58 protein-coding genes (2 of these 58 only partly in view) are annotated in these 54,047 nt (G+C 72.7%); 24 read left to right on the top strand and 34 right to left on the bottom strand.

Going from position 1 to position 54,047, the window contains the following annotated elements:
* Nucleotides 1-975 carry the 3' portion of a Do family serine endopeptidase gene (locus DA075_RS07410; RefSeq protein WP_099952662.1) on the top strand. It extends 567 nt beyond the left edge of the window, so only the last 975 of its 1,542 coding nucleotides appear in the window; the start codon falls outside the window, past its left edge; the stop codon is at nucleotides 973-975.
* Nucleotides 976-1,152: 177 nt separating this feature from the next.
* Here the strand turns inward: DA075_RS07410 and DA075_RS07405 are convergent, their stop codons facing one another.
* From DA075_RS07405 to DA075_RS07395, 3 genes are all read right to left on the bottom strand, one after another.
* On the bottom strand, nucleotides 1,153-1,734 hold the full coding sequence (locus DA075_RS07405; RefSeq protein ID WP_099956473.1) for a TetR/AcrR family transcriptional regulator: 582 nt from the start codon (nucleotides 1,732-1,734) through the stop codon (nucleotides 1,153-1,155).
* Nucleotides 1,731-2,204 carry a nuclear transport factor 2 family protein gene (locus DA075_RS07400; protein ID WP_099952661.1) on the bottom strand — a complete coding sequence of 158 codons (474 nt, stop codon included), beginning with the start codon at nucleotides 2,202-2,204 and terminating at the stop codon, nucleotides 1,731-1,733. Before DA075_RS07400 ends, DA075_RS07405 begins: the two co-directional genes overlap by 4 nt.
* Nucleotides 2,205-2,318: 114 nt before the next feature.
* Nucleotides 2,319-3,290: a hypothetical protein gene (locus DA075_RS07395; protein WP_099952660.1), complete on the bottom strand. Its 972-nt coding sequence runs from the start codon at nucleotides 3,288-3,290 to the stop codon at nucleotides 2,319-2,321.
* 183 nt (nucleotides 3,291-3,473) lie between these two features.
* Between DA075_RS07395 and DA075_RS07390 the strand changes: the two genes are divergently transcribed.
* Entirely contained in the window at nucleotides 3,474-4,058 is a 585-nt protein-coding gene (locus tag DA075_RS07390) for a helix-turn-helix domain-containing protein (protein WP_099952659.1), read from the top strand.
* Nucleotides 4,059-4,107: 49 nt separating this feature from the next.
* On the opposite strand, the gene DA075_RS07385 is transcribed toward DA075_RS07390, so the two are convergent.
* A complete protein-coding gene (locus tag DA075_RS07385; RefSeq protein WP_099952658.1) occupies nucleotides 4,108-4,404 on the bottom strand; it encodes a hypothetical protein in 297 nt (98 codons plus the stop codon).
* Nucleotides 4,405-4,742: 338 nt separating this feature from the next.
* Here DA075_RS07385 and DA075_RS07380 point away from each other — a divergent pair, with 338 nt between their 5' ends.
* From DA075_RS07380 to DA075_RS07370, 3 genes are all read left to right on the top strand, one after another.
* Complete coding sequence (locus DA075_RS07380) at nucleotides 4,743-5,048, top strand: hypothetical protein (RefSeq protein ID WP_099952657.1); 306 nt, start codon at nucleotides 4,743-4,745, stop codon at nucleotides 5,046-5,048.
* 329 nt (nucleotides 5,049-5,377) lie between these two features.
* Complete coding sequence (locus tag DA075_RS07375) at nucleotides 5,378-5,659, top strand: hypothetical protein (protein ID WP_099952656.1); 282 nt, start codon at nucleotides 5,378-5,380, stop codon at nucleotides 5,657-5,659.
* Nucleotides 5,660-5,860: 201 nt separating this feature from the next.
* Nucleotides 5,861-6,076: a hypothetical protein gene (locus tag DA075_RS07370; protein ID WP_123834188.1), complete on the top strand. Its 216-nt coding sequence runs from the start codon at nucleotides 5,861-5,863 to the stop codon at nucleotides 6,074-6,076.
* Here the strand turns inward: DA075_RS07370 and DA075_RS36960 are convergent.
* The 9 genes from DA075_RS36960 to DA075_RS07325 all read right to left on the bottom strand — a co-directional run bounded on the left by DA075_RS36960 (nucleotide 6,052) and on the right by DA075_RS07325 (nucleotide 15,363).
* The gene (locus DA075_RS36960; protein ID WP_167456056.1) at nucleotides 6,052-6,741 is read right to left on the bottom strand and encodes a response regulator transcription factor; all 690 of its coding nucleotides are present in this window, start codon (nucleotides 6,739-6,741) and stop codon (nucleotides 6,052-6,054) included. The two genes, DA075_RS07370 and DA075_RS36960, sit on opposite strands and share 25 nt — an antisense overlap.
* Nucleotides 6,738-9,488 carry a sensor histidine kinase gene (locus DA075_RS07360; protein WP_099952654.1) on the bottom strand — a complete coding sequence of 917 codons (2,751 nt, stop codon included), beginning with the start codon at nucleotides 9,486-9,488 and terminating at the stop codon, nucleotides 6,738-6,740. The genes DA075_RS36960 and DA075_RS07360 overlap by 4 nt, the downstream gene beginning before the upstream one ends.
* Nucleotides 9,485-10,108 (bottom strand): K(+)-transporting ATPase subunit C, encoded by a 624-nt coding sequence (locus tag DA075_RS07355; protein ID WP_099956471.1) that lies wholly within the window; start codon nucleotides 10,106-10,108, stop codon nucleotides 9,485-9,487. Before DA075_RS07355 ends, DA075_RS07360 begins: the two co-directional genes overlap by 4 nt.
* Before the next feature lie 27 nt (nucleotides 10,109-10,135).
* Nucleotides 10,136-12,283: a potassium-transporting ATPase subunit KdpB gene (kdpB, locus tag DA075_RS07350; protein ID WP_099952653.1), complete on the bottom strand. Its 2,148-nt coding sequence runs from the start codon at nucleotides 12,281-12,283 to the stop codon at nucleotides 10,136-10,138.
* Between the two features lie 85 nt (nucleotides 12,284-12,368).
* The gene (locus DA075_RS07345; protein WP_164712238.1) at nucleotides 12,369-12,557 is read right to left on the bottom strand and encodes a hypothetical protein; all 189 of its coding nucleotides are present in this window, start codon (nucleotides 12,555-12,557) and stop codon (nucleotides 12,369-12,371) included.
* Between the two features lie 2 nt (nucleotides 12,558-12,559).
* Nucleotides 12,560-14,278, bottom strand: a complete 1,719-nt coding sequence (gene kdpA / locus DA075_RS07340; RefSeq protein ID WP_099952651.1) for a potassium-transporting ATPase subunit KdpA — start codon at nucleotides 14,276-14,278, stop codon at nucleotides 12,560-12,562.
* Nucleotides 14,279-14,289: 11 nt separating this feature from the next.
* Complete coding sequence (locus DA075_RS07335; protein WP_099905332.1) at nucleotides 14,290-14,379, bottom strand: K(+)-transporting ATPase subunit F; 90 nt, start codon at nucleotides 14,377-14,379, stop codon at nucleotides 14,290-14,292.
* A gap of 249 nt (nucleotides 14,380-14,628) precedes the next feature.
* Nucleotides 14,629-14,892 carry a hypothetical protein gene (locus tag DA075_RS07330; protein ID WP_123834186.1) on the bottom strand — a complete coding sequence of 88 codons (264 nt, stop codon included), beginning with the start codon at nucleotides 14,890-14,892 and terminating at the stop codon, nucleotides 14,629-14,631.
* Between the two features lie 159 nt (nucleotides 14,893-15,051).
* A complete protein-coding gene (locus DA075_RS07325) occupies nucleotides 15,052-15,363 on the bottom strand; it encodes a polyhydroxyalkanoic acid system family protein (protein WP_099956470.1) in 312 nt (103 codons plus the stop codon).
* Nucleotides 15,364-15,659: 296 nt separating this feature from the next.
* On the opposite strand from DA075_RS07325, the gene DA075_RS36455 reads away from it, so the two are divergent.
* Nucleotides 15,660-15,836, top strand: a complete 177-nt coding sequence (locus DA075_RS36455; RefSeq protein WP_164712164.1) for a hypothetical protein — start codon at nucleotides 15,660-15,662, stop codon at nucleotides 15,834-15,836.
* 292 nt (nucleotides 15,837-16,128) lie between these two features.
* Here the strand turns inward: DA075_RS36455 and DA075_RS07320 are convergent, their stop codons facing one another.
* Nucleotides 16,129-17,397 (bottom strand): O-antigen ligase family protein, encoded by a 1,269-nt coding sequence (locus tag DA075_RS07320; protein WP_164712237.1) that lies wholly within the window; start codon nucleotides 17,395-17,397, stop codon nucleotides 16,129-16,131.
* Nucleotides 17,398-17,672: 275 nt separating this feature from the next.
* Between DA075_RS07320 and DA075_RS07315 the strand changes: the two genes are divergently transcribed.
* Nucleotides 17,673-18,068 carry a hypothetical protein gene (locus tag DA075_RS07315; protein ID WP_099952648.1) on the top strand — a complete coding sequence of 132 codons (396 nt, stop codon included), beginning with the start codon at nucleotides 17,673-17,675 and terminating at the stop codon, nucleotides 18,066-18,068.
* A 37-nt stretch (nucleotides 18,069-18,105) separates the two neighbouring features.
* Here the strand turns inward: DA075_RS07315 and DA075_RS07310 are convergent, their stop codons facing one another.
* The 6 genes from DA075_RS07310 to croR form a co-directional block, all read right to left on the bottom strand.
* Nucleotides 18,106-19,305: an ABC transporter permease gene (locus DA075_RS07310; protein ID WP_099952647.1), complete on the bottom strand. Its 1,200-nt coding sequence runs from the start codon at nucleotides 19,303-19,305 to the stop codon at nucleotides 18,106-18,108.
* Nucleotides 19,302-20,273, bottom strand: coding sequence for an ABC transporter ATP-binding protein (locus tag DA075_RS07305; protein WP_099952646.1), 972 nt, complete (start codon nucleotides 20,271-20,273; stop codon nucleotides 19,302-19,304). Before DA075_RS07305 ends, DA075_RS07310 begins: the two co-directional genes overlap by 4 nt.
* Before the next feature lie 57 nt (nucleotides 20,274-20,330).
* A complete protein-coding gene (locus DA075_RS07300) occupies nucleotides 20,331-20,816 on the bottom strand; it encodes a DUF2141 domain-containing protein (RefSeq protein WP_420813123.1) in 486 nt (161 codons plus the stop codon).
* Complete coding sequence (gene crtI / locus DA075_RS07295) at nucleotides 20,813-22,384, bottom strand: phytoene desaturase family protein (protein WP_099952645.1); 1,572 nt, start codon at nucleotides 22,382-22,384, stop codon at nucleotides 20,813-20,815. Before crtI ends, DA075_RS07300 begins: the two co-directional genes overlap by 4 nt.
* A gap of 182 nt (nucleotides 22,385-22,566) precedes the next feature.
* Nucleotides 22,567-23,367, bottom strand: coding sequence for a TrmH family RNA methyltransferase (locus DA075_RS07290; protein WP_420813122.1), 801 nt, complete (start codon nucleotides 23,365-23,367; stop codon nucleotides 22,567-22,569).
* A gap of 95 nt (nucleotides 23,368-23,462) precedes the next feature.
* A complete protein-coding gene (croR, locus tag DA075_RS07285; RefSeq protein WP_099952643.1) occupies nucleotides 23,463-23,924 on the bottom strand; it encodes a 3-hydroxybutyryl-CoA dehydratase in 462 nt (153 codons plus the stop codon).
* Nucleotides 23,925-24,344: 420 nt separating this feature from the next.
* Here croR and DA075_RS07280 point away from each other — a divergent pair, with 420 nt between their 5' ends.
* On the top strand, nucleotides 24,345-26,015 hold the full coding sequence (locus tag DA075_RS07280) for a methyl-accepting chemotaxis protein (RefSeq protein WP_099952642.1): 1,671 nt from the start codon (nucleotides 24,345-24,347) through the stop codon (nucleotides 26,013-26,015).
* A gap of 617 nt (nucleotides 26,016-26,632) precedes the next feature.
* A complete protein-coding gene (locus tag DA075_RS07270; RefSeq protein WP_232386082.1) occupies nucleotides 26,633-27,235 on the top strand; it encodes a cation efflux transmembrane domain-containing protein in 603 nt (200 codons plus the stop codon).
* 91 nt (nucleotides 27,236-27,326) lie between these two features.
* On the opposite strand, the gene DA075_RS07265 is transcribed toward DA075_RS07270, so the two are convergent.
* Entirely contained in the window at nucleotides 27,327-27,872 is a 546-nt protein-coding gene (locus DA075_RS07265; RefSeq protein ID WP_099952640.1) for an RrF2 family transcriptional regulator, read from the bottom strand.
* A 358-nt stretch (nucleotides 27,873-28,230) separates the two neighbouring features.
* On the opposite strand from DA075_RS07265, the gene DA075_RS07260 reads away from it, so the two are divergent.
* The 7 genes from DA075_RS07260 (at nucleotide 28,231) to DA075_RS07230 (ending at nucleotide 36,842) form a co-directional block, all read left to right on the top strand.
* On the top strand, nucleotides 28,231-28,467 hold the full coding sequence (locus DA075_RS07260) for a DUF6894 family protein (protein WP_099952639.1): 237 nt from the start codon (nucleotides 28,231-28,233) through the stop codon (nucleotides 28,465-28,467).
* A 286-nt stretch (nucleotides 28,468-28,753) separates the two neighbouring features.
* Entirely contained in the window at nucleotides 28,754-29,755 is a 1,002-nt protein-coding gene (locus DA075_RS07255) for a cytochrome-c peroxidase (protein WP_099952638.1), read from the top strand.
* A 124-nt stretch (nucleotides 29,756-29,879) separates the two neighbouring features.
* A complete protein-coding gene (locus DA075_RS07250; RefSeq protein WP_099952637.1) occupies nucleotides 29,880-31,532 on the top strand; it encodes a methyl-accepting chemotaxis protein in 1,653 nt (550 codons plus the stop codon).
* Between the two features lie 129 nt (nucleotides 31,533-31,661).
* Nucleotides 31,662-33,524, top strand: coding sequence for a glycoside hydrolase family 15 protein (locus DA075_RS07245; protein ID WP_099952636.1), 1,863 nt, complete (start codon nucleotides 31,662-31,664; stop codon nucleotides 33,522-33,524).
* A gap of 125 nt (nucleotides 33,525-33,649) precedes the next feature.
* On the top strand, nucleotides 33,650-35,209 hold the full coding sequence (gene metG / locus DA075_RS07240; RefSeq protein ID WP_099952635.1) for a methionine--tRNA ligase: 1,560 nt from the start codon (nucleotides 33,650-33,652) through the stop codon (nucleotides 35,207-35,209).
* On the top strand, nucleotides 35,206-36,018 hold the full coding sequence (locus DA075_RS07235) for a TatD family hydrolase (protein WP_232386085.1): 813 nt from the start codon (nucleotides 35,206-35,208) through the stop codon (nucleotides 36,016-36,018). The genes metG and DA075_RS07235 overlap by 4 nt, the downstream gene beginning before the upstream one ends.
* A 14-nt stretch (nucleotides 36,019-36,032) precedes the next feature.
* The gene (locus DA075_RS07230; protein ID WP_099952634.1) at nucleotides 36,033-36,842 is read left to right on the top strand and encodes an MBL fold metallo-hydrolase; all 810 of its coding nucleotides are present in this window, start codon (nucleotides 36,033-36,035) and stop codon (nucleotides 36,840-36,842) included.
* Here DA075_RS07230 and DA075_RS07225 read toward each other — a convergent pair.
* The 5 genes from DA075_RS07225 to DA075_RS07205 form a co-directional block, all read right to left on the bottom strand.
* Nucleotides 36,809-37,189: a cupin domain-containing protein gene (locus DA075_RS07225; protein ID WP_099952633.1), complete on the bottom strand. Its 381-nt coding sequence runs from the start codon at nucleotides 37,187-37,189 to the stop codon at nucleotides 36,809-36,811. The genes DA075_RS07230 and DA075_RS07225 overlap by 34 nt on opposite strands.
* On the bottom strand, nucleotides 37,186-37,479 hold the full coding sequence (locus DA075_RS07220) for a type II toxin-antitoxin system RelE/ParE family toxin (RefSeq protein ID WP_099952632.1): 294 nt from the start codon (nucleotides 37,477-37,479) through the stop codon (nucleotides 37,186-37,188). Before DA075_RS07220 ends, DA075_RS07225 begins: the two co-directional genes overlap by 4 nt.
* Entirely contained in the window at nucleotides 37,476-37,703 is a 228-nt protein-coding gene (locus tag DA075_RS07215; RefSeq protein ID WP_099952631.1) for a hypothetical protein, read from the bottom strand. The genes DA075_RS07220 and DA075_RS07215 overlap by 4 nt, the downstream gene beginning before the upstream one ends.
* Before the next feature lie 399 nt (nucleotides 37,704-38,102).
* Complete coding sequence (locus DA075_RS07210) at nucleotides 38,103-38,627, bottom strand: hypothetical protein (RefSeq protein WP_420813121.1); 525 nt, start codon at nucleotides 38,625-38,627, stop codon at nucleotides 38,103-38,105.
* A 239-nt stretch (nucleotides 38,628-38,866) separates the two neighbouring features.
* A complete protein-coding gene (locus tag DA075_RS07205; RefSeq protein ID WP_099952630.1) occupies nucleotides 38,867-39,736 on the bottom strand; it encodes an aldo/keto reductase family oxidoreductase in 870 nt (289 codons plus the stop codon).
* 97 nt (nucleotides 39,737-39,833) lie between these two features.
* On the opposite strand from DA075_RS07205, the gene DA075_RS07200 reads away from it, so the two are divergent.
* Nucleotides 39,834-40,760, top strand: coding sequence for a LysR family transcriptional regulator (locus DA075_RS07200; protein ID WP_099952629.1), 927 nt, complete (start codon nucleotides 39,834-39,836; stop codon nucleotides 40,758-40,760).
* 83 nt (nucleotides 40,761-40,843) lie between these two features.
* On the opposite strand, the gene DA075_RS07195 is transcribed toward DA075_RS07200, so the two are convergent.
* Both DA075_RS07195 and DA075_RS07190 read right to left on the bottom strand, forming a co-directional pair.
* Nucleotides 40,844-41,971 (bottom strand): carboxylate-amine ligase, encoded by a 1,128-nt coding sequence (locus tag DA075_RS07195; RefSeq protein ID WP_099952628.1) that lies wholly within the window; start codon nucleotides 41,969-41,971, stop codon nucleotides 40,844-40,846.
* Between the two features lie 60 nt (nucleotides 41,972-42,031).
* On the bottom strand, nucleotides 42,032-42,469 hold the full coding sequence (locus DA075_RS07190) for an RNA polymerase sigma factor region1.1 domain-containing protein (RefSeq protein WP_099952627.1): 438 nt from the start codon (nucleotides 42,467-42,469) through the stop codon (nucleotides 42,032-42,034).
* Nucleotides 42,470-42,604: 135 nt separating this feature from the next.
* On the opposite strand from DA075_RS07190, the gene DA075_RS07185 reads away from it, so the two are divergent.
* Nucleotides 42,605-44,014, top strand: a complete 1,410-nt coding sequence (locus DA075_RS07185) for a cytochrome P450 (protein WP_099952626.1) — start codon at nucleotides 42,605-42,607, stop codon at nucleotides 44,012-44,014.
* 7 nt (nucleotides 44,015-44,021) lie between these two features.
* Here DA075_RS07185 and DA075_RS07180 read toward each other — a convergent pair whose 3' ends face one another.
* The 3 genes from DA075_RS07180 to DA075_RS07170 form a co-directional block, all read right to left on the bottom strand.
* Nucleotides 44,022-44,450 (bottom strand): carboxymuconolactone decarboxylase family protein, encoded by a 429-nt coding sequence (locus tag DA075_RS07180; protein WP_099952625.1) that lies wholly within the window; start codon nucleotides 44,448-44,450, stop codon nucleotides 44,022-44,024.
* Nucleotides 44,386-44,874, bottom strand: a complete 489-nt coding sequence (locus tag DA075_RS07175; RefSeq protein WP_099952624.1) for a MerR family transcriptional regulator — start codon at nucleotides 44,872-44,874, stop codon at nucleotides 44,386-44,388. The genes DA075_RS07180 and DA075_RS07175 overlap by 65 nt, the downstream gene beginning before the upstream one ends.
* A gap of 125 nt (nucleotides 44,875-44,999) precedes the next feature.
* Entirely contained in the window at nucleotides 45,000-45,374 is a 375-nt protein-coding gene (locus DA075_RS07170; protein ID WP_244936526.1) for a TfoX/Sxy family protein, read from the bottom strand.
* Between the two features lie 450 nt (nucleotides 45,375-45,824).
* Between DA075_RS07170 and DA075_RS07165 the strand changes: the two genes are divergently transcribed.
* From DA075_RS07165 to DA075_RS07150, 4 genes are all read left to right on the top strand, one after another.
* Nucleotides 45,825-46,676 carry a carbohydrate ABC transporter permease gene (locus DA075_RS07165; RefSeq protein ID WP_232388626.1) on the top strand — a complete coding sequence of 284 codons (852 nt, stop codon included), beginning with the start codon at nucleotides 45,825-45,827 and terminating at the stop codon, nucleotides 46,674-46,676.
* Entirely contained in the window at nucleotides 46,673-47,527 is an 855-nt protein-coding gene (locus DA075_RS07160) for a carbohydrate ABC transporter permease (RefSeq protein ID WP_099952623.1), read from the top strand. Before DA075_RS07165 ends, DA075_RS07160 begins: the two co-directional genes overlap by 4 nt.
* An 11-nt stretch (nucleotides 47,528-47,538) precedes the next feature.
* The gene (locus DA075_RS07155) at nucleotides 47,539-48,867 is read left to right on the top strand and encodes an ABC transporter substrate-binding protein (RefSeq protein WP_099952622.1); all 1,329 of its coding nucleotides are present in this window, start codon (nucleotides 47,539-47,541) and stop codon (nucleotides 48,865-48,867) included.
* A 67-nt stretch (nucleotides 48,868-48,934) separates the two neighbouring features.
* Nucleotides 48,935-49,762 (top strand): phosphodiesterase, encoded by an 828-nt coding sequence (locus tag DA075_RS07150; RefSeq protein WP_099952621.1) that lies wholly within the window; start codon nucleotides 48,935-48,937, stop codon nucleotides 49,760-49,762.
* On the opposite strand, the gene DA075_RS07145 is transcribed toward DA075_RS07150, so the two are convergent.
* The 3 genes from DA075_RS07145 to DA075_RS07135 form a co-directional block, all read right to left on the bottom strand.
* The gene (locus DA075_RS07145) at nucleotides 49,696-50,250 is read right to left on the bottom strand and encodes a hypothetical protein (RefSeq protein ID WP_174800068.1); all 555 of its coding nucleotides are present in this window, start codon (nucleotides 50,248-50,250) and stop codon (nucleotides 49,696-49,698) included. The two genes, DA075_RS07150 and DA075_RS07145, sit on opposite strands and share 67 nt — an antisense overlap.
* Nucleotides 50,251-50,311: 61 nt before the next feature.
* Nucleotides 50,312-50,977 (bottom strand): 3-oxoacid CoA-transferase subunit B, encoded by a 666-nt coding sequence (locus DA075_RS07140; RefSeq protein ID WP_099952620.1) that lies wholly within the window; start codon nucleotides 50,975-50,977, stop codon nucleotides 50,312-50,314.
* Nucleotides 50,978-50,998: 21 nt separating this feature from the next.
* Nucleotides 50,999-51,754: a CoA transferase subunit A gene (locus tag DA075_RS07135; protein ID WP_099952619.1), complete on the bottom strand. Its 756-nt coding sequence runs from the start codon at nucleotides 51,752-51,754 to the stop codon at nucleotides 50,999-51,001.
* Between the two features lie 335 nt (nucleotides 51,755-52,089).
* Here DA075_RS07135 and DA075_RS07130 point away from each other — a divergent pair, with 335 nt between their 5' ends.
* Both DA075_RS07130 and DA075_RS36450 read left to right on the top strand, forming a co-directional pair.
* A complete protein-coding gene (locus DA075_RS07130) occupies nucleotides 52,090-53,997 on the top strand; it encodes an AsmA family protein (protein ID WP_099952618.1) in 1,908 nt (635 codons plus the stop codon).
* 30 nt (nucleotides 53,998-54,027) lie between these two features.
* On the top strand, nucleotides 54,028-54,047 hold the 5' end (the start) of the coding sequence (locus DA075_RS36450) for a hypothetical protein (RefSeq protein WP_164712235.1). The gene runs 571 nt beyond the window's last position; the window shows 20 of its 591 coding nt (coding positions 1-20); its start codon is at nucleotides 54,028-54,030; its stop codon lies beyond the right edge, outside the window.

The raw sequence follows: 54,047 nt of genomic DNA, 5'->3' as shown, positions 1-54,047 counted from the left end.
GCGCCGTTCCCCTACGTGAAGCTCGCCCACGGCGCGCCGCAGGTCGGCGACTGGGTGGTGGCGATCGGCAACCCGTTCGGCCTCGGCGGGACGGTCACCGCCGGCATCGTCTCGGCCCGCGGCCGCGACATCGGCGCCGGCCCCTACGACGACTTCCTGCAGATCGACGCGCCGATCAACAAGGGCAACTCGGGCGGGCCGACCTTCAACGTCTCCGGCGAGGTGGTGGGCGTCAACACCGCGATCGCCTCGCCGTCGGGCGGCAACGTGGGCCTCGCCTTCGCGATTCCCTCGGAAACCGTGCAGGCGGTGGTCGACCAGCTGCGCACCGACGGCAAGGTCGCCCGCGGCTATCTCGGCCTCCAGATCCAGCCGGTGACGAAGGACATCGCCGACAGCCTCGGCCTCGACAAGGCCAAGGGCGCGCTGGTGACCAGCGCCCAGGACGGCACGCCCGCCGCCAAGGCGGGGCTGAAATCCGGCGACGTGGTCCAGGCGGTGAACGCCGAGCCGGTGACCGATGCCCGCGAATTGTCGCGCAAGATCGCCTCGCTGAAGCCCGGCACCAAGGTCGACCTCGCCTATCTGCGCGGGGGCAAGGCCGAGACCGCCCAGGTGACCCTCGGCACGCTGCCGAACGACACCAAGGTGGCGAGCCTCGACGATCGCGGCGGGCGCCGCGGCGACAGCCAGCCGAGGCTGGGCCTGGGCCTGGCGCCGGCGGACCAGGTCGGGGCCGGCCAGGAGGGCGTCGCGGTGGTGAGCGTCGATCCGGACGGCCCGGCGGCGGCCAAGGGCATCCAGGAGGGCGACGTCATCCTCGATGTCGGCGGCCAGCCGGTCTCGACCCTCTCCGACGTCGCCGCCCGCATCCGCGCCGCGGAGAACGACGGCCGCAAGGCGGTGCTGATGCGGATCAAGAACGACAAGGGCACCCGCTTCGTGGCGGTCGGCCTGCAGAGCAAGAACGGCTGAGCGGTTCCACCGGATCGATCATACCATCGCGCTTTCGCATCGACACGTCGATGCGAAAGCGTCCGGCGCATCAGCGCCGGCGCCCGTTCGGGCTGAGCCAGCGCCTTCGAACGAGTCCGTTCGAAGGCGCTGCGGTAGCAGAGGCGCCGGCCCCGGGAGGGGCCGGCGCTTTTCGCGTCAGGCGTGAGCGGCGCTCTCGGCGAGCGCCGCCTCGAGCCGCGTCGCGAGCCGGGCGAGGGTCCGCCCGAACACGCCGGGATCCTGCAGCGCGCTCGCCGTCACCAGCGCGCCCTGGATCGACGTGACGGTCTCCTCGGCGAGGTCGCGGGCGCGGGCCTCGGCCATCCCGGCCCGGGCGAGGGCCGCGGCGACCGCGTCGCGCCAGGCGGCGAAATAGGCGTCGATGCGGCTGGCGAAGGCGTCGCGGGTCGTCGAGAGCGCGAAGGCGCCGACGAGGCAGACGCGCCGCCCCGACCGGAAATACACGTCCGTCTCCGCCAGCATGGCGCGCAAAGCCGTGGCGGGGTCCGGATCCTCGCGCAAGGGGCGGAACATCCGCACCTCGAACCACGTCTCGATCTCGGTCAGCACGCAGGCAGCCATCTCCTCCTTTCCACCGGGAAAGAAGTGGTAGAGGCTGCCCTTGCCGAGCCCGGTGCGCCGGGAGATCGCCGACAGGCTCGCACCCTCGTAGCCGTGCTCGCGAAAGGTCTCCGCCAGCAGGGGCAGGATCGCCTCGCGGGTCTGGGGCGCCCTCAGAGCCCCAGCTCCGTCAGGCCGGGATGATCGGCCGGGCGCGGCCCGGCCCGGTCCCAATGGAAGAGGCGCTCGCCCTCGGCGATCGGCAGGTCGTTGATGCTGGCATGGCGTGCCGCCATCAGGCCGTTCCCCGCAAACTCCCAGTTCTCGTTGCCGTAGGAACGGAACCACGCACCGGATGCGTCGTGGAACTCGTAGGCGAAGCGGACCGCGATGCGGGTGTCCGACCAAGCCCAGATCTCCTTGATCAGGCGGTACTCGTGCTCGCGGGCCCATTTGCGGGTCAGGAACGCGACGATGGCCGGGCGGCCCTGGAAGATCTCGGAGCGGTTCCGCCACCGGCTGTCCGGCGTGTAGGCGAGGGCGACCTTCTCGGGGTTGCGGCCGTTCCAGCCGTCCTCGGCGGCGCGGACCTTCAGGAGGGCGGTCTCGCGGGTGAAGGGCGGCAGCGGCGGGCGGCTCTCGGACATGGCGGGCTCCTCTTCTGTACCGATCGGTAAAGGCGTACCGGGACGGCGTCAAGCGCGCCGGATCCCGTCGCGGACCGGCCCCAGGATCAGCGGGGGATTCGAGGCCAGCGGGGATCAGGTTTGGCAGAGCCGGGCGAGCCGCCTGCCGGAGATCCTGCCGCGGGGCGTGCCGTCGCTCCGCACCGCCTCGCCCGCGAGCGCGATCCGGGTCGGGTTCTCGACCAGGGTGTAGCGGATGCGCCGGGCCGGCAGGCCGAACTGCATCGCCCAGAGCCGTAGGGCGGCGCAGAAGCCGCGCAGGGTCTCGGGCCCGAATCGCAGGGGATCGAGCACCGGCGCGACCTCGGCGGCGCCATAGGGCAGGGCGCGGAAGCCAGCGAGCCGGTCCGGGCGGCCCTCCGCGAGGGTGAAGGCGGCGCCCGCTTCGACGCCGAGGGAAGCGGCGCGGTCCGGCGGGACGGTGGTCAGCGCGACGGTCAGGGGCTGCTCGGCCACCAGCACCACGGCGCGGTCGGGCGCGCCCGCGAGGTCGACCGCCAGGGGCCGGTAGCCGCCCCCCGGCGGGCGCGGCGCCGTGAAGACGAGGCCGACCAGATCGAGGCTCGCGGCCGATCCCGAGATCCGGTCGGGATGGGCGGTCCAGCCGATCAGCCGCTCGCGCTGGGTGCTGCGCTCGCGCGAGACGTCGGGGATCTGGATGTCCGAATCCGGGAGCGTGCCGCGGATCGACGCCGGACCGTCGGGGCCCGCTGGCGCGGCCGTGCAGACCGGGCAGGGCCGTTCGGGGGCCGGCTCCTCGCCCGATGACGGCCGGTGCGGCAGGCGGGCCGGACGCTGGGAAGCCCCTTCAGCCTGCCCCCGGAGTTCCTGCCCGATGAGTTCTTGCCCGCTGAGTTCCTGCCCGCGGGAATCCTGCCCGCGGGAATGCTGCCAATGAGCGCCCGGTCCCTGGCCCTGGGCCTCCGCGGCCGGGCGCGGGCGCAGCAGGCCGATGCGCGGATCGAGGGCCGCGATCACCGCGAACGGGATGGCGGCGGCCCCGAAAGCCGCCACGCCGAGCCGCCAACGCCCACTTCCGTCCCGCACGCTCCACCGCCTCGCTGCCCGCACCCCTGGCGCCCTATTCGCCAGCATGCATCGAGTTTTGCGGAAAGTGCGTCCGTGACAAAGACTTAGATGGAAGAAACCTGGGGACGGCACCGCCGGATGCCGGTTTCCTGCCCTTGCGTCAGGAGTGAGGTGCATCCGGATGCCGTATAGGCTGGTCCGATGACGATGCCCGCGCCCGATCCCACCGACGGCCTCGCCCGCCGGCTGCGGCTGGAGCGCGAAGCGCGGGGCTGGTCGCTCGGTGACCTCGCGGCCCGGTCCGGCGTCTCGAAGGCGATGATCAGCAAGGTCGAGCGGGCCGAGGCGAGCCCGACCGCCGTGCTGCTCGGCCGGCTCTCGGGGGCCTTCGGGCTCACCCTCTCGACCCTGCTGGCCCGGGCGGAGGGGGAGACGGGCCAGCTCGCGCGCGCCGCGACGCAGCCGGTCTGGATCGACCCGGCGACCGGCTACCGCCGCCGACAAGTCTCACCGCAAATCTCGCCGCACCCGGTGGAGCATCCCCTCGACCTGACCGAGGTGGAATTGCCGGCCGGCGCCGAGGTCTCGTATCCGGCGGCGTCCTACACCTTCCTGCGCCAGATGATCTGGATGCTCGACGGCACCCTGACCTTCCGGGAGGGAGACACCCTGCACGTGCTCGAGCCCGGCGACTGCTTGGCGCTCGGCGCGCCGGCCGACTGCACCTTCGCCAACCGGAGCGGGCAGCCCTGCCGCTACCTCGTCGCCGTGGTGCGGCAGCGCTGACCGCTGCCGCAGCGCTCAACGCCGCGGCAGTCCCGAATGCGTCGACGGCTCAGGCCGCGCGCCGGGCGAGGACGCTGCGGGCCTCGGCCCCGCCGCGCAGGAAGCCGTAGACCAGCACCGGCCAGCAGAACAGCAGCACCGCCAGCGGCACCGACATCTGCCAGCCGACGATCGCCCCGACGATGCCCGCCGCCGAGCCGACGAAGCGGAAGTAGAAGACCGGCACCGCGATCACGAGGGCGACGAGGACAGGCACGCCCAGCACCGCGGTCAGGCCGGCCTGCACCGCCAGGAGGTTGGTCACGCCCATGGCCAGGAACACCAGGAAGGCGGCTATCTGCGTCATCGGACCCTGCTCTCGCGCTCGTCGAACCATGCCGGGCCACACAGCCAGACGAGAATGGCTTTTTGTGGGGCGACGATCGCCCCGGCGGGTCTCCACACCACCGCCACGCGAGCTCGGCAGATCGTGGAACATTTTTGCATATTTCATACGACAAATAGAATAAATCGACCTTATTGAGCCATAAGCAAAGTCGGCAAACAGTAATTAATCCGGAGATGCGATACGTATTCGGTCATCATGTGTGCCAACGCACATTGATGATGGCGTGGCCGACTTAAATCCCACGGCGATCGGCGCCGCACCCTTGCGGAAGCCCGCACCAGCCAACGAGATCGACGATGACGAAGACGACCCTGCTTCTCGCCGGGGCGGCGCTGTTCGCCGCCAACGCGGCCCAGATGACGTCGGCCCAAGCCCAATCGGCGAAGGAGAACTACAGCTACAAGGCGCCGTCCGGCATGTTCAGCGAGGGCACCACGAAGTGGGACATGTACCGCTTCATGGCGATCGACCACGAGCAGCAGGAGGCCAAGGCCGCCGCGGAGGCCGCCGCGGAGGCCGCGACCGGTCAAACCGCGTCGGTGCCGGCCGCGGCGGCCGAGGGCCGGGCGACCGCCCATGCCCGGCTCCGCGGCCGGCACTGACCCGCAGGGGCCGGCCCCGGAGCAGCGCCCGGTCGCAATCGCGGCCGGGCGCTGCTCCCGCGCCTTCGAGCGGGCCGCTTCGCCGGGCCCGAGCCCCCGGCCCAGCCGCCGAACGTGGCTCCCCGGCCACGGGGGAGTCGGTTGCACTCACATCTAACCGTCATCCCTCTCCTCAGCCGCAGCGGCTTGGATCAGGTTATCGACAGCGCGGACGACCACAGATCCGCGGACGCAACGGTTCAGGGGGCATGATGGACGCGCGGGCGCTGCTCACCCAAGTCCAATCCAACATCGGAGCAACGTGCGACCGAGCAGCTCGGCAGGCATCATTGATCGAGACCCGCGAGCAGAACGGTTTGTCGACCGATCACGAACGGAATGTCCTGCGCGGCATGCGCGTGTCCCTCGGCTTCGAGTACCACCAGCAGGATCTTCTGCTCGCCACCTTGTCCGCCGAGGACGACCATCGCGGCGCGCCGGCCCGCCGCGCGTGCCACCGCGGCGCCGGGGAGGATTGTCCGCTGCCGGTGCGCTGCTGCGCGACCCTGGCGGCGACCGTCAGGCTCCCGCCGCAGGGGGCCTGGTCTCACGCGGCGATCGCGCCGCGCTGAGTCGCGAGGCGCGCCGGCAGCGACGCCCGACTCTGAGGCGGGACCGCCACAGCGTCCATCCGCGTGCCGTCCCGCGCATGGCCGCTCCCCTCGGGCGGTCGCCCCGTCCCGGCTAGTCCCGGGGCGCTGTGGCGCCGGAGCACTGGCGGCCGGCCCGGCCCCGGCGGTCTTCTCCCGCGGCGAGATCAGGGAGCCACCACCTTGCCCACCCCGTTGCCCGCCCTGTCGGACGCGCCGCTCTTCCTCCACCTCGCCGGGTCGCTGGCCTTCGTGGCCGTCGCCGGCCGCGGCATCGGCTGGGCCCTCGACGCCTGGGTGCGGCGCGCCCCTGAGACTGCGCCACCCGCCGCGCCGGAGGATACGGCCGGGACGGAGCCGGCCGAGGCGCCGCCTCACTCAGGCGCCCGCATCCGGTAGCCCACCCCGGTCTCGGTCAGGATGTAGCGCGGGCGCTCGGGCTCGGGCTCGAGCTTCTGGCGCAGCTGGCGCACATAGACCCGGAGATAGTGCGGGTCGGCGGCACTCCCCCAGACCTCGCGGAGCAGATGGGCGTGGGTGAGCACCTTGCCGGCATGGTGCACGAGCAGGCGCAGCACGTCGTATTCCTTGGGCGACAGCTTCACCTCGCGCTCGCCGACCCGGACGATCCGGCGCACCAGGTCGACCGAGAGGTCGCCGGCCCGGAAGACCGGGCGTTCGCCGCCGACCGCGAGCTGGTGGCGCAGGGCCGTGCGCATCCGGGCGAGCAGCTCGTTCATGCCGAAGGGCTTGGTGACGTAGTCGTCCGCCCCGAGATCCAGCGCCTCGACCTTGCCGGCCTCGTCGTCCCGGCTCGACAGCACGATCACCGGCAGGTCGGGCTTGAGCCCGCGGATCTGCGCCAGCAGGTCGTGGCCGGCGATGTCCGGCAGGCCGAGATCGAGGATCGCCAGGGCGAAATCCTCCCGCCCCAGGAGGTCGAGGGCGGTGCGGCCGTTCGGCGCCTCGGTCACGGCGTAGCCCTGGCTGCCGAGGCCCACGCGCAGGAGCCGGCGGATCGGCGGCTCGTCGTCGATCACCAGGATGCGGATGTCGTTGCTCACGCGGCGTCCTCCAGGGCGGCGCGGGGCACCGGGAAGGTCAGGGTGAAGGCGGCCCCCGGGAAGGCGGGATCTTGACCGTCGCTTCGGTTGCGGGCGGTGATCCGCCCGCCCATCGCCTCGACGAAGCCGCGGGAGATCGCGAGGCCCAGGCCCGTCCCGGCCCGGACCCGGTCGCTCTTCCTCACCCGGTAGAAGGTGTCGAAGATCCGCTCCTCGTCGCCCGCCGGGAGGCCCTCGCCCTCGTCGAGGATCCGCAACGCGACCGCGTCGCCCTCCCGCCAGCCCTCGATCCGCACCAGGCTGCCCTCCGGCGCGTATTTGGCGGCGTTGTCGAGGAGATTGAACAGCACCTGCTCCATCAGCACCGCGTCGAGGCGCAGGGAGGGCAGGCCGGGCCTCAGCGCCAGCGCGATCCGGTGATGGGCGAGGATCTTGCCCGCCCGCTCGAGCGCCGTCGCGACGATCTCCGCCAGGTCGTGGGGGGCGAGGTTCGGGGCGAGCGCGCCGGATTCGAGCTTCGTCATGTCGAGCAGGTTGGCGATGAAGCGGTTCAGCCGCTCGGCCTCGTCGATCATCGTCGCCACGAGCTCGCCCTGCGCCTCCCGGTCCAGGGCGGGACCGAGGTCGCGCAGGGTCGTGGCGGAGCCGAGCACCGCGGCGAGCGGCGTCTTGAGGTCGTGAGAGAGCGAGGAGAGCAGGGCCTGGCGCAGGCGGTCGGTCTCGGCCGAGCGCCGGGCCCGGTCGAGGTCCTCGACGAGGTGCACCCGCTCGATGGCGAGGGCGCCCTGGTCGGCCAGGGCGTCGAGGAGCCGGCGCTGGTCGGGGGTGAGGAGCGGCCCCGGCTTGTCGCCGTCGAGCCCCACCACCCCGACCATGCCGCGGCCGGTGCGCAGGGGCAGGAACAGGCGCTTGGCGCCCGGCAGGGTGTCGGCGCCCCGGCCCGCCGGGCGGCCGTGGTCGAACGTCCATGTCGCCGCCGCGAGGTCGGCCTCGTCGAGGAAGTCCTCCGGCGGATAGCCCGCCATCACGGCGATGGCGCCGCTGCGCGCCGCGGCGCCCTCCTGCGGCAGGAGCAGCACCACCCGCAGGCGCAGCATCAGGGCGATCTGGTAGGCGGTGGCCCAGAGCACGTCGTCGAGGGTGCCGCAGCCCGCGAGCTTGCGCGAGAAGCCGTAGAGCGCTTCCGTCGCCTTGCTCCGCGCCCGCGAGATCGTCGCCTCGGCGCGCACCCGCGCGGCGAGGTTCGAGACCACCACCGCCACCAGGGTGAAGAAGAACAGCGCGACGACGTTCGTGGGATCGGCGATCGTGAAGGTGTAGAGCGGCGGCAGGAAGAAGAAGTTGTAGGCGAGCGACGAGGCCAGGACCGCGGCGAGGGACGGGTACAGCCCGAAGCGCACCGCCACCGCCACCACGGCGGTGAGGAAGACGAGGTCGGTGCTCTCGTGGCCGAGGGAGGATTGCAGCGCGAGGCCGACGGCCAGCGCGACCGCGACCGCCGCGAGCGCGGCCCCGTAGGGCAGGAGGCTCGGCCGCGGCGGGGATGCGGTGCGCACGCCCCTGTGGGATGCGGGATCCCCGGCGACCTCCTCGCCCGCCACGACGTGGACGCTGATCGGGCCGGAGCGGCGCAGCAGGTCGTGCACCACCGAGCCGTGGAGGAGCTCGAACCAGCGCGAGCGGGTCGACTTGCCGATCACCACGTGGGTGACGTTGTGCTCGCGGGCGAAGCCCACCACGTCGTCGGCGATGCGGCCCTGGCTCGGCAGGGTCGCGGTCTCGGCGCCGAGCCGCTCGGCGAGCCGCAGGGTGTCGGCGATGCGGTCGCGCTCGGCCTCGCTCAAGCCGGCGCTGCGCCGCCCCTCGATGGTGAGGGCCGTGAACGGCGCCCGCAGCCGGTCGGCGAGGCGCTTGGCGTAGCGCACGAGGCCCGCCGCGCGCGGATCCTCGCTGACGCAGACCAGCACCCGCTCCCCCGCCGCCCAGGGGCCCGGGATGGCATGGGCGCGCATGTGGGTGACGAGCTGGTCGTCGACCTGCTGGGCGGTGCGGCGCAACGCCAGCTCGCGGAGCGCCGTGAGGTTGCCGGGGGAGAAGAAGTGCTCGAGCGCCCGCTCGGCTTGGCGCGGCAGGTAGACCTTGCCCTCCTGCAGGCGCCGGATCAGGTCGTCGGGCGAGAGGTCGATCACCTCGATGTCGTCGGCCCGGTCGAGGATCGAATCCGGCACCGTCTCGCGCACCCGGATCCGGGTGATCTGCGCCACCACGTCGTTCAGGCTCTCGACGTGCTGGATGTTGAGGGTGGTGTGGACGTCGATGCCGGCCTGGAGCAGCTCCTCGACGTCGAGGTAGCGCTTGGGGTGGCGCGAGCCCGGGGCGTTGGTGTGGGCGAGCTCGTCGACGAGGGCGAGGCGGGGCTTTCGGGCCAGCAGCCCGTCGAGGTCCATCTCGGCGAGCAGGGAGCCGCCATGCGGCACGGCGCGGCGGGGCAGCACCTCGAGCCCGGCGACCAGGGCCTCGGTCTCGGGCCTGCCATGGGTCTCGACCACGCCCACCACCACGTCGACGCCCTCGCGCCGCCGGGCGTGGGCGGTGGTCAGCATCTCGTAGGTCTTGCCGACCCCCGGCGCGGCGCCCAGGAAGATCTTGAGGCGCCCGCGCCCGGGCGCCTCCCGGCGCGCCTGCGCCAGGAGGGCGTCGGGCGAGGGCCGCAGGCCCTCGCGAGAGGGATGCGAGCTCTCCCTCATCGAGCCTGGCGCGCGGGCATCGGGCCGAGATCCAGGGCGCGGTTGAGGGCGAGCACGTTGACCCGGCGCTCGCCGAGGATTCCGAGGCTCGGTTCCTGGACCTGCCCGGCGACGAGGGCGCGTAAAGACTCCTCGGACAGGCCCCGGGCCTTCGCCACCCGGGGCACCTGGAACAGGGCGGCCTCGGGCGAGACGTCGGGGTCGAGGCCGGAGCCCGAGGTGGTGACGAGGTCCTGCGGCACCGGATCGGCGGGGTTCTCCGCCCCGAGCGTCGCGAGGTCGGCCTTCACCCGCTCGATCAGTGCGGGGTTGGTCGGCCCGAGATTGGCGCCGCCGGAATTGGCGGCGTTGTAGGGCGCCGGCACGGTCTTCGCGGGATCGGCCGGATCGGGCGCCACGGTCGCCGAGGGGCGGCCGTGGAAGTAGCGTTCGCTGGCGAAGGTCTGGCCGATCAGCGCGGAGCCGATCAGCGTGCCGTCCTGGTCGCGGACCAGGCTGCCTTGCGCCTGCGCCGGGAAGAGCGCGCCGGCGATGCCCGTCATGGCGAGCGGGTAGGCGAGGCCGGTGACGAGCGTCAGGCCGGTGAGGAGCACGAGGGCGGGGCGGAGGTGCCGGAGCATGGCGGTGTCCTTCAAGCCGAATTTTCGTCAAGCGAGGTGGAGGGCGCTCACGGCGAGATCGATCAGCTTGATGCCGGCGAACGGCACCAGGATCCCGCCGAGACCATAGATCAAGAGGTTGCGCCGCAGCAACGCGGCGGCGCCGACGGCACGGTAGCTCACCCCGCGCAAGGCGAGCGGGATCAGTGCCACGATGATCAGCGCGTTGAAGATGATCGCCGACAGGATCGCGCTCTGCGGCGAGGCCAGCCCCATCACGTTGAGGGCCTGGAGCTGGGGATAGAGCCCGACGAACATCGCCGGGATGATGGCGAAGTACTTCGCCACGTCGTTGGCGATCGAGAAGGTGGTGAGCGCGCCGCGGGTCATCAGCAGCTGCTTGCCGATCTCGACGATCTCGATGAGCTTGGTCGGGTCGGAATCGAGGTCGACCATGTTGCCGGCCTCGCGGGCCGCCACCGTGCCGGTGTTCATCGCCACGCCGACATCGGCCTGGGCCAGCGCCGGCGCATCGTTGGTGCCGTCGCCGCACATCGCCACGAGCTTGCCTTGCGCCTGCTCCTTGCGGATCAGCGCCAGCTTGTCCTCGGGCGTCGCCTGGGCGAGGAAATCGTCGACGCCGGCCTCCGCGGCGATCGCCGCCGCGGTCATCGGGTTGTCGCCGGTGATCATCACCGTGCGGATGCCCATCCGGCGCAGCTCCGCGAAGCGCTCGGCGATGCCGCCCTTGACGATGTCCTTGAGGTGAACGACGCCGAGCAGCGTGCCGTCGCGGGCCACCGCGAGCGGCGTGCCGCCGGCCTTGGCGATCTCCTCGGCGATCGCCCGGACCTCCTGGGCGGCGGCCGGATCGAGGCGGGGTTGCAGCACCCGGGCGGCGCTGCCCGCGCCGAGCGGCGCGCCGGCGCCGTACGGCGCCGGAGCGGCCTCCAGGCTCGCGATCACCGCATCGACCGCGCCCTTGCGGATCGAGGAGCCGTCGAGGTCGATGCCCGACATCCGCGACTGCGCGGTGAAGGGCACGAAGGTGGCGTTCAGGCTCGCCATGTCGCGGGCGCGGAGGCCGTGCGCCTCCTTGGCCAGGACCACGATCGAGCGGCCCTCCGGGGTCTCGTCGGCGAGCGAGGCGAGCTGGGCCGCATCGGCGAGCGTCGCAGGCGTGACGCCCCGGACCGGGCGGAACTCCGTCGCCTGGCGGTTGCCGAGCGTGATCGTGCCGGTCTTGTCGAGGAGGAGCGTGTCGACGTCGCCCGCCGCCTCGACGGCGCGGCCCGACATCGCCAGCACGTTGAAGCGCACCAGCCGGTCCATGCCGGCGATGCCGATCGCCGAGAGCAGCGCCCCGATCGTGGTCGGGATCAGGGTGACGAACAGCGCCACCAGCACCGCGAGCGGGATCGCGCCGCCGGCATACGACGCGAAGCTCGGGATCGAGCCGACCGCGAACACGAACACGATGGTGAGGCCGGCGAGCAGGATGTTGAGGGCGATCTCGTTGGGGGTCTTCTGCCGGGCCGCGCCCTCGACCAGCGCGATCATCCGGTCGATGAAGGTGGCGCCGGCGGCGGCCGTGATCCGCACCCGGATCCAGTCGGAGAGCACCTGCGTGCCGCCGGTCACCGCCGAGCGGTCGCCGCCGGATTCGCGGATGACGGGGGCGGATTCGCCGGTGATCGCCGCCTCGTTGACCGAGGCGATGCCCTCGATCACCTCGCCGTCCGACGGGATCACGTCGCCGGCCTCGACCAGCACGACGTCGCCGATCGTGAGGCCTTCGCCCGGCACGGTCTCGTAGGCTGTCCGCGGCCCGCCGGGCGCGGCGGCGGGGCCGGTCAGCAGCTTCGCGGTGGTCTCGGTGCGGGTGCGGCGCAGGGACTCGGCCTGGGCCTTGCCGCGACCCTCCGCCACCGCCTCGGCGAAGTTGGCGAACAGCAAGGTGAACCACAGCCACAGGATGATCTGGCCGGTGAAGGCCAGATCCTTGAACGATGCGTCGTGCCCGCCGGTGACGAGGTCGCGGAGGAACAGGAGCGTGGTGAAGGCCGCCACGACCTCGACCACGAACATCACGGGGTTCTTCACCATCTGGCGCGGATCGAGCTTCGTGACCGCGCCGAGGCAGGCCGGCCCGAGCAGGGCGGCGCTGAAGAGGGAGGAGTTTTGGGTCTGGGCCATGATCGTCGGGATCCGGATGAGCCGGGAGGACGGCGGCGCTCAGGCGCCGCCGGGATGGTCGGGTGAGGTCAGGGCGCAGGCGCCGTCAGGGCGCGAGCGCCGCGCTGCCGAGCATGATTGCCGCCCAGATCGCGCCGGTGCCCAGCAGCGCGAGGCCGGTGAGCGCCAGGACGATGTCGCAGGGGCGCAAGTCCGACCGGTCGGGGAGCGGGCCGGAGCGCGGCCGGTGCCGGGAGAGCCCGCGGCGGATGCGGGAGGCGTGAGCGGTGGTCATGGTCAGCCCCCCGCCGCCGCGAAGGTCTGGCCGGCCGCACCCGCCAGGTGCTCGACGATCGGCCCGAGGGCCAGCGACGGGAAGAAGGTCAGGCCGCCGACGATCAGGATCACCCCGACGAGGAGGCCGACGAACAGGCCGCCATCGGTCGGGAAGGTGCCGGCGGAGGCCGGCACCGTCTTCTTCGCGGCGAGCGAGCCGGCGATGGCGAGCGCCGGGATGATGACGAAGAACCGGCCGACCAGCATCCCGGCGCCGAGCGTCAGGTTGTAGAACGGGGTGTTGCCCGAGAGGCCCGCGAAGGCCGAGCCGTTGTTGGCCGCCGCCGAGGTGAAGGCGTAGAGGATCTCGGTGAATCCGTGCGGACCCGCATTCGCCGGCCCCGCGAGGCCCGCCGGCAGCACGGTGGCGAGCGCCGTGAGGCCGAGCATCATCAGGGGCAGGCAGAGGATGGCGAGCATCGCCATCTTGACCTCGCGCGCCTCGATCTTCTTGCCGAGATATTCCGGGGTGCGGCCGACCATCAGCCCGGCGACGAAGATCGCCACCACGACGAAGACCAGCATGCCGTAGAGCCCGGCGCCGACGCCGCCGACGATGATCTCGCCGAGCTGCATGTTGACGAGCGGGATCAGGCCGCCGAGCGCCGTGAAGGCGTCGTGCATGGCGTTGACCGCGCCGCAGGAGGCAGCCGTGGTCACCACCGCGAACAGGGCCGAGCCGGGGATGCCGAAGCGCAGCTCCTTGCCCTCGAGGTTGCCGCCATGGAGCCCGAGGGCGTTGAGCAGCGGGTTGCCCGCGCCTTCCGCCCCGTAGGTGACCGCGACGCCGGCGAGGAACAGCACGCCCATGGCGGCAAGGATCGCCCAGCCCTGGCGCTCGTCCCCGACCATGCGGCCGAACACGTTGGTGAGCGCCGCCCCCAGCGCGAAGATCGACACCATCTGGATCAGGTTCGACCAGGCGGTCGGGTTCTCGAACGGGTGCGCGGCATTGGCGTTGAAGAAGCCGCCCCCGTTGGTGCCGAGCATCTTGATCGCGACCTGGCTCGCCACCGGCCCGAGCGCGATGGTCTGCTTCCCGCCCTCCAGGGTGGTGGCCTCGGCGTAGGGCGCGAGCGTCTGGGGCACGCCCTGCCAGACCAGGACCAGCGTGGTGAGGATGCAGAGCGGCAGCAGCACGTAGAGGGTGCAGCGGGTCAGGTCGACCCAGAACGAGCCCACCGTGCGGGACGAGGCGCGGGCAAAGCCCCGGATCAGCGCCACGGCGAGCGCGATGCCGGTCGCCGCCGAGAGGAAGTTCTGCTGCGTCAGCCCCAGCATCTGCGACAGGTCGGAGAGGGTGCTCTCGCCGCCGTAATTCTGCCAGTTGGTGTTGGTGACGAAGCTCGCGGCGGTGTTGAAGGCGAGGTCCGGCGCCACCGCGCCCTGATCGGCGGGGTTGAACGGCAGCAGGCCCTGCAGCCGTAGGATTCCGTAGAGCAGCGCGAAGCCGGCGGCGTTGAAGACCAGCATCGCGCCCGCATAGGCGAGCCAGTGCTGCTCGTGGGCCTCGTCGATGCCGGCGAGGCGATAGAGGCCGCGCTCGACCGGTCGCAGGACGGGAGAGAGCGGGGTGCGCGCGCCGGTGAAGACCCGGGTCATGTAGAGGCCGAGCGGCTTCACCAGGGCGAGGACGATCGCACAGAACAGCGCGATCTGGAGCCAGCCTGAGAGGGTCATGCGTGTCTCCCTCAGAACCGCTCGGGCCGCACGAGGGCGTAGGCGAGGTAGGCGAGCAGCCCGAGGGTCATGAGGCCGCCGAGCCCGTAATCGAGGGTCATCGCGGGCCTCCTCACAGGCGTTCGCACAAGGAGACGTAGCCGAGCGCCAGGGCGAAGAAGCCCAGGCCGGCCGCCAGCATCAGGAAATCGAACATGGGTGTCCCCGTCGGGCGGCGCGGGGATGACGCGCGCCGCCGCATGAACCGGACCGTGAGCCACGGTCCCGTTCCAGGAGATCCACCCGAACGCATAGGGATTCGAGAGGGGCGCGGGGCCCGGGATATCAAGGCGGCATAAAGACGGGCGGAATCAGGGGCGCCTCGCGGCCCGGACCGCCTCCTGCAGGCCGGCGCAGGCATGCGCCTCGCCGCAGACGGCCCGCAGCGCCCGCCCGTCGACCTGCAGGACGCAGGTGGTGCCGTTCAGGAAGCCGTGGACGCAGAAGCCGCACCACGGGCAGGTGGCACGCACCCGGCACAGGGCCGGCCGCCGCGCCTCGTCGCCCCGGGACCGGACGCGGCGAAGCCCTCCGCTCGCCGCAATCTGCGCGAGCCGGTCGTGACGTCCATCCATCGCGATCAACCCCCGGCGACGCGTCTCACCGGGGGTCTTTGCGACCGGGGGCCGAGGGAAAACGATGCGGCCGGGCGGGCCGGGATATCAGGATCTCATCAAGGCGGGACGGCGCGTTCAGGCCGCCGGGAGCGGCGTTCGGGCCGCCGGGCGCGGCCGTCAGGCCGCCAGGAGCTCGCCGCCCTTCTCGGCGATGACCGCGCGCACCTTGCCGGAAAAGATCCCGAGCAGCCGCGGCAGAAGGACCTCGACCCGGGCGGATTCATCCTCGACCGCGATGGTGCCGCTGACCGTCTGGCCCATGGCGCCGACCACGAAGGCGAGGGTGTCGCCGTCCCAGACCGGATCCTGCATCGTGAGGCCGGCCTTCTGCACGAGGTCGCGGCCCTGGCCGAGGCGGGCGTCGATGCGCCGGCGTGCCTCGGCCCGGCCGATCTCGTGGGGGATCACAACGACCAGGGGCTTCGCCATCACCGTCTCCGCGGCCCGCCGCACCCGATCCGGGCCGGCTTCGGGCACGATGCTCCGGCAGCGCCGAATCATCTTTGGTTGAAATCCACCATGCCGTGAGGGAATTCAATCCGGGACGGACGGGGAGGGCGCGGAGGCACCGCGAGGGGTCGAGGATCGGAGCCGCGACCGCCGCGGCCGCCCGGCCAATGCTGCCCACGCCGCCCAGCTTGGCGTAGGGGGGCCCTTGGCGTAGGGGGAAGACCCGGGCGGGCAATGGGACGGGGCGCGGTGCGCCCGACGAGTGGAGACGGGTCTTGAGCGCGATCGAGCAGGGAATTCTCGGCGCCATCGCCGTGTGCATCGCGGCCACGGCCGCCCTGTGGCTGCTGGCGATGCCGGACGAGCCGGTGCGGGCCCTGCAGGACGGCCTGGGCTCTGCTGCGCTCGCCACCATCATCGCGGGCGCGGCCGTCCGGCGTTCGTCCGAGTGATACCGCCGCGCCTTCGAACGGCCTCGTTCGGAGGCGCGGGCCAAGCCCGAACGGGCGCCGGCGCCGATGCGCCGGACGCCTTCGCATCGACACGTCGACGCGAAGGCGCGATGGTGTGAGACGGGGCAGGTGAGGAGAGACCGGTGACGCCAGTGCCGAAGCGCCTCGTCGCGCGCCTGGTGCGCTGGCTCGCCGCCGGCGTCGTCGCCTTCGCGGTGCTCTGGATCGCCTTCCACCTGCGCTGAGGCGGGCCGGGCAAGATTGCAGGGCGGGCGAGGCCCGGCAAGGGGTCTCAGGCCGGCAGCGCCACCGGCCGCCGGCGGACAGCCCGGCGCTGCCCCAGCACCGCGCAGGCGCCGCCGAGGACGAACCACATGTACCAGGTCGGGATCAGGTAGTAGAGCATGTTGTCGGAATAGGCCATCGACAGGTAGCCGGCCGTCATCGCCAGAAGCATCCAGGCCCAGCGCTCCCCGCGGAGGATCAGCTGCCCGATCAGGGCGAACAACCGCGCGTAGAGCCAGAGATAGGCGAGGAAGCCGATCACGCCGGTCTCGAACAGGAACTGCACGTAGACGCTGTGCGAATCGATGGTGTCGTTCTCGAGCCGCAGCGGCATGAACTGCGCCACGTAGTGCCCGAAGCTCGACAGGCCCCAGCCGAAGAGCGGGCGCTCCCAGAACCAGGTCATGGCGCCCTGCCACAGCAGCAATCGGAAGGCGTACGAGTTCAGCTTCTCGTAGGCGTCCATGGTGTTGCCCTGCTGCAGGTCGGCGAGGCGCTCGGCGAATTCCGGCACCGCCAGCAGCGCCGCCGGCAGGCCCAGGAAGTAGAGCAGGGTGCGCCGGTCGAAGAGGAGCCCGTGGGTGACGAGGATCAGGCCGGCCCCGGCCCAGGCGCTGCGGGTCTTGGTGAGGAGGAGCAGCCCGAGCAGGACCGGGACGTAGAGGACGAGGGCCCGGCGCAGCCACGGCGTGAGCGCGAAGCTCTTGCCCGCGAGCAGCGTCAGGACGACCGCCAGGACCGTCATCAGGTAGAAGGCGTAGATGTTGGGGTGTGGGAAGCTGCTGTAGACCCGGATGCCGTCGTCGCCGAACTCCGCCCAGCCCATGGCGAGCTGCAGGCCCGCATAGAGCGTCGGCACGATCGAGCCGGCGACGATGAGCAGCAGGAAGCGGCGCAGGTCGGCGAGGTCGCGCACGAAGTAGAAGGCCAGGAGGCAGAAGGCGGCGTGGGTCGCCAGCAGCATCACCAGCCGGATCGCGGTGCCGGGATCGGGGGCGAACCGCGACGAGACGAGGCAGACCAGGAGGAGCGGCAGCCACAGGGCAGCGGTCGGCGCCGTGCTGACCCTTGGCCGGGTCACCACGCAGGCGGCCGCCACCACCAGCACCGCGAGGTTCACCGACGCGCCGACCCCCATATCCTCGAGGCCGCCGGCCTTGGTCAGGTTGAAGACGGGATCGAGGGCCGAGCGCGTCAGCAGAATCACCTCGACGAAGCGCCGCGGCCCGGCGAACCAGGCGAAGAGGATCAAGAGGGCGCTGGCGGCGATCAGCATCGGTCGTCCCATTCCCGGATCGGGGCCGGGCGCGGGGTCAGGCCGGCGCCCTGCTTCGTGCACCTCACGAAACGCCCGGTCACGAACGTCGCTCACGACGGCGCGGCGGGAGTTTCGCGAGAGACACTTAGCCGGCCCGGAACCTGGGCGGAGCGCCGCAAAAGGGAGAGGCCTCCTCCGCAAGGCGTAAGGCGCGCCGGTTCCCGCGGCGGCAGGTGTCGCCCCGGGGCCGCGGTGCTGCTAAGCTGAGGCCATCCGAATCCGGACACCCGACGATGCGTCTCTCCCTCGCCTCCCTGCTCATCCTCGGCGCGCTCGCCGCCCCGGCCCACGCCCAGACGACGGCGCCTGCCCCGAACCCCTTCGGCCCCGGCGCGGCGAGGCCGAACCAGGCCCCGCCGCCGAACCCGCCCGCCATCCCGGCCAAGCCCGCGGCCCCGGCGGCCACCGGCCAGGCGCCCGCGCCGCACGCCCCGGCCGCCGGCGCGATCTACCCCAGCGCCGTCTCGCCGAAATACGCCAAGGAGCCGGCCGGCAGCGCCCGGCAGCATACCTGCCTCGACCAGTACAACGCCAACAAGGCGGCCGGCGGCGCCGGCAACGGCGGCCTGAACTGGATCGAGAAGGGCGGCGGCTACTATTCGGAGTGCAACAAGCGGCTGAAGGGCTGAAGCGACGCGCGGGACGATCGCCGACGCGATCGTCCCCTCACGCCCGCGCCGGCCCGAGGGCCGGCCGCGCCGTCAGGGCCAGAGCCGTGCCCAGGCCTGCCACGGCCAGCAGCCCCAGCACCAGCCAGGCCGGCCAGGCGGCGCCGGCGCCCTCGGCGAGGGCCGCCTGGTAGGCCTCGATCGCCCAGGCGTTCGGGGTGAGCCAGCCGAGGCTCTGGAGCCAGGGCGGCATCAGGAAGCGCGGCACCATGCTGCCGCCGACCGCCGAGAGCAGCAGCACCCCGAAGGTCGAGACGAGATGGGCCTGCTGGCGCGTCCGCGCCGCCGCGCAGGCGGCGAGACCCAAGCCCGACGCCATGGCGGCGACCAGCACCCCGGTGACGAGCCAGGCCACGGCGTGCGGCCCGACCGAGACGCCGTAGAGGAGCGCCGCCGCCCCGAAGATCAGGCCGCCCTGCACGGTTCCCTGGAGCACCAGGAACAGGAATTTTCCGAGGACCACCACCGGCAGGCCGCCGGGGGCGGCGGCGAGGCGGTCGGCGATGCCGGACTGGCGCTCCTCGACCAGGGACAGGGCGCCCTGCATGGCGGCGAAGAGCAGGAACACCGCCGCGATCGCCCCGGCATAGTAGGCGACCCGGGCATTCCCGCCCTGGCCGTCCGCCGTCGAGGTCCGCGCCACCAGGGCCGCGAAGGAGAAGGCCTCGCGCTTCTCGCGGCTCTCCGCGAAGGCACGATCCAGGAAGGCGCGCTCGTCCGGCCCGATCTTGCCGGTGCGCTCGACATCGGCGACGACCCGCGACAGGACCACGTCGGGCAGGGCCTCGTTGAGCACCCGCTGCACCTGGCCGAGCGCGATCGGGGTGGCCAGCGCCCGGGCCGGGCTCTCGACGACGAGGATCGGCGCGTCGCTGGTGCCGCTCCCCGCCGCGAGGTCGCCGCGCAGCACCAGAGCCACGTCGACCTCGCCCCGCCGCACCGCCGCCGCGGGGTCGCCGTCGAGGAGCACCGTGCGCAGGGCCGGATCGGCCCGGAGCGCCGTCACGAGGCGCCCGGTCGTGGCGGTGCGGGCCTGGTCGAGAAGCCCGACCTGGATGCGGATCCGCTCGCCGACGGCGCCGGAGAAGATCGCCGCGAAGACGCAGAAGATCACGGTCGGCAGCACGAAGGCCATCACCAGGGCGGCCCGGTCGCGCCACAGGGTGAGCAGCATCACCCGGAACGAGGCGACGATCATGCGGTGATCTCCGCGGGGGGGCGGACGGGGTGTCTCACGCTCTCCTCCGTCACGTGGCGGTAGAGTCCGTCGAGGCCCGGCTCGCGCACCCGGATCTCCCGCACCGGCACGCCGTGGCGGCGCAAATGCGCCAGCAGCGCCGCGCCGTCGCGCCCGCCCGCCACCGCGTCGCCGGCCCGCCAGGTGAGCGGCGAGGCCGGGTGGAAGCCCGCCTGGCGGAGCGCGGCGGCGGCGGCCGGACCGGCGGCCTCGGCGAGCGCCACCTCGTGCTCCGGGGGACCGGCCCGCAGGCCGGCGAGCAGGTCGGCGAGGCGCCCGTCGAGGCGTAATGCGCCGTCCTGGAGCACCAGGACCCGGTCGGCCAGGCGCTCGGCCTCGGCGAAGTCGTGGGTGGCGATCAGCACCGCGGCGCCTGCCTCGGGCAGGCGCTCGAGCACGGCGTGGATCGCCGCCCGGGCGGCCTGGTCGACGCCCTGCGTCGGCTCGTCGAGGAGGACCAGGGCGGGCTCGGTCAGCAGCGCCACCGCGATGTTGGCCCGGCGCTGGTAGCCGCCGGAGAGCACCCCGACGAGGCGGCCCGCCACCTCGTCGAGCGCGGCCCGGGCGAGCGCCCGGACCACCGCCGGCTCCCGCGCCGCCCGCTTCAGGCCGGCGAGGCGGGCGAACACCTCGAGATTCTCCCGCACGGTCAGGCGCGGGTAGAGGGCGATCTCCTGCGGCACCCAGGCGATGGCGCGCCGGATCCCGGCCTCGCGCCCCGGATCGCCGCCCGCCACCCGCACGCTGCCGCGGCTCGGGACGAGGCGGCCGGCGAGCAGCCGCATCAGCGAGGTCTTGCCCGCACCGTTGGGACCGAGCAAAGCCACGGTCTCGCCCCGCGCCAGGGCGAGGTCGATCCCGTCGAGGACGCGGCGGTTCCGGTACGAGAAGGCGAGGTCGCGGAGGATCGCCGCGGGATCGGACGTCATGCCGTCACCCGAGCAGCGTTTTGCGGCTTTCCGAGGGAGCGCCACCGGCGGGATGCACTACCGCGCCGGCAGGGCGCGGGTGAGCCGCACCCGCAAGCTCGTGCCCGTCTCAGGCAAGCGGAAGGCGGCGCCGGCGAAATCCGGGCGGCCGCGGCGGCCGGCGCCGTTCGAGAAGCCGTAAGGTTCGGTCGGCAGCCCGAGATTCGTGCGGCCGAGGCGGCCGTCGCCGTCGAGGTCCTGGAACGCCGCCACCGCGTAGGTGCCCGGCGGCACCTCGGTGAAGCCGAAGCGCAGGCTGGGGCCCGCGGCCGGCCCGCTCTGGCCGATGCGGCAGGCCTCCTCGGCCAGGGACCCGGTGCAGAGCGCGACGAAGACCCGGCCGGCCCCCGGCTCGACCCCGTCGACCTCGACCGAGAGGTCCGCCGCCGCGGCCGGGGTCGCCAGCACGGCGGGGGCGGCGGCCAAGAGGGCGGCCAAGAGGGCGGCCAAGAGGGCGGCCAAGAGGGCGGCCAAGGGGGCGGCGGCCAAGGGGGCGCCCCTCACGAGGCCTCCCCGAGGCTCGGCGCCGTGGCGAGGGGCCTCTCGCGGGCGCGGACCGGCTGGAGCGCCAGATCCTCGGCCATCAGCCGCGCGGTGATGCGCGCGCCCTCGTAGATCACCGGCAGGCCGGAGCCCGGATGGGTGCCGCCGCCGACGAGGTAGAGCCCTGGCCCGAAGCGGTTATGGGGCCGGAAGTACAGCATCTGCCCGAGATCGTGCGACAGGTTGAAGGTCGCGCCCTCGTGCACCGCGAAGTCGTCGCGCCACTGGGTCGGATCGACCACGCGCTCGTAGCGGATGCGGGATTCGATGTCGGTGAGCCCGAGCTTCTCCAGCCGCTTGAGCACGAGCGCGCGGTAGGACGGGCCGACGCTCGCCCAGTCGATCCCGGCGCGCAGGTTCGGCACCGGCACCAGCACGTAGAGGCTGGTATGGCCGGGGGGCGCCATGCCGCCGTCGGTGTAGCCGGCATGCTGGACGTAGATCGAGGGCTGCATCGGCAGCACCCCGTCGGAGACCTCGCGGATGTTGCGGGCGTAATCCTCCGACAGGAGGATCGTGTGGTGGCCGAGGCTCTCGGGCATCCGGCCTTCGAGGCCGAGATAGAGCATGTAGGTCGAGCAGGAGAGGCGGGCCTTCTCCACCTTGGCGTCGCGCCAGCGCGGCCGGCGCGCCTCGGGCACGAGCGCGGGCACGACCTTGGCGAAGTCGCCGTTGATGACCACCGCGTCGGCGGCGATGCGCTCGCCCCCGGCCTCGACCCCGACGGCGCGCTTGCCCTCGAACAGCACCCTGTCGACGGAGGTGCCGAGCTTGATCTCGACGCCGAGGCGCCGGGCGAGCCCGGCCATCGCCTCGGACACCGCGCCGCAGCCGCCCACCGGGTGATAGACCCCGTGCTCGTATTCGAGGAAGCTCAGGATGGTGAACAGGCTCGGGCACCGGAACGGCGACATCCCGAGGTATTTGGTCTGGAACGAGAAGGCGAGGCGGACCCGCGGGTCCTTGAAGTAGCGCTTGAGGTCGCGGTCGACGGTGGCGTGCGGGCGCAGGAGCGGCAGCGCCGCCAGCATCGCCGGGGAGACGAAGCTGCGGATCGAATCGCAGGCCTGCTGCAGCACCGGGATGAAGGCCGCGAGCTTGTGGCGGTTGTCGTCGAGGAAGCGGCGCACGTTCTTCGCGTCGTCCGGCGCGATGCGGGCGATCTCGGCCTCGAGGCGCGCGACGTCCGGCGTCGCCCGGATCTCGCCGCCGCCCTCGAAGACGAGGTGGTACTGGGGATCGAGCCGCTCGAGGGTGAGGTGGTCCTCCAGCCGCTCGCCGCAGGATTCGAAGATGTCGGCCAGGATGCGCGGATAGAGGAAGAAGGTCGGCCCGATGTCGAACCTGTAGCCGCCCGGCGCCGTGACCGTGCGGGTGCGCCCGCCGACGGATTCCTCCTTCTCGATCACCGTCACCTGCACGCCGTCGCGGGCGAGCATCAGCGCCACCGCGAGGCCGCCAGGCCCCGCCCCGACCACTACCGCCCGCCGCCCCGACAGGGTGCGGTACCCATCCCGCGGCTGCAACAACGCTCCACCTCCTGCCTGACCCGACGACGGTCGCCCGTGCGTACGGCCTAGTTGTGGCGCGCGGACTTGAGCCGGCAATGGCTGCGCATTGTCGCGGTGGGGACGGGGGTGGATATTTTCCGGCGGTGTGGCGGCCTCCCGTTGCCGGATGCGCAAAATCCGACCGATGCGCGGAGGCCCGGTCAGCTCTTCGCCAGCCGTCCCCCGCCGAGCCGGTGCAGGGCCACCGCCCCCGCCACCGCGACGTTGAGCGAATCGACCCCCGGCGCCATCGGGATCGCCACCCGGCGGGCGCGGGCCATCAGCGCCTCGGGCAGGCCGGGACCCTCGGTGCCCAGCAGCAGCAGCGCGCGGGGCAGGGGCGGCAGGGTCGTGATGTCCTCGCCCCGCGGCGAGAGGGCGACCGGCACGAGCGCCCGGCGCTCGCACAGGGCGAGAAGGCCGTCGCCGGCGGGCAGCCGGGCGAAGGGCATCGTCAGGCTCGTGCCGGCCGAGACCCGGATCGCCTTGCGGTAGAGCGGATCGCAGGTCCCGGCATCGAGGAGCACCGCGTCGGCCCCGAAGGCGGCGGCGTTGCGAAACAGCCCGCCGACATTGTCGTGGTTGGCCAGCCCCACGAGGCCGACGAGCAGGGCAGGGCCCGCCGGCACCAGGGAATCGGGCGAGGGCTCCGGCCCGCGCAAGCCCACCGCCAGCACGCCGCGATGGATCGGAAAACCCGCCACCGCCCCCATCACCGCCCTGGCGGCGAGGTAGACCGGCGCGTCGAGGTTCGCGAGGGCCGGCGCCAGCCCGGGCAGGCGCTCGGGCGAGAGCAGCACCGACTCGATCCGGAACCGGGCGCGGCCCGAGAGCAGCACCCGCAGCACCACCTCGCCCTCGGCGATGAATCGCCCTTCGCGTCCCACGAGGTCGCGCTCGCGCATCTGCGTGTAGGCGGAGAGCCGCGGGTCGTCGGGATCGTCGATCGGGATCGGGGTCATCACGGGGCCGGGCTAAACCCGGCCCGGGATTCCTTCAACCCGAACGTCCTTCAAGCCGGATTTCGTCAGCCCGGATTTCTTCAGCCCGGATTTCTTCAGCCCTTGCGGGCGGCGAGGGGGTCGGCCTCGGCCCGGGTCGGCACCTTCACCAGGGCCTCGCCGTCGAGCACCGTCTCGCCGTTGACGGCGCAGATGCAGGTCAGGCGGGCGCGGCGGCGATCCGGCACCAGTTCGGCCACCTCGACGGTGACGTCGACGGTGTCGCCGATGCGGACGGGCGCACGGAAGTTGAGGCTCTGGCTGATGTAGATCGCGCCGGGGCCGGGCAGGCGAGTGCCGAGCACCGCCGAGATCAGCCCGGCGGTGTAGAGGCCGTGGGCGATGCGGGTGCCGAACGGCGTGCGGGCGGCGAAGTGTTCCGAGAGGTGGATCGGGTTGCGGTCGCCGGTGATCTCCGCGAAGCCGACCACGTCGGAGGCCGCGATGGTCTTGGACAGCGTCTCGGACAGGCCGACGCTCAGGTCCTCGAAGTACAGCACGCGCAGTTCGGGCATCATCGGCGTCGCTCCCGGTCGATCTGGTGCCGCGGCCGCAGGGGACGGCCGGCGGCTCGCGGCTCCGCCGATCCCCGGCCGGGATCCCGGGGTCGCACGGGACGGGGGCGGAAATCCAGTGGCGAAAGGTCGGATAGGGGCGCCGGACCGGGGCCGGGCCGCGGCGCGGGCGCCGGTCGCGCCACGTCCGCATGACCCTGCGGCCGGCGACGCCGTCGCATGACGACGGCTCCGCATCTCTCTCCCGTTCCCCAGGGTCATGCATCGGGTGCCGGGTTCCTTTTCGCGGACAATCATTGCCTTCATTCGACATCATCTTGCTCGAAGGCACATCGCATGTTTTGGATTTATTAATAAAATTTTAGCGACAATGGAGCGATAAGTGGGCCCTCCTTTTCTATCTGATCACTGGCGATCCGTTCCATGCGCATGTCCCTGAAGAGCAGCCTGACCGGCCTGTTCGGGATCCTCCTGCTGCTGACCCTGGCGCAGGGCGGCATCTCCCTGTGGAAGCTCGGCTCGATCGAGGCCCGCATCGCCACGCTCGCCGACGACGCGATGCCGTCGATCAACGAGGCCCACGCGATCAACGCCCTGGTGATGCGCGCCCGGCTCTGGCAGTTCCGCTCCATCACGGCCACCAGCGAGGCCGAGACGGCGCTCTCGGCCAAGAACTTTTCGGAGTTGGACGCCGCCCTCGGCGAGCGGATGGACCGCTACCGGACCCTGATCAGCTCGCCCGCCGAGCAGGAGACCTTCGGCGAGCTGACCGCGAAGGTCGCCGCGTTCCGGGCCGACTGGGCCCGCCTCAAGGGCCTGCCGAACCGATCCGAGGTCGATGCCTTCTTCCGCGGCCCGATGAATGCGACCTACCGGGCGACGATCGACACGGCCGGCAAGCTCGTCGGCCTCAACGCCGCCGCCGGCACGGCCGCAGGCGAAGCCGCCCGGGCCGAGCAGGCGGCGGCCGCCCGCATCACCGTGGCGATGTTCGCCGTATCGGTCCTGACCACCCTCGCGGCGGTGCTGTTCTGCCTCTTGCGCATCGTCCGGCCGCTCGGCCGCATGACCGGCGCGATGCGCCGCCTCGCCGAGGGCGATGCCGCGACCGCGATTCCCGGCGCCGCCCGCCGGGACGAGCTCGGCGCCATGGCGGGGGCGCTCGCGGTGTTCCGCGACAACCTGATCCGCACCCGCCGGCTCGAGGAGGAGACCGCGCTCGCCCGCGCCGGGGCCGAGGCGCAGCGCCGGCAGGCGATGCGCGAGATGGCCGACGCCTTCGAGCGGGCGGTCGGCGGCATCGTCGGCGCCGTCACGGCCGCCGCCACCGAGCTGCAGGCCACCGCCCAGACCATGACCGCCACCGCGCAGGAGACCGCCGGCCAGTCGAGCGGCGTCGCCGCCGCCGCCGCCCAGGCCGCCGCCAATGTCGGCACCGTCGCGGCGGCGGCCGAGGAGCTCGGCGCCTCGGTCCAGGAGATCGGCCGCCAGGTCGACGGCTCGGCCCGGCTCGCCGGCGCCGCCGTCCGCGAGGCCGGCGAGAGCGCCGCCCAGGTGCACACCCTGACCGAGGCCACCGCCCGCATCGGCGACGTGGTCGGGCTGATCTCGTCCATCGCCGCGCAGACCAACCTCCTGGCGCTCAACGCCACGATCGAGGCGGCCCGCGCCGGGGCGGCGGGCCGCGGCTTCGCGGTTGTCGCTGCCGAGGTGAAGGAGCTCGCCGGCCAGACCGCGAAGGCGACGGAGGAGATCACCAGCCAGATCGCGGCGATCCAGGCCTCGACGGGCCAGGCGGTCGGCGCGATCAGCGGGATCACGGCGCGGATCGAGGAGATCTCGGGCGTCGCGACCTCGATCGCGGCGGCGGTGGAGGAGCAGGGCGCGGCGACCCAGGAGATCGTCCGCAACGTCTCCCAGGCTGCCGCCGGCACCGGCGAGGTGACGACGACCATCGCCGGCGTGGCGCGTGCCGCCGACGAGACCGGTGCGGCGGCGAGCCAGGTGCTGGGAGCCGCGAGCGAGCTGTCGCGCCAATCCGAGCACCTCTCGGCCGAGGTGGCGCGCTTCCTCGACACGGTGCGGGCGGCGTAGGCGCCGGGCGAGGGGCCTCGGAAACGCCGCCCCGGACGGTCTCCGGCGCGGCCTCCGTCACCGGCCGACCCACGCGCCAGTTCGGCGCCTGCGGGTCGGCCTCGGTCAGGAAGGCCGCGATCTCGCGGAAGAACTGCATCCGGTTCGTCTCCGTCATCCCCGTGTGGGTGCCCTCGCCGAGCTCGACGACGCGCTTGCAGGGCACGCGGGTGAGGCGGGCGAAGTCGTCCTGCGCCTGGTCGCTCGGCGGGTCGGCATCCCACTCGGCGTGGACGACCGGCGTCGGCACCCGGATCTCGCCAGGATCGCAGAGCGGCTTGCCGGCCTGCCAGTATTCGTCCTCCGGGCCAGGCCGGCGGAATTCTTCCGTCTCGAGGCGGGCCGACGGGGCAGGGCGGTCCGGCGCCGTCTGCGCCGTAGCCGGGGGTGGAGCCGCCGCGGTCTTGACTGCCGCGAGGGCGCCGAGGCCGGCGAGGATGAGGCGGCGGGCCGGCCCTGAGGCGGGTGGCCGGGGTCCGGCACGGCATGGCAGAGAGGCGAGCGGCCGGGGTCCCCTGGCCCGATCCGCCGGTTCGGCGCATAGACGCCCGGCATCCTTTGCGCGAGACCCGAAGCCCGTGACCGCCTCCGATCCCGATCCCGCCCTGCGCACCACGGTGCGGCGCGTCGCCCTGCTCAATCTCGGCTATTTCGGGGTCGAGGCGGCGGTGGCGGTGGCGATCGGCTCGGTGGCGCTCGTCGCCGACAGCGTCGATTTCCTGGAGGACGCGGCGCTCAACCTGCTGATCGTCGCCGGCCTCGGCTGGCGCCCGGCGGCGCGGTCGCGGCTCGGCGCCCTGATGGCCGGCATCCTGCTGCTGCCGGGGCTGGCGGCTTTCTGGACCGCCTGGCAGAAATTCGACGCCTTCACGGCCCCGGCGCCGGTGCCGCTGACCCTGACGGGGCTCGGCGCGCTCGCCGTCAACCTCACCTGCGCGCTGATGCTGGCGCGACACCGCGAGGGGCGCGGCAGCCTGACCCGGGCGGCCTTCCTGTCGGCCCGCAACGACGTGGTCGCCAATGTCGCCATCGTGGCGGCCGGGCTCGTCACCGCCGCCACCGCGTCGCCCTGGCCCGACCTGATGGTCGGCCTCGGCATCGCGGCGATGAACGCCGACGCCGCCCGGGAGATCTGGCAGGCCGCCGCGGCGGAGCGCCGAGCCGCCCGAAGGGCGGCATGACAGAGGCATGATCGCCCGAAGGGCGGCATGACGGAGCGATGATCGGCCTGACGGAAGAATGATTGCCCGAGGGGCGGCCTGACGGAGGGGATCACCGCCCGGGAGGCGGATCGGCGAGGCCCACGGGGCCGGGATCCGCCTCGCGCCCGATCAGGTCCCGCAGGGCCGCCCCGGTCGGTCCGGCGAGGACGTCCGCGAGGGTGAAGCGGTCGAGCTCGCGCACGAAGCTGCGCTCGGCCGCGTCCAGCGCGTGCTTGAGCAGGCAGCGCCCGGCGAGCGGGCAGGGGCCGCGGGCGCATTCGACGAGGCAGCCGAGCCCTTCGAGCGCCGCCACCACCGCGCCGAGCCGCACCTCCGCCGGCGGGCGGGCCAGGCGCACGCCGCCGGCGCGGCCCTGCCGGGCCTCGATGTAGCCGGCGCCGGTAAGCCCGCGGGCCACCTTCTGCAGGTGGTGCAGCGACACCCCGAAGGCGCGGGCGACGGCCGGCGTCGTCGTCCAGGCGCCGGCCTCCAGCGCTCCGAGATAGAGCAGCAGGCGCAGCGACAGGTCGGTGTAGAGCGAGAGCCGCAGGGCGCTGTCCTTCCTTCGCGAGACGCCCGCGCGGGCATCGCCCGGCGCCTGCCTTCCGGCCGTCATGGCAGGCCATTATGGGCCGCGGGGTCGCCCCCGGGTCGGGCCGCGGCGGCCCGGGGCACCAGCCTACAGCATGTCGGAGCGGGTGAGAAACTCATGCGCACGGTCGCATCGCGGCCAACCGAGCTCCGCCGGCGGCAGTCGCGCCGTGTCGTCGCGGGCGCCAGCCGGATGGCGGATTAATCTGGTAAAGTATGTACTTGTTTGTGCCGAGACGGACATTCGCGCTAGATAAACATTTGCGAGGGCGGCGATTGCCGTTGCGTCCTAGGGAACCGTCATCGGTGCCCCGATCGGCAGGGCCGGCCGGCGGGTTCCGGGAGATTCATCCGGAGGCCCTCTCACACCATTGGGGCAACCCGTGCCGCACTACTTCTTCGACATCAACGACCACGACCTGTCGCACCGCGACGACGAGGGCAGCGCGTGGCCGAACCGCGAGGCCGCCCGGGCACATGCCATGCGGATCCTCGCCGACATCGCCCGCGACGAGGCCCGCCGCCAGGACCGGCTGCACCTGTTCGTGACCATCCGCAACGAGCATCGGACCGTCGTCGCCATCGCGTCCCTGGCCGTCGCCTGCACCTGGCTGGACTGAGTGCGGCCGTCGAGGTCGCGGGACGTCGCACGGCCCGGACTGTCGCCCGCGAAGGGCATTGCGTATTTGGGATCCGGTCCCGAAACCCAACGGCATGCCGGCGTTTTAAATATCCATTCATGGTGTTCTCTTATCCATGAGAGTGTCCTGGGCGGTCGACAGCTAGGGCAGGGCTCGATCGCGCGGCCCTTGGCCGCCGCTCCGGATCTCCGATCTTGCCGCCTCGTCCGACGGACCGGTCTCCGCGTCGTCGGGCGAGGCGCTCACGGCATCTCTCAGGATCACGATGAAGCTCAGGGTCTTGACGATCGCCGCCATCCTGATCGGCGGGGCCAGTGCCGCGGCGGAGCCGGACATCGCCGCGCTCAAGGCGCTCTACCGGCGGCCGGCCAGCATCCCGTTTCCCGAGAACGCCCCGTACTCGCCGCAGCTCGCGACGCTCGGCAAGATGCTGTTCTTCGATCCGCGCCTGAGCGGGATGCAGAACCTCAGCTGCGCGAGCTGCCACAACCCGTCCTTCGGCTACGAGGTGCCGGTGCCGGGCGCCATCGGGGCGACCAACACGCCCCTGGCGCGCAAGGCGCCCACCATCCTCAACGCCGCCTGGATGCCGGTGCTGTTCTGGGACGGGCGCGCGCCCACCCTCGAGGCGCAGGCGCAGGGGCCGATCACCGCCGCCGTCGAGATGAACGGCAAGTTCCCGGAGATCGTCGCCCGCCTGAAGGCCATCCCGGATTACGACGCGCAGTTCCGCCGCCTGTTCCCTGAGACCGGCGCGAGCCGCGAGGCCGTGCTGACCGCGATCGCGACCTACGAGCGCACGGTGGTGGCCGGCTGGGCGCCGTTCGACCGCTGGGTCGAGGGCAACGAGGACGCGATCACCCCGGCGGCCAAGCGCGGCTTCGCGCTGTTTGCCGGCAAGGCCCGCTGCGCCGCCTGCCACACCGGCTGGACCTTCACGGACGACAAGTTTCACGACCTCGGCATCCCGACCCGGGACCTCGGCCGGGCGGGGGTCGCGTCGGACGAGCCGGGCGCGCGCCACGCCTTCAAGACCCCGGGCCTGCGCAACCTGACCTACCGGGCGCCGTTCGGGCATGCGGGGCAGTTCGCCGACCTGGAGGGGATCCTGACCTTCTACGAGGGCGGCGGGGTCGACCGTCCGTCGAAGTCGCCCCTGATGCGGCCGATCGCGCTGAGCCAACCCGAGCGCCAGGACCTCCTCGCCTTCCTGCGCTCCCTGACGGCCGAGCAGACCGAGACGGCCCTGCCCAACCTGCCGAACTGAGCGCCTCTCACGACCACCACCCCCGCACGAAGCGCCCGACCGGCGCCGTCGCCCGCCGCGGCGGCGGCGCGGCGGACGTTTCGTGAGGTGCCCCGAGCCCCGCGCCACCTCCCGGGTCCCCGCGATGTCGATCAGAACCAAGCTCCTGCTGCCGCTCCTCGGCTTTCTCCTCGCCGGCGGCCTGCTGGCGGGCCTCGTCGGCTGGCAGGGCATCGCCGCCGTCGGCCGCCTCGGCACGGTCACCGGCCTCAGCCTCGCCTCCGGCGCCGCGGGCGAGGAGGCGCGGATGCGCTTCGGGCGGGCCGAGCGGATCCTCGCCCGCGTCCTGGCGATGACCGACTTCCTCGACCAGGGGACGATCGAGTCCGGCTTCCGGGCCGAGACCGCGGCCCTCGCCGCCGCCCTCGACCGGCTCGGCGCGACGGCGCAGTCGGACGAGGTCGGCGCCCTGGTGCGCGACGCCCGGACCGAGACGGCGCGCTGGCAGGCCGATGCCGAGATCCTGCTCGGCTTGCGCCGGTCGCGCGAGATCCCGACCCAGGAGGCGATGAACCGGCGCAGCGCCGCCCTGCGGGCCGGCCTCGACGCGGTGCGCGAGGCCACCGCCCGCGACGCGGAGATGCGGGCCGCCGCCACACGGTCCGACCTCGAGCGGGAACTGACCGGGGTGCTCCTCGCCGGCGCCGTGCTGGCGGCGGCCGGGATCGGCGCGGCCCTGCTCATCGCCCGCAGCGTGTCGCGCCCGCTGGTGCGCCTCGTCGCCGAGGCCGACCGGCTGGCGGCCGGCGACCTCGCGGTGCGGTTCGTCGGGCTGGAGCGCCGCGACGAGGTCGGCGCCGTGGCCCGGGCGGTGGCGGGTTTTCGCGATCGTATGGTCGAGCGCGCGGCGCTCGCCGCCTCCAATGCCGAGCAGGACCTGCTGGTGGAGCGCGGGCGCCGGGTCGAGGCGCATATCCGCGCCTTCGAGGCGGGGGTGCTCTCCGCCCTCGACCAGGTCGACGCCACCGTCGCCGCCATGGCGGCGTCGGCCGACCGGCTCGGCGCCGTAACCCGCGAGATGGAGCGCGAGGCGGCGGGCGCCGCCGGCACCTCGGAGCGGACCCGGAGCCATGTCGAGGGCGTGGCGCAGGCAGCCTCCGCCCTGACCCGGGCGGTCGAGGCGGTCGGCCGCCAGACCGACGAGGCCGCGCAGCGGGTGGCCCAGGCGAACGCCCAGGTCAGCGCCGCCGACGGCGCCGTCGCGGGCCTGTCCGGGGCGGCGCAGCGGATCGGCGACGTGGTGGCGATGATCGCCGGCGTCGCCGGGCAGACCAACCTGCTGGCGCTCAACGCCACGATCGAGGCGGCCCGCGCCGGCGAGGCCGGGCGCGGCTTCGCGGTGGTGGCCGCCGAGGTCAAGGAGCTCGCCGGCCAGACCGCCCGGGCCACCGAGGAGATCACCCGCCAGGTCGCCGGCATCCAGTCGGCCACTGCGGGCGCCGTCGCGGTGATCCGCGGCATCGGCGGCGCCGTCGACGCGATCGAGGCCATCGCCGGCGAGACCGCCCGCGCGGTCGCCGAGCAGCACCGGGCCGCCGACCAGATCGGCCGCAGCGCCGAGGCCGCGGCCGGCCTCACCGCCGAGACCGACCGCAGCATCGACGGGACGGCGACGGGCCTGCGCGGCACGGTCGCGGCGATCGCCGGGGTCGGGGAGGCGGCCGCCGCCGTGCATGCCGAGACGGCGCGCCTGCGCGGCACGGTGCAGGCCTTCGTCGGCCGGGTCTCGGCGGCCTGACGCGACGCGGGCGGTCCCCTGAACCGACGCGCACGACCCGATGGTGCGGCACATACCGTCGCGCCCCGAAACCGCCCTCGCGACCAACCGTTACCCCCGCGCTTTACCCTGGGCTGGCAGCGAGGCGACGTGACGGATCGGCCGATCGAGGACTACGCCGTTATCGGCGATACCTGCACGACGGCGCTCGTCGCCCGCGACGGATCGATCGACTGGCTGTGCTGGCCCTGCCACGACAGCCCGGCGGCGTTCCTGCGCCTTCTCGACGAGGACAAGGGCGGATTCTGCGACCTCGTCCTCGAGGGCCTGCAAGAGACGCATCGCCGCTACCGCCCCGGCACCTGCATCCTGGAGACCACCTTCGTGACCGCGGCCGGACGGCTGCGGCTCACCGACTTCATGCCGATCCACCCCCTGGAGGCGGTGCCGGACGAGGGGCCGGACGGCGACCCGCGCGGCCGGATCGTGCGGCTCCTCGCCTGCGAGGCCGGCACGGTGACGGGCCGGTTCCGCGTGCGCCCGACCTTCGACTACGCCCGGGACGACGCCGCCCTCGAGCCGGAGGAGAACGGCACGGTCCTGTGCCGGCGGCTCGGCGCCTCCGAGGGCGTGCGCGTCGCGGCCACGCTGCCGCTGACGATCTCCGGCGACCGGGTCGAGGCGGCCTTCTCCTTGCGGGCCGGGGAGGGGGCGTCCCTGGTCCTCGCCCACCGGGAGGACGACGACGGCGACGTCGGCCGCGCCGAGGCGAGCCTGTCGGCGACGCAATCCTACTGGGAGGAATGGTCCGGGCGCTGCACCTATGACGGGCCGCACCGGGAGATGGTGCTGCGCAGCGCCCTGGTGCTGAAGCTCCTGACCCACGCGCCCTCGGGCGGGATCATCGCGGCCGCCACGACCAGCCTGCCGGAGGCGGTGCCGGGCACCCGCAACTTCGATTACCGCTACGTCTGGATGCGGGATGCGAGCTTCACCGTCACGGCCTTCGTCAATCTCGGCTACCTGCGCGAGGCGGCGGAGTTCCTGCGCTTCCTGCGCGACGCCGACCGGACCCGCGGCCGCGACCTGAAGCTGATGTACGGCATCAACGGGCGCGTGCCGGAGGAGGAGATCCTCGATCACCTGCGCGGCTGGCGCGGGGTCTCCCCGGTGCGGATCGGCAACGCGGCCTCCGGCCAGCACCAGTACGACATCTACGGCGAGTTCCTGGTGGCGCTCCACGCCTTCCTCGACGCCGTCGACTACGACCCGCCGGTCAAGGTCAACGACCACCTGCCGGAGGCTCTGGGCCACCTCACCGACCACGTCATCCGCTGCCGCCACGCGCCCGACCACGGCATCTGGGAATTGCGCGACGAGACCCGCCAGATCCTGCACACCAAGGGCATGCTCTGGGTCGCCCTCGACCGGGCGGTGCAGATCGCGCAAGCCCTGGACGTGGCGAGCCCGGAACGGATCGAGGAATGGCGCCGGATCGCCGCCGAGATCCGGGCCGAGTACCACGAGAAGGGCTGGAACGAGCGGGTGGGGGCCTACACCCAGGCTTACGGCTCGGACGATCTCGACGCCGCGGTCCTGCGCACGGTGCTGTTCGGCGCCTTCGACGCCCATTCGCCCCGGGTGGTCGCCACCCTCGAGGCGGTGAGCGCCGGGCTCGGCGACGGCGACCTGATCTACCGCTACCGCAACGGCGACGGCTTTAAGCATCCGGAGGCGACCTTCGCGGCCTGCGCCTTCTGGCGCGTCGGCTGCCTGGCGCTGGCCGGGCGCACCGACGAGGCCGAGCCGCTCTTCGCGCGCCTGCTCACCCGCGGCAACGATCTCGGGCTGTTCGCCGAGGAGATCGACGCCGGCACGGGGGAGCAGCGCGGCAACGTTCCGCAGGGCTTCACCCACATGGCGATCATCAACCACGCGGTCCGGCTCGACCGCGCGGCGCGGCACGCGGAGGCGCGCACCGACGAGCCGTGCCAATGGGCGGTGGGGGCTTGAGGCGTGACGCGGAAACGCGTCCGGAGGGGTGGGCACCGCGGCCCGAATTTGCTCTAAGGCTCGGACGGGGCGCCTCGCGGCGCCCATCGCCGATTGTCGAAGCCAACCATCCGGGAACTCAAGTCGTGGCGGGCGAGCCGTACTACATCACCACCGCCATCTCGTACCCCAACGGGGTGCCGCATATCGGCCACGCCTATGAGGTGATCGCCGCCGACGCCATCGCGCGCTTCAAGCGACTCGACGGCTACGACGTGTTCTTCACCACCGGCACCGACGAGCACGGCCTCAAGATCCAGCAGACCGCCACCAAGGCCGGGATCAGCCCGCGCGCCTTCGTGGACGACATGGCGCCGCGCTTCCGCACCATGGCCGAGCGGCTCGACTGCTCCTTCGACCGCTTCATCCGCACCACCGATGCCGACCACATCGCCTCCGCCCAGGCCCTGTGGCGCCGGATGGAGGAGAACGGCGACATCTACCTCGCCAAGTATGCCGGCTGGTACTCGGTCCGCGACGAGGCCTATTACGACGAATCCGAGCTCGTCACGGCGCCCGACGGCAGCCGCCGGGCGGAGAAGACCGGCACCCCGGTCGAGTGGGTCGAGGAGGAGAGCTACTTCTTCCGGCTCTCGGCCTATGCCGAGCGCCTGCTCGCCCATTACGAGGCCCATCCGGACTTCATCGGCCCCGACACCCGCCGCAACGAGGTGGTGAGCTTCGTCCGCTCGGGCCTGCAGGACCTGTCGGTCAGCCGCACCACCTTCGACTGGGGCGTGCCGGTGCCGGGCAACCCCGCTCACGTGATGTATGTCTGGGTCGACGCGCTGACGAACTACATCACGTCGTGCGGCTTCCCGGACGAGGCCGGCCCGCGCTGGCGCCACTGGCCGGCGGACCTCCACGTCATCGGCAAGGACATCATCCGCTTCCACGCCGTGTACTGGCCGGCCTTCCTGATGTCGGCCGGCCTCCCGGTGCCCAAGCGCGTCTTCGGCCACGGCTTCTTGCTCAACAAGGGCGAGAAGATGTCGAAGTCGGTCGGCAACGTGGTCGACCCGGTCGGCCTCGCCGACCTCTACGGCGTCGATCCCCTGCGCTACTTCGTGCTGCGCGAGGTGCCGTTCGGCCAGGACGGCAGCTACTCGCACGAGGCGATCGTCAACCGGCTCAACGCCGACCTCGCCAACGACCTCGGCAACCTCGCCCAGCGCTCGCTGACCATGATCGCCCGCAATTGCGGCGGCCAAATCCCGGCGCCTTTCCCGCAGGCCGGCGAGCCGTCTTCCGCCGACCGGGCGCTTCTTGCGATGGCCGACGCGCTACCGGAGAAGGCGAGGGGGTTGATGCAGGACCTCGCCCTGCACGCGGTGCTGGCCGAGATCTGGGCCGTGGTGGCGGAGGCCAACCGCTACTTCGCCGGCCAGGAGCCCTGGAGCTTGCGCAAGACCGACCCGGCCCGGATGGAGGCGGTTCTGTACACCACCGCCGAGGTGCTGCGGGCGGTCGGGATCCTGGTCCAGCCCTTCATCCCGAATGCCGCGTCCCGGCTCCTCGACCTGCTGGCGGTGGCGCCCGATTCGCGCAATCTCGCCGATGTCGGGGCGGACAAGCGGCTCGTGCCCGGCACCGCCCTGCCGGCCCCGAGCCCGATCTTCCCGCGCTACGTGGAGCCCGAGGCGTGAGCCTGGTCGACAGCCCCCAAGGCGTGAGCCTTGTCGACAGCCATTGCCACCTCGATTCGCCCGGCCTCGCCGAGCGGCTGCCCGAGGTGCTGGCGCGGGCGAGGAGCGCCGGCATCGACCGGATGGTGACGATCTCGACCCGGGTCGCCCGGTTCGAGACGTACCGGGCCTTGAGCGAGGCGCATCCCGAGATCCTGTTCACGGTCGGCACCCACCCGCACCAGGCCGGCGAGGAGCCGGACGTGCCGGCGAGCGAGATCGTCGACCTGTCGCGCCACCCGCGCTGCATCGGCATCGGCGAGGCCGGGCTCGACTACCATTACGATTACGCGCCGCGGGACGTGCAGCAAAAAGTCTTCCGCACCCATATCGCGGCGGCGCGGGAGAGCGGGCTGCCGCTCGTCATCCACGCCCGCGAGGCGGACGAGGACGTGGCGCAGATCCTCACCGAGGAGATGGCCAAGGGGTCGTTCAAGGCGGTGCTGCACTGCTTCTCGTCGGGGCGGCGCCTCGCCGAGGTCGGGGTCGAGCTCGGCCTCTCTGTCTCGTTCTCCGGCATCGTCACGTTCCGCAACTCGGACGAGATCCGGTCGATCGCCGCGAGCGTGCCGCACGAGCGCCTGCTCGTCGAGACCGACGCGCCCTATCTGGCGCCGGTGCCGCACCGGGGCCGGCCGAACGAGCCGGCCTTCGTCGCCGACACCGCCCGGGTGCTGGCCGAGACCGTGGGGCTGAGCCCCGAGGCGCTGGCCGCGCTCACCACCGACAACTTCTATCGCCTGTTCGACAAGGCCGCCGCCCAACGCTGAGGGTACCCGAACGCATGCCGACCCTGACCCTTCGCATCCTGGGCTGCGGCTCCTCGGGCGGCGTGCCGCGGGTTGGCTACGGCTGGGGCGCCTGCGACCCGGCCGATTCCCGCAACCGGCGCCGGCGCTGCTCCCTCCTGGTGCAGCGCCGGGAGGCCGAGAGCGAAGCGACCACCGTGCTGGTCGACACCTCGCCGGACCTGCGCGAGCAGCTCCTCGACGCCGCGGTGACGCGGCTCGACGGGATCCTGTTCACCCATTCCCACGCCGACCACACCCACGGCATCGACGACGTGCGCCCGCTGGTGATCCACATGCGCCGGCGCATCGCGGTCCACGCCGACGACGTCACCGCCGAGCTGCTGCGGGCCCGCTTCGCCTATTGCTTCGCCTCGCGGGCGGGCAGCCTCTACCCGCCGATCCTCGACCTGCACGCCCTGGAAGCCGGGGCGCCGGTGACCGTCGAGGGCCCGGGCGGGCCGGTGACCGCCACGGCTTTCACGATGGAGCACGGGCCCGAGGAGAAGGCCTTGGGGTTCCGCTTCGCCGACGCGGCTTACGCGCCGGACGTCAGCACCATGCCCGACGCCGCCAAGGCGCAACTGCGCAACCTCGACCTCCTGATCATCGACGCGTTGCGCGACACGCCGCACCCGACCCATTTCTCGGTGCCGGACGCCCTGGCGCTGATCGAGGAGGTGCGTCCGCGCCGCGCCATCCTGACCAACCTCCACACCGACCTCGACTACGAGACCTTGAGCCGGCGCCTGCCGCCCGGGGTCGTGCCGGCCTATGACGGGCTGACGGTCGAGGTCGACGGCTGATCCGCCGGCTGAAGGTGGATCGCGAGCCAGACCGTCGGCGCGTCGGGATCCGTCCACTCGACCCGGTGGCGGAGATGCGCCGGGATCAGCAGGTGGTCGCCGGGGCCGAGGCGCCGCGGCTCCGTCTCACCGTGCAGGTGCAGGCCGGCGCGGCCTGAGAGCAGCACGACCCATTCGTCCCAGGGCTGGTCGTACCAGAAGCCCGGCGGGCTGGCCTGGCCGGTGGAGACGATCCGCTCGATGCGGGCCTGCGGAGCCCGTGCCAGGATGTCGACGATCTCGTCGGGCCGGGGCGTCGCGGGCAGGCCGGCGAAGAGGTTGGCGGTCGGTGGGGGCGTGCTTGTCATGGCGCGTCCGGCATCGTCGCGGGGTCGGGAGCACCGTGGCGAATGGCGTGCACGATGATGTCCGTGTCTGCGACCTCGAAGACGGTCAGGTAGGGATAGGGCACCGTGCTCAGACGGCGAATGGTGGGATCCGACGTCTGAATCCCGATCCAGGGGTGATGTTCCAGCCTTCCGATCGCCGCTCTGATCCGTCTGCGGACATGCTGAGCGCCCTGGGGCGAGCGAGTCTTCAGGAACGCCGTCACGGCCTTCAGATCGTTCAGCACCGGACGGGTGAAGCGGACTTTCACAGCCCGTATGTCGCCCACACCGCCTGCACTTCCTCGTCGGTCGCGAAGTCACCCCGCGCCGCGGCCGACTTCGAGGCGGCGATGGCGGCCTGCTCGTCCTCCGTCAGGGCGACGATCTCCGTCTCGTCGCCCGTAAGACGCCGCATTGCGCGGGCGAAGCCGTCCTGCGCCTCCGGAGGGAAGGAGCGGACGCGCTCGATGGCTTTCTCGAGAAGCTCGGTCATGCAATCGTTATGCTCTCGATTCGCACCGGCCAGAAGAGAAACCGGAGGCGTCGCGGCCCGGCGGGATCCGCCCCGGACATCCCCGACCCGGCCCTTCGTTCCATAATGCTAATTATGCGAACGGTGGCTGTGGGCGCCGGATCGACATGTCTCACCTGAGCCGAGGTGGAATGGCACACTCCCCCGTCGCGCTGACACTGGCCCGCTCGCGCCGGGCGCTGCCCATCGGCTCCTCTCGCACGCCGCGCGGATCAATGGCGTCCTGAGGTCATGGCCGTCTCCCTGAAGATCGCTTCCGCCTTGCAAGCCCGCGTCGACGCCATCGCCGCGCGATCGCGACGAAGGTCGGCGAGAAGGCCTCCCAGGCCGGCACGCCCGGAAGGCCATGCGGCCCCCCGATCAGCGCGGCCCGCCGCCCCGGCGCATGGCGACTTCCTGGCCCTCCTGCCGGAGCGCGCCGGAGGGCGCCTCGCGCTCGTTCGGGATCGGAGCCATGCCCTCGTGCGCATGGCGCGACTCCGGCCGGCCGGACGCCGGGTCGCCGGCCTCGCGCCGCAGCGCCAGGGCGCGGCGGGCGTGGGAGACCAGGCTGCCGCGGGCCTCGGCGGCGCGGCGGCGCTCCCGCTCCTTGCTGGCGCGCTTGACCGCCGAGGCGAGCAAGGCCGCCTTCTGCCGCGAGCCGGTATCGTCCGAGGCAGGCCGCGCGCCCGAGGGCGCCGCCCGGCCGCGGATCTCCCGGCGCTGGCGGTGCGCGATGCCGCGGGCCCGGTCCCGGCGCTCGCGCAGGCGGCGGATCAGGTCGTCGAGGTCCCGGGTCGGGACGTCCTGGATCCGGGGGTGGTGCGACTGGCCGACGAGCTCGGCCTCGTCGGCGGTCAGCAGGCGGGCTTCCTGGCGGCTCGAGATGGTCACGGGCAGCTCCATCGATGGGGTGCCGGTCCGGGGCGCCGTCGCACGCTCGGCCCCGCCCCGTCCTCGCTCAGGGGAAGCCCATGCAAAGGCTCTTGTTCCGCGCCGGGACGCACGAATAAATCGATGACAGGACAGGATTGAACACCGGGCCACGACCGTCGTCCGGCGTCTCGGCACGGAACGCGGCCGTCGGCTCCCCAGCCGCGCGCAAGCGCCGCCGCGACGTTGCCCGGTGCGGGATCTCGCCCGCCCTACGCCCCGGCGAGGCCGTCGAGCGCCCGCATCGCCGCCTCGGGCAGCTCCAGCGACGCCGCGGCCAGGTTCTCCCGCAGGTGCACCCGCGACGAGGTGCCGGGAATGAGCAGGAGGTTGGGCGACCGGCGCAGCAGCCAGGCGAGCGCCACCTGCATCGGCGTCGCGTCGAGGCTCCGGGCGATCTCCGACAGGCCCTGCGACTGGATCGGGCTGAAGCCGCCCAGCGGGAAGAACGGCACGTAGGCGGTCCCGTCGGCCGCCAGCGCGTCGACGAGGGCGTCGTCGGCGCGGTGGACGAGGTTGTAGTGGTTCTGCACGCAGGCGATCGGAGTGAGGCCTCGCCCCTCGGCGACCTGGGCGGCGGTGACGTTGCTGAGCCCGATCCGGCGGATCAGCCCCCGGCGCCGGAGGTCGGCCAGGACCTCGAGGGCCGCCGCGAGCGAGCCCTCGGCCGGCCCGTGCACGCTGAACATCGCCCGCAGGTTGACCACGTCGAGCACGTCGAGGCTGAGATGGCGCAGGTTGTCGTGCACCGCCTTGGTCAGCGCCTCGGCCGAGAAGGCCGGGTTCCACGACGCGTCCGGCCCCCGCACGGCGCCGACCTTGGTGACGATCACGAGGTCGTCCGGATACGGGTGCAGGGCCTCGCGGATGATCTCGTTGGTGACGTGGGGGCCGTAGAAGTCGCTGGTGTCGATGTGGGTGACGCCCTGCGCCACCGCCTCGCGCAGGACCGCCACCGCCTCGTCCCGGTCCTTCGGCGGGCCGAACACGCCCGGCCCGGCGAGCTGCATCGCGCCGTAGCCGAGGCGCCGCACGCGCCGATCGCCCAGGGCATAGGTGCCCGCATTCTCGATCCCGCTCATGATCCGTCTCCTCGCTCGATGACGAGACGGATCTAGACGCCGCGCAACTGCGCGATAAGACGGTACAATCCGGACAGGCTGTGCGGGATGGCGAACAATGACGGTGGATCCCAAGGCGGCGGATTTGGGGGACCTGGCCGCCTTCGTGGCGGTGGCGGAGGCCGGTGGCTTCCGCGAGGCGGCGCGGATCCGTGATACCGGCGCCTCCACCTTGAGCGAGGCGGTGCGCCGGCTCGAGGCGGGGTTCGGCGTCCGGCTCCTCCACCGCACGACCCGCAGCGTCGCGCCGACCGAGGCCGGGGCGCGGCTGCTCGAGCGGCTCAAGCCCGCCCTCGGCGAGGTCGCGGCGGCCCTCGACGTGGTCAACGGTTTTCGCGATCGCCCGGCCGGCACCTTGCGCCTCAACGTGCCGGTGAGCGCGGCGCGGCTGGTGCTGCCCGGAATCGTCCCGCCCTTCCTCGCGGCCTATCCGGACATCCACCTCGACGTGGTCGCCGAGGACGGCTTCGTCGACGTGCTGGCGGCGGGCTGCGATGCCGGCATCCGCTACGAGGAGCGCCTGGAGCCGGACATGATCGCGGTGGCGATCGGTCCGCGCATGCAGCGTTACGCCACCGCCGCGGCGCCGGCCTATCTCGACCGGCGCGGGCGCCCCGCGCATCCGCGCGACCTCCTGGACCATGCCTGCCTGCGCGGCCGCTTCGCCAGCGGCGCGATGACGGAATGGGAATACGAGCGCGACGGCGAGACCGTGCGGATCGAGCCGAATGGGCCGCTCACCGTGCGGGTCGGCACCGCGACCGACCTCGCGGTCGAGGCGGCGCTGGCGGGTGTCGGCATCGTCAGCCTGTTCGAGGACTGGCTGCGGCCGCATCTCGACAGCGGGGCGCTCGAACCCGTCCTGGAGCCGTGGTGGCCGCGCTTCTCCGGGCCGTTCCTGTACTACCCGGGCCGGCGCTACCTGCCGGCGCCGCTGCGGGCCTTCGTGGACTTCGTGCGCCTCACAAAACTCCCGCTGCGCTGACGCCGCCACAGCGAGCGCCGACGGCGGTCGGGAGGTTTGTGAGAGACACTTCTTCGGAACGCAACGGGGATGAGCGCCCTGCCCTACGCCCGCCCCTCGGTCTCCCGCGCCAGCGCGTCCACCACCGCGGCGATGCCGGCCGCGTCCGCGCCGTCCTCGCCCCGCGCCGTGGCGTAAGTCCCGCGCTGGCGGTCGGCGCTGGTGCCGTCGCGGGCGATGCGGCGGGCCCCGTCGAGGGCCTCCGTGCAGCCGAGATCCGCCGCATCCTCGGCGACCAGCGCCAGCACGGCCTCCAGGGCCTCGCCGTAGGGCACCGCGCGGCCCGCCTCGGCGTCGATCAGGGCGGCGCGCACGCCGTCGCGCTGGGCCCGCCACAGGTTCTCGCGGATCACCGCCCGGGCGACCCCGTCGAGTCCGGCATGGAGGTCGGGACGGCGCTCGGCGGCGCGCACGAGGCAGCGATAGAGGCCGGCGATCGCTAACCCGTCCTCGACCCGGGTGCAGCTGTCGGCGATGCGCAGCTCCAGCGTCGGGTAGCGGATCGAGGGCCGCAGGTGCCACCACAGGAAGCTCGCGTCCTGGATCGCCCCGGCCCGAATCATCACCGCGACGTAGCGCTCGAACTCCTGGCTGCCGGAGAACAGGTCGGGCAGGCCGGTGCGCGGCATCTCGCCGAACACGCTGAGGCGGTAGCCGCACAGGCCGGTGTCGCGCCCCTCCCAGAACGGCGAGGAGACGGACAGCGCCAGCAGCACCGGCAGGACCGGCAGCAGCCGGTTCATCAGGTCGACCCGGTCGTCGGGCCGCGCCACCTCGACATGGACGTGCATGCCGCTCACCAGGGTGCGCTGACCCACCATCCGCACCTCGTCGAGGATGCCGTGGTAGCGCGTGCCGTCGGTCGGGCGTTGCGCGTCCCAGGCGGCGCCCGGATGGGTGCCGGCACCGAAGACCAGGATCCCGTGCGCCCGCCCGATCTCGGCGAGGCCCCGGCGCAAGGACGCGAGCCCGGCCCGGGCCTCCTCGAGGGTCGTCGCCGGCGGCGTCGCGATCTCGATCTGGCTCTGCAGCAATTCGCGCTCGGCCGCCGGCAGCAGCGCCTTGGCGGCGGCGTGGAAGCCGCGCACGCCGCTCCGGGGTGTTCCGCGGGTCGTGGCATCCGCCAGGAAGAACTCCTCCTCGATGCCGAAGCGGTAGGCGGGAGCGGTCATGGATGGGGGTTCTCCGAGGAGCGTGAGGATATAGCGGCCGGTCACCCGGCGGCCACGGTGTCAGCCCCGCCCGGCCCAGAGCGCCAGAACGACGAGGGCGAGAACCAGGGCCGCCAGGCCCGCCCACGCCACCGCCCGGTGCGCGCCGCCCCCGGCCGGCCCGGGTGCCGCTGCGCGGGGGCGCGGAGCGGGAGCGGGAGCGGCCGTCGCGGCGGGCGGCGACTCAAGGGCGGGCGCGGCCCCCTCGGCCGGCTTCGGCTCCGGCTCCGGCAGCCGGACCGTGCCGGCGGGCGGCAGCGGGCGGCCGGATAGCAGCGAATCGTCGGGATCGACCGGGATTCCGGCCTCCTCCAGCTCGATCAGCACCATCGCGATGTCCTCGGCGCTCATCCGGTCCACCGGCAGGGCCCGGCGCAGGTCGTCGGGGGTCAGGCCGCCCTGGCTGCGGCCGAGGGTGACCAGGCGGTCGAGGGTGGCGCGGTCGAAGGCGGCCTGCATGATGCGGCTCCGTGTCTCGTCTGTGCCAACGCGCACCCGGCCGCACGCGTTTCCCCGTCACGCTCGCGCCCAGATGGGATAGGACAAGCATCAGGCTCCCGCTGCCCGTCGGGACCACCCGAACCCAGGCGAGCCATGACCGCGCATCCGTCCCACGTCCGTCCGGCGCCCGAGGGGCCGCGGCCGGTCCTCGCCCGGATCACGCCGCCGGCGCGGCCGCTCGGACCGTGGCGCTTCCTGCGGACCGTCGTGCGCAACCCGCTCGAGGCCTGGCCCGAGACGATCTACCGGGAGCCGCACTACACCTCCGAGTTCCTCGGCACGTCCAGCCTGTTCGTGATGGCCCCGAACCTGATCCGGCGGGTGATGGTGGACGAGGCCGACGCGTTCGAGAAATCGGAGGTTCTGCGCCGCGCCCTCTCCCCGGCCCTCGGCGACGCGATCCTGACCGCCGACGGCGCGCGCTGGCGCTGGCAGCGCCGGGCGGCGGCGCCGATCTTCCGGGCCGAGCGCATCCGCAGCTTCGTGCCGGCGATGATCGCCGCCGCCGAGCGCACCCGCGACGCCCTGGCGGCCGGCGCCAGCACCGGCAACGGCGCCGAGATCGACATCGCCCAGACGATGATGCGCACCACCTTCGAGATCATCGTCGAGACGATGCTCTCGGGGCACGGCCGGATCGACGCCGCCCGGGTCGAGCAGGGCATCACCGACTACCTCGAATCGACCAGCTGGGTCTTCGCCCTCACGCTGCTGCGGGCGCCGGCCTGGATGCCGTTCCCGGGCCGGTCCAAAGCCGAGCGGGCGAAGAGCTACCTGCGCGACGAGCTCCTGCGCCTCGCCGGGGAGGGCCGCCGCAACGGCACCGAGGGACGCAACGACCTGATGAGCCTGCTCCTGGCCGCCCGCGACCCGGAGACCGGCCAGGCGATGGACGACCGCGACGTCGCCGACAACCTGCTCACCTTCGTGACCGCCGGGCACGAGACCACGGCGCTGGCCCTCACCTGGGCGTTCTACCTGCTCTCCCACCACCCGGAGAGCGAGGCGCTGATCGCCGCCGAGGTCGAGGCGGCGACCGGGGGCGGGCCGCTGACCGCCGACCACGTCGACGCCCTGCCCTATACCCGTCAGGTGATCCTCGAGGCGATGCGGCTCTACCCGCCGGTGCCGGTGGTGGTGCGGGCAGCCCTCCGCGACGTCGACCTCGACGGGGTCCCGGTCAAGGCCGGCACGCCGATCACCATCCCGATCTACGCCGTGCACCGCCACGCCACCCTGTGGGACGAGCCGGAGCGCTTCGACCCCGCCCGCTTCGCCCCCGAAGCCGTCAAGGCCCGCGACCGCTACGCCTACCTGCCCTTCGCGGCCGGTCCCCGGATCTGCATCGGCATGGGCTTCGCGCTCTCCGAGGCGGTGGCGATCCTGGCGGTGCTGGTCCGCGCACTCCGCTTCTCGCTGCGGCCCGGCACCCTGCCGGTGCTCAAGCAGCGCATCACCTTGCGCCCGGCGGACGGGATGCCGATGCGGGTGACCTTGCGCTGAGAGCGCCTCAAGCCCCCGGGGCCGGGCTCCCGCCCGCGGGCGGGAACCGGCGCGCGAACACGTCCTTGGCGGCGAACAGGCCGTTGAGGGCCGCCGGGAATCCGGCATAGACCGCCATCTGCATGATGATCTCGGTGATCTCCTCGCGGGTGAGCCCGACATTCAGGCCGGCCTCGATATGGACCCGCAGCTGCGGCGCGGCATTGCCCATCGCGGTCAGCGCCGCGATGGTGGCGATCTCGCGGGCGCGCAGGTCCAGGCCCGGCCGGCAATAGATGTCGCCGAACGGGAACTCGAACAGGTAGGTGGCGAAGTCCGGCGCGATGTCCGCGAGCGCCGCGACCACGGCATGCCCGGCCTCGCCGTCGATCTCAGCGAGCGCGCGCCGGCCGCGCTCGAGCCGGCTCCCGCCGTCGTCCAGGGCTTGTGACGTCATCGTCGTCGATCCTCTCGTGTGGCGTCTGATGGGTGCGCTCTTGGGTGCTCTCTTGGGTGCGCTCTTGGATGCGCTCTTGGGGCGCCGCATAGCCGGCGATCTTGCCGTCGAGGGCGAGGAGGCAGGCCTGCAGGTCCGAGACCTGCGCCCGGACGCGGTCGCGATGGCTCTCCAGCAGCGCACGCCGCTCCGCTTCCGTCCCGCGGCCGCCCTCGCGCAGGGCTGCGTAGCGCAGCATGTCGCGGATCGGCATTCCGGTCGTCTTGAGACGCCTCAGGAAGGCGATCCAGGACAGGATGGAGGCGTCGTAGTCGCGCTGGCTCGACCGGTCCCTGCTCGCGTAAGGAAGCAGCCCGATCTTCTCGTAGTAGCGGATGGTGTGGGTCGAGAGTCCGGAATGCCTTGCGAGCTCGCCGATCTTCATGAGGCGACCGCCCTCCGTCCAGGATGGTGGCGACGCTACAGGTTCGAGCGCACTCGAAGTCAAGGCCGGATCACGCATGCCGCCGCGGATGCCGCCGCGAGGCGCGCCGCACCGGAAAGCCGGGATCACGCCGTCGGGGCCCCCGCCCTCCGCCGCCCCGCCGGCTTCGCCCGGTCGGCGGCCTCCGCCGCCGCGCAGGCCCGTCGCGCCCAGGCCAGGAACTCCTCCGGCTCGTCGCTGAGCCGGTCCGGCGCCTGCCAGTAGCTGGCGATGGTCGTCGTCCGGCCGCCTTGGGTCGCGTAGGAGAACGGCGCGCCGCCCTCGGCCGCGAAGGCGTCGGTCTCCTCGGGGGCGGCCTTCAGGTAGAGGGCGCCCCGCGCGACGAGCCCGAACATCAGGCCGTCGCGAAAGATCCCGAGCCCGCCGAACATCCAGCGGATCGCGACGCCGCCCAGCGGCGCCAGCATCTCCTCCAGGAAGGCGCGGTCGCCGCTTTCCATGATTCGCCTCCATGATTCACCTTTGGGACCGACGGCCGAGCTTCGCCGCCCGGCGCCGCACCGGCAAGCCCGGCCGGTCGTCGCCGCGCGCGGGTCAGTTCCGCAACGTCATCGCGGCGGCAGGCGGGTGATCCGGCAAGATCTTGCATCCCGGACCGGGCCTCGGCCAGCGAGGGTCGCCGTTGAACCAGTAAAATTCCACCCCGTGCGACTGTCCGGAACGCGGCCGTAATGCTCGGGTGAGCCGGGGCCGCATCGCGAGATGGCCGGGAACACGGCCTAGGCCGGTGGTGATTTCATCCGCCTGTCACGAAACCGCCCGATGACGCGCCGGTCTCGACACACCCGGCGGATTCCTTGACCCACGTCCTCGACACGATTCCGGCAGGCCACAAGGCTCCGGCCGCCCGCGCGGCCGAACCGCCCGCGGACCGGCGGCCCTGGGCCGGCCTGCTGCTGCCGCTGGCCCTGCTGAGCCCCTCCCTCGTCTTCCTCGCCCTGTTCACCTATTGGCCGGTGGTCGAGGTTCTGTGGGACGCGACCCACGCGGCGACGCGCCGGGGCACCCGCTTCGTGGGCTTCGCCAACTTCGCCGCGCTCTTCGCCGACCCGAGCTTCCAGCGGGCGCTCCTCAACAACGCCCTCTACGCGGTGGGCACGGTGGTGCCGAGCCTGGTCCTGGCGCTGGCCTTCGCGCTGGCGCTCAACGGCGCCGGCCGGGTGCGGGCGCTGATGCGGGCCGTGTTCTTCCTGCCGGTGATGATCCCGCTCGTCGCGGCGGCCGCGCTGTTCCTGTTCCTGTTCCTGCCGGGGATCGGGCTCATCGACCACCACCTCGCCCGGCTCGGGCTCAACGGCGCCAACTGGCTCGGCGACCCCGACCTGGCGCTCGCCGCCATCACGGTGCTCACCGTGTGGAAGAATGCCGGCTACTACATGCTGTTCGTGCTGGCCGGCCTGCAGGCGATCCCCGACGAGGCCCGGGAAGCCGCGCTCCTCGACGGCGCCGGCCCGTGGCAGCGCCTGCTCTACGTGACGCTGCCGGCGCTCCGCCCCACCTTCGCCTTCGTCGGGGTGATCGCGCTCCTCAACGCGGTGACGCAGGTCGACCACGTCTTCGTGCTGACCAAGGGCGGTCCCTCGGACGCGACGAAGCTCCTGCTGTTCTACATCTACGAGCAGGCCGCCGAGCGCTACGATGCCGGCCGCGCCGCCGCCGCCACGGTGGTGACCCTGAGCCTCCTCGCGGCGCTGACCGCCCTGTCGCTCAGCCGGTCCCAAGGCCCGGAGGCGGCCCGATGAGCGCACCGACGAGCCCCCTTGCCGGGCCGGTGACCCGCGAGGTCACGCCCCGCATCGCCCGGATGGTCGTCGCCGGCCTCGCCCTCGTCTGGGCGGTGCCGTTCTGGTGGATGCTGGTGGCGGCGTTCCGGCCGGCCGGCTCGGCAGCGGATGCCTCCCTCCTGCCCTCCCCGACCCCGACGCTGGCCAACTTCGCCGAGGCCTGGGCCTCGGCCGACTTCCCGCTCTACTTCCTCAATTCGGCTGTCATCTGCGCCGGCATCCTCGCGGTGCAGCTCGTCACGGCCTCGCTCGCCGGCTACGTCTTCGCCCGGCTCGAATTCCCGGGTCGCGGGGTCCTGTTCGGCCTGTTCCTGGTCCAGCTGATGCTGGTGCCGGTGGTGCTGCTGGTGCCGAACCTGAAGACCATCGCGGCCCTCGGCCTCTACGACACCCTGCCGGGCGTGATGGCGCCCTATTGCGCCACCGCCTTCGGCACCTTCCTGATGCGCCAGAGCTTTCGCGAGGTGCCGCGGGAGCTCGAGGACGCCGCGATGATCGACGGCGCCGGCTGGTGGGCGCGCATCCGCCTCATCTACCTGCCGCTGACCAAGCCCGCCCTGGTCGCCTTCTCGATCGTGTCGGTCACCAGCCACTGGAACGAGTTCCTGTGGCCGCTGATGGTCATCAACTCCCCCGACCGGCGGCCCCTCACCCTGGGTCTCGCGAGCTTCACGCTCAGCGCCGAGGGCATGCAGGCCTGGGGGCTGATCGCGGCCGGCACCTTCCTGGTCAGCCTCCCGCTGCTCGCTGCCTTCCTGATCTTCCAGCGCCGGTTCGTGAACAGCTTCCTCGCCTCCGGCATCAAGTAGAGGACAACGACATGATCTCCTGGTGGAAGGGCGCCGCCCTCGCCCTCGTGGCGGCGGTGGGCCTCGCCGCGCCGCGCGCCGCGCACGCGACCGATATCGAGCTGTTCTTCCCCGTCCCGGTCGACGGGGCGCTCGCCCGCAACATGACGGGCCTGATCAAGGAGTTCAACGACTCCCACCCGGACATCAAGGCGGTTCCGGTCTTCACCGGCTCCTACGACGACACGCTCCTGAAGACCCGCGCGGCGATCAAGGCCGGCAAGCCGCCGGCCGCCGTGATCATGTCGGCGAACTTCCTCACCGACCTCGCCATCGAGCGCGAGATCGCGCCGATGGACGACCTGATCGGCAAGGACGGCAAGAGCCAGGACGCCTTCATGGGCCAGTTCTTCCCGGCGCTCCTCCCCAACGCCGTGATCGACCGCAAGGTCTACGGCGTGCCGTTCCACAACTCGACCCCGCTGCTCTACATCAACGCCGACCACTTCAGGCAAGCCGGCCTCGACCCGGACAAGCCGCCGCGGACCTGGGCCGAGCTGTACGACGCCGCCCGCAAGCTGACCAAGCGCGAGGGCGACCGCACCACCCGCTGGGGCCTGATGATGCCCTCGAACTACGATTACGGCGGCTGGATCCTCGAAGCCCTGACCATGTCGAACGGCGGGCGCTACTACAACGAGGAGTATGGCGGCGAGGTCTATTACGACACCCCGACGATGCTCGGCGCCCTCACCTTCTGGTCGGACCTCGTCCACAAGGCCAAGGTGCACCCGGCCGGCGAGCAGAAGGGGCCGGCGGTGACCGGCGCGTTCCTGGCCGGCCAGGCCTCGATGATGATCATCTCGACGGGCTCGCTCACCTTCATCCGCGACACCGCCAAGTTCCCGTTCCGGGTCGCCTTCGTGCCGATGAACGTGCGCCAGGCGGTGCCGATCGGCGGCGCCTCGCTGGTGCAGCCCACCGGCCTCTCGGAGGAGAAGCGCGCCGCCGGCTGGACCCTGATCCAGTGGCTGACCTCGCCGGAGAAATCGGGCTGGTGGAGCCGCGCCACGGGCTACTTCGCCCCCAACAAGGCCGCCTACGACCTGCCCGAGATGAAGGCCTTCCTGGAGAAGAACCCCGACGCGAAGATCGCCGTCGACCAGCTCGCCAACGCCAAGCCGTGGTTCGCCACCTACCGCACCGTGCCGGTGCGCAAGGCGATCGAGGACGAGCTGCAGGCCGTGCTCTCGGCCAAGCGCCAGCCCAAGGAGGCGCTCGCCGCCGCCCAGAAGGCCGCCGACGCCCTGATGCGTCCCTACGTCGAGGACACCGCCCTGCGCCTGCCCGGCGCCGAGTAAGGCCCCCTTACCTGAACGCGCCCACCGCCGGTCCGGCGGCGGGCGCCCTCCTCATCGGATCGCCGCCATGCTCATCGCCCAGATCACCGACCTGCACGTGCGCCCCCGCGGGCTGCCGGCCTACCGGGTCTCCGAGACCAACAGGATGGTCGCCCGCGCGGTGGCCCATCTCCTCGCCCTCGATCCCCGGCCCGACCTGGTGCTGATCTCCGGCGACCTCACCGATTGCGGCCTGCCTGAGGAATACGAGGCGCTGCGCGGCCTCCTCGCCCGCCTGCCGATGCCGGTCTACGCCGTGCCCGGCAACCACGACCGGCGCGAAGCCTTCCGCGAGGTACTGCCGGCGGCCTGGATGCCCGGCGCCACCGAGGGCTTCGTCCAGTACACGGTGGAGGATCACCCGGTCCGCCTGATCGCCCTCGACACGCTGGTGGCGGGCGCGAGCCACGGCGCCCTGTGCGGGGAGCGCCTCGGCTTCCTCGAGCGGGCGCTCGCCGGCGGGGACGGGCGGCCGACCCTGGTGTTCATGCACCACCCGCCCTTCGAATGCGGCCTCGTCCATATGGACCACATCCGGCTCCTCGACGGCGAGGCGGCGTTCCGGCGGCTGATCGGGGCTCAGACCTGCATCGAGCGGATCCTGTGCGGCCACCACCACCGGCCGATCCTGACCCGCTACGCCGGCACGATCGCGCAGATCGCCCCCAGCGTCACCCACCAGGTCGCCTTCGACCTGACGCCGGACCACGAGGGCGCCCTGGTCTTCGAGCCGCCGGCCTACCTGCTGCACCGCTACACGCCGGAGACCGGGATCGTGACCCACATGGTCTATGTCGAGGCGTTCGACGGGCCGTACCCGTTCGTGCTGGACGCCGCGTATCCGGGGCAGCACTGAGCCGAGCCGCGAAGGACCGCCGCGTCCGGGGCCGGGAAACGGTCGAGGAAGCGGCGCGCCCGCGGCAGCGCGTCGTGCAGGAACTGGCCGGGCTCCCGCAGCCGGAGCCCGGCAAAGCCCAAGGATCTCTCATCGGAGACGAGGACGTCGCGCGGCAGGGACACCAGCGTGGCATCCCATCCGGGCCAGAACCGGCCGGCGCGCCGCCGCGTATGGGCCAGATAGCGGCTGCGATCCGCGTCGCCGTGATCGTCGAACACCCACGTGTCCGTCGCCACGACGATGTGGTTGCCCGTGTGGCCCGCGGCAGGCCGGATCCACAGCGCCGCCGCCTGGCCGCGATCCTCCTGGCCGCGATGCCCGTATCGTTCCAGGAAGGCGTAAGCCAGGATGTGGCAGGCGCCGCAGGCGAAGAAGACCCGGTCGGGCAAGGCCCAGCGCTGCACCTGGTTCTTCTTGGAATAGCCCGGCGTTCTGATCCGATACATCGGCAACACCGGAGCTGCCCGTGGCGGGCGCCCCCGATTGGAGGCACCCGCCGGATTTGCGTCAGCTGTTCTTCAGCGCCACCCGGTACTGGCCTTGCGTCTTGGCCCGCACCTCCTCCTCGGTGACGCCGTCGGCCAGCTCGACCAGGCTCATGCCGCCGTCACCCTTCTTGTCGATGGTGAAGACGCCGAGATCGGTGATCACCATGTCGACCACGTGGGTGCCGGTGAGCGGCAGGTCGCAGGCCTCGAGGAGCTTCGGGGATTCCGAGCCGTCCTTGCCCTTGGCGACGTGCTCCATCACCACGACGACCTTCTTGACGCCGGCGACGAGGTCCATCGCGCCGCCCATCCCCTTCACCATCTTGCCGGGGATCATCCAGTTGGCGAGGTCGCCGTTCTGGGCCACCTGCATGGCGCCGAGGATCGAGAGATCGATGTGCCCGCCGCGGATCATCCCGAACGAATCGGCCGACGAGAAGTAGCTCGTGGTCGGCAGTTCGGTGATGGTCTGCTTGCCGGCATTGATGAGGTCGGGGTCCTCCTCGCCCTCGTAGGGGAACGGGCCCATGCCCAGCATCCCGTTCTCGGACTGGAGCTGCACCGACATGCCGTCGGGGATGTAGTTCGACACCAGCGTCGGAATGCCGATGCCGAGATTGACGTAGAAGCCGTCCTCGAGCTCGCGGGCGGCGCGGGCCGCCATCTGGTCGCGCGTCCAGGCCATGGGGGTCTCCTCTCTCGCTCGTTAGATGGCGCCGCCGCCCGTCGGGGCGGGCGCGGGCTCGGCGTTCGGCGCGGCTTCCGCCCGCTTGCGGGTGGTGCGCTGCTCGATGCGCTTCTGGGCGTTCGGGACGTGGATCATCCGCTTCACGAACACGCCGGGCGTGATGATGTGGTCGGGGTCGATCTCGCCCGGCTTCACCAGGTGCTCGACCTGCGCGACGGTCATGCGCGAGGCGGTGGCCATCATCGGGTTGAAGTTGCGGGCGGTCTTCCGGTAGACGAGGTTGCCCTCGGTATCGCCCTTCCAGGCGTGGACCAGCGAGACGTCGGCGAACAGGCCGCGCTCCATCACGTAGGTCTCGCCGTCGAACTCCCGGGTCTCCTTGCCCTCGGCGATCAGGGTGCCGACGCCGGTCTTGGTGAAGAAGGCCGGGACGCCGGCGCCGCCGGCGCGGATGCGCTCGGCCAGCGTGCCCTGCGGGTTGAACTCGATCTCGAGCTCGCCGGCGAGGTACTGCTTGGCGAAGGTCTTGTTCTCGCCGACATAGGACGAGATCATCTTGGCGATCTGGCGCGTCTCGAGCAGCACGCCGAGGCCGACGCCGTCGATGCCGGCATTGTTCGAGATGACCGTGAGGTTCTTGGCACCGCTCTCGCGCACCGCGTCGATGAGGACGTCGGGAATGCCGCAGAGGCCGAAACCGCCGGCCATGATCGTCATGCCGTCCCGCAGGACGCCCGCCAGGGCGGCCGTGGCGTCGGGGTATACCTTCTTCATCCCTCGTTTCCCCAAATTCTGGTGCCGCCGGAGCGCGTGCGCTCTCGTTTCCCGCACGGATGCGGCGCCTCGCCGCCCTGTTTAGCATCGTTGCGCCGCCGCACCACCGGGCGGCGGCAGGAAAATGTCCCGGCGACAATGTCCCGGGGGGAGAGGCCGCATGCGGGGTCGCCAACCCTGCCGGCGGGAAAATCCTGCCGGGGAGACAAGCCGTGCGCGAGGGATTATAGGGGGAGCCGGGAAGGCGTATGCCGCCGGCGGGTCCGAGACGGCCGGCCGGAGCGGCGGCCCGGGGGGGCGCACGAGTTCTCGTCCACGCCGGCAGCCGGAGAGCGATGTCGCGCCGAACCACCCTGGCCCTGAGCGGCGCCGCCGTCGCGGCGCTCGCGGTTGCGGGCGCCTCCCTGTCCTGGACGATCGCGGCGCCGCGGGCGGCCGCCTTCGCGGAGCGGGACCTGGCGCGGCGCTACGGCCTCGGCCTCACGGTCGCCGGACCCGCCACCCTGACGCTGCTGCCGGCCCCGCGCCTGACCTTCTCCGGGGTACGGCTGCGCCGCGGCGGCCACGACCTCGTCGCGAGCGAGGGCCTGCAGGTGCAGCTCGGCCTCGCCGGGCTCCTCGCCGGACGGGCCGAGATCACCGGCCTCGTCCTCGAGCGGGCCCGGATCGCCCTCCCGGAGGGGGCGGACCGGGACTGGGCCGAACCGGCGGCCCGGCTCGCCGCGCGGGCCGCCGCCGGACGGGGCCGGCACCTGCGCCGCCTCGTCCTCGTCGACGCGACGCTCTCCTTACGCGATCCCCGCACCGGCCATCGCGAGACGGTCACCGGCCTCAACCTGGTGGCGAACTGGCCCCGCCCGACCGCCGGGCTCGACCTCTCCGCCGCCTTCACCTGGCGCGGCGTGCCGGCGACCCTGGCCCTGTCGGGCCTGCGCCCGCGCGAACTCGCGGCCGGCGCCGAGTCCCCGGTCGCCGCCGCCCTGACCTGGACCGGGGCGGACACGGCAGGACGCCGCGCCACGGTCGCGGGCAGCGCCGAGATCGAGGGCAGCCTGACCTGGGCCGACGAGACACCGAAGGACGGGCCGGCGAAGGAGGCCTCCGCGACGGAGACCGCGAAGGGAGGCCCGCGCCTGTCGGGCCAGGCCCGCTTCGCCACAGCCGCCCTGCCCGCCACCCTGGCCTGGCTCGGGATCGCGCCCGGCCCCGCGGCCCTGACCGGCCCGGTGAGCCTCGACGGTCGCTTCCTCGCCCGCCCCGGCGGGGTGGAATGGCCCACGATCCGGGTGCGGGTCGGCGACAACCAGCTCGAAGGCGCGGGCGCCGCATCCCTGGTCCGGGGGCGGCTCGCCGTCACCGGCACGCTGGCGGCCGAGCAGCTCGACCTCTCGGGCCTCTTGACCGGGACGGGCCTCTTGACCGGGACGGGGCTCGTGCCGGAGGCGGGTCTCTCGCCCGAGGCGGCGCCCGGCGGCTGGAGCCGGTCACCGCTCGCCCTCGACGGGATCACGAGCGGCGACCTCGACCTGCGCCTCTCCGCAGCCTCCGCCCGCCTCGGCCCGGTGGAGGCGCAGGACGTCGCCGCCGGCCTCCTGGTGCGCGACGGCACCCTGGAGGCGACGCTCGGACGGGCCACCGTGCAGGGCGGCACCGTCAAGGGGCGGGCCGCGCTCGCGTCCCTGCCGGCCGGCATCGATGCCCGCCTCCAGGGCAGCGCCGACCGGATCGACCTCGGCGGCCTCTTCGCCGATCTCGGCTGGCCGCGCTGGATCCTCGGCCGGGCGCAAGGATCGGTCGCCCTCGACGGCGCCGGATCGAGCCTCGCCGACCTCGTCGGGCGCCTCGCCGGCCGGGCCGCCGCCACGGTCGAGGGCGGGGAGATCTTAGGCGTGAACCTCGCCGACCTCGCCCAGCGCCCCGAGACCGCCGCCACCGCCCTGCGCCGGGGCGGCCGCACCCATTTCGAGCGCGCCCGGGTCAGCCTGACGGTGAGCGACGGCGTCGCGGAGATCGGCCAGGGCCAGCTCCGCGGCGCAGCCCTCGCCGCGAGCCTCGGCGGCCGGATCTTCCTCGCCGAGCGGCGCCTGGGCGCCGAGGCCCGGATCGATCCCGGGCCCGACGGACGGGCGGGCGGGAGCTTCGCCATCGAGGGGCCCTGGCTGCGCCCGAGCCTCCGGCCGCTCACCGCCCGCACGCTGCCGCCCGCGACCCTGCCGGCCGCCGCCAGCGCCTACGCGCCCTGAGCAGACCCCCCGACCCACCGAGGAGTGCCCGTGACGCCGTCTCCCAAGCG

The sequence above is a fragment of the Methylobacterium currus genome, assembly GCF_003058325.1.
Classification (GTDB): domain Bacteria; phylum Pseudomonadota; class Alphaproteobacteria; order Rhizobiales; family Beijerinckiaceae; genus Methylobacterium; species Methylobacterium currus.
The sequence above is the reverse complement of the archived record's forward strand: the minus strand, read 5'-3'. Positions and strand labels throughout refer to the sequence as shown.

Excerpts from the sequence above, each read along its gene's own strand:
- DA075_RS07400 (WP_099952661.1), bottom strand. The coding sequence starts at position 2,204 with ATGTCCGAGAGCCGCCCGCCGCTGCCGCCCTTCACCCGCGAGACCGCC.
- DA075_RS07390 (WP_099952659.1), top strand. The coding sequence starts at position 3,474 with ATGACGATGCCCGCGCCCGATCCCACCGACGGCCTCGCCCGCCGGCTG.
- DA075_RS07385 (WP_099952658.1), bottom strand. The coding sequence starts at position 4,404 with ATGACGCAGATAGCCGCCTTCCTGGTGTTCCTGGCCATGGGCGTGACC.
- DA075_RS07380 (WP_099952657.1), top strand. The coding sequence starts at position 4,743 with ATGACGAAGACGACCCTGCTTCTCGCCGGGGCGGCGCTGTTCGCCGCC.
- DA075_RS07360 (WP_099952654.1), bottom strand. The coding sequence starts at position 9,488 with ATGAGGGAGAGCTCGCATCCCTCTCGCGAGGGCCTGCGGCCCTCGCCC.
- DA075_RS07355 (WP_099956471.1), bottom strand. The coding sequence starts at position 10,108 with ATGCTCCGGCACCTCCGCCCCGCCCTCGTGCTCCTCACCGGCCTGACG.
- kdpB (WP_099952653.1), bottom strand. The coding sequence starts at position 12,283 with ATGGCCCAGACCCAAAACTCCTCCCTCTTCAGCGCCGCCCTGCTCGGG.
- DA075_RS07345 (WP_164712238.1), bottom strand. The coding sequence starts at position 12,557 with ATGACCACCGCTCACGCCTCCCGCATCCGCCGCGGGCTCTCCCGGCAC.
- kdpA (WP_099952651.1), bottom strand. The coding sequence starts at position 14,278 with ATGACCCTCTCAGGCTGGCTCCAGATCGCGCTGTTCTGTGCGATCGTC.
- DA075_RS07335 (WP_099905332.1), bottom strand. The coding sequence starts at position 14,379 with ATGACCCTCGATTACGGGCTCGGCGGCCTCATGACCCTCGGGCTGCTC.
- DA075_RS07330 (WP_123834186.1), bottom strand. The coding sequence starts at position 14,892 with ATGGATGGACGTCACGACCGGCTCGCGCAGATTGCGGCGAGCGGAGGG.
- DA075_RS07325 (WP_099956470.1), bottom strand. The coding sequence starts at position 15,363 with ATGGCGAAGCCCCTGGTCGTTGTGATCCCCCACGAGATCGGCCGGGCC.
- DA075_RS07320 (WP_164712237.1), bottom strand. The coding sequence starts at position 17,397 with ATGCTGATCGCCGCCAGCGCCCTCTTGATCCTCTTCGCCTGGTTCGCC.
- DA075_RS07315 (WP_099952648.1), top strand. The coding sequence starts at position 17,673 with ATGCGTCTCTCCCTCGCCTCCCTGCTCATCCTCGGCGCGCTCGCCGCC.
- DA075_RS07310 (WP_099952647.1), bottom strand. The coding sequence starts at position 19,305 with ATGATCGTCGCCTCGTTCCGGGTGATGCTGCTCACCCTGTGGCGCGAC.
- DA075_RS07305 (WP_099952646.1), bottom strand. The coding sequence starts at position 20,273 with ATGACGTCCGATCCCGCGGCGATCCTCCGCGACCTCGCCTTCTCGTAC.
- DA075_RS07290 (WP_420813122.1), bottom strand. The coding sequence starts at position 23,367 with ATGACCCCGATCCCGATCGACGATCCCGACGACCCGCGGCTCTCCGCC.
- croR (WP_099952643.1), bottom strand. The coding sequence starts at position 23,924 with ATGATGCCCGAACTGCGCGTGCTGTACTTCGAGGACCTGAGCGTCGGC.
- DA075_RS07280 (WP_099952642.1), top strand. The coding sequence starts at position 24,345 with ATGCGCATGTCCCTGAAGAGCAGCCTGACCGGCCTGTTCGGGATCCTC.
- DA075_RS07265 (WP_099952640.1), bottom strand. The coding sequence starts at position 27,872 with ATGACGGCCGGAAGGCAGGCGCCGGGCGATGCCCGCGCGGGCGTCTCG.
- DA075_RS07255 (WP_099952638.1), top strand. The coding sequence starts at position 28,754 with ATGAAGCTCAGGGTCTTGACGATCGCCGCCATCCTGATCGGCGGGGCC.
- DA075_RS07250 (WP_099952637.1), top strand. The coding sequence starts at position 29,880 with ATGTCGATCAGAACCAAGCTCCTGCTGCCGCTCCTCGGCTTTCTCCTC.
- DA075_RS07230 (WP_099952634.1), top strand. The coding sequence starts at position 36,033 with ATGCCGACCCTGACCCTTCGCATCCTGGGCTGCGGCTCCTCGGGCGGC.
- DA075_RS07225 (WP_099952633.1), bottom strand. The coding sequence starts at position 37,189 with ATGACAAGCACGCCCCCACCGACCGCCAACCTCTTCGCCGGCCTGCCC.
- DA075_RS07215 (WP_099952631.1), bottom strand. The coding sequence starts at position 37,703 with ATGACCGAGCTTCTCGAGAAAGCCATCGAGCGCGTCCGCTCCTTCCCT.
- DA075_RS07210 (WP_420813121.1), bottom strand. The coding sequence starts at position 38,627 with ATGGAGCTGCCCGTGACCATCTCGAGCCGCCAGGAAGCCCGCCTGCTG.
- DA075_RS07205 (WP_099952630.1), bottom strand. The coding sequence starts at position 39,736 with ATGAGCGGGATCGAGAATGCGGGCACCTATGCCCTGGGCGATCGGCGC.
- DA075_RS07200 (WP_099952629.1), top strand. The coding sequence starts at position 39,834 with ATGACGGTGGATCCCAAGGCGGCGGATTTGGGGGACCTGGCCGCCTTC.
- DA075_RS07195 (WP_099952628.1), bottom strand. The coding sequence starts at position 41,971 with ATGACCGCTCCCGCCTACCGCTTCGGCATCGAGGAGGAGTTCTTCCTG.
- DA075_RS07190 (WP_099952627.1), bottom strand. The coding sequence starts at position 42,469 with ATGCAGGCCGCCTTCGACCGCGCCACCCTCGACCGCCTGGTCACCCTC.
- DA075_RS07185 (WP_099952626.1), top strand. The coding sequence starts at position 42,605 with ATGACCGCGCATCCGTCCCACGTCCGTCCGGCGCCCGAGGGGCCGCGG.
- DA075_RS07180 (WP_099952625.1), bottom strand. The coding sequence starts at position 44,450 with ATGACGTCACAAGCCCTGGACGACGGCGGGAGCCGGCTCGAGCGCGGC.
- DA075_RS07175 (WP_099952624.1), bottom strand. The coding sequence starts at position 44,874 with ATGAAGATCGGCGAGCTCGCAAGGCATTCCGGACTCTCGACCCACACC.
- DA075_RS07170 (WP_244936526.1), bottom strand. The coding sequence starts at position 45,374 with ATGGAAAGCGGCGACCGCGCCTTCCTGGAGGAGATGCTGGCGCCGCTG.
- DA075_RS07160 (WP_099952623.1), top strand. The coding sequence starts at position 46,673 with ATGAGCGCACCGACGAGCCCCCTTGCCGGGCCGGTGACCCGCGAGGTC.
- DA075_RS07155 (WP_099952622.1), top strand. The coding sequence starts at position 47,539 with ATGATCTCCTGGTGGAAGGGCGCCGCCCTCGCCCTCGTGGCGGCGGTG.
- DA075_RS07150 (WP_099952621.1), top strand. The coding sequence starts at position 48,935 with ATGCTCATCGCCCAGATCACCGACCTGCACGTGCGCCCCCGCGGGCTG.
- DA075_RS07145 (WP_174800068.1), bottom strand. The coding sequence starts at position 50,250 with ATGTATCGGATCAGAACGCCGGGCTATTCCAAGAAGAACCAGGTGCAG.
- DA075_RS07140 (WP_099952620.1), bottom strand. The coding sequence starts at position 50,977 with ATGGCCTGGACGCGCGACCAGATGGCGGCCCGCGCCGCCCGCGAGCTC.
- DA075_RS07135 (WP_099952619.1), bottom strand. The coding sequence starts at position 51,754 with ATGAAGAAGGTATACCCCGACGCCACGGCCGCCCTGGCGGGCGTCCTG.
- DA075_RS07130 (WP_099952618.1), top strand. The coding sequence starts at position 52,090 with ATGTCGCGCCGAACCACCCTGGCCCTGAGCGGCGCCGCCGTCGCGGCG.